This is a genomic window from Humidesulfovibrio sp., from assembly GCF_030689645.1.
Classification (GTDB): domain Bacteria; phylum Desulfobacterota; class Desulfovibrionia; order Desulfovibrionales; family Desulfovibrionaceae; genus Humidesulfovibrio.
Window position 1 is genome coordinate 1 of the sequence record NZ_JAUYFU010000026.1, and the last position, 57,671, is coordinate 57,671.

The 57,671-nt window shown below is 64.8% G+C and carries 45 protein-coding genes (1 of these 45 running past the window's edge); 31 read left to right on the forward strand and 14 right to left on the reverse strand.

The window, feature by feature from the left end:
• Positions 1–183 precede the first annotated feature (183 nt).
• The 3 genes from Q8O35_RS04320 to Q8O35_RS04330 are packed head-to-tail and all read left to right on the forward strand — an operon-like array spanning position 184 to position 3,691.
• Complete coding sequence (locus tag Q8O35_RS04320) at positions 184–954, forward strand: 4Fe-4S dicluster domain-containing protein (protein ID WP_305570983.1); 771 nt, start codon at positions 184–186, stop codon at positions 952–954.
• Positions 955–986: 32 nt separating this feature from the next.
• Entirely contained in the window at positions 987–3,104 is a 2,118-nt protein-coding gene (locus Q8O35_RS04325) for an aldehyde ferredoxin oxidoreductase (protein ID WP_305570985.1), read from the forward strand.
• Positions 3,101–3,691, forward strand: a complete 591-nt coding sequence (locus tag Q8O35_RS04330) for a hypothetical protein (protein ID WP_305570987.1) — start codon at positions 3,101–3,103, stop codon at positions 3,689–3,691. The genes Q8O35_RS04325 and Q8O35_RS04330 overlap by 4 nt, the downstream gene beginning before the upstream one ends.
• A 106-nt stretch (positions 3,692–3,797) precedes the next feature.
• Here the strand turns inward: Q8O35_RS04330 and Q8O35_RS04335 are convergent, their stop codons facing one another.
• From Q8O35_RS04335 to Q8O35_RS04345, 3 genes are all read right to left on the reverse strand, one after another.
• A complete protein-coding gene (locus Q8O35_RS04335; RefSeq protein WP_305570989.1) occupies positions 3,798–6,863 on the reverse strand; it encodes an SMC family ATPase in 3,066 nt (1,021 codons plus the stop codon).
• Positions 6,860–8,029 (reverse strand): exonuclease SbcCD subunit D, encoded by a 1,170-nt coding sequence (locus Q8O35_RS04340; RefSeq protein ID WP_305570991.1) that lies wholly within the window; start codon positions 8,027–8,029, stop codon positions 6,860–6,862. Before Q8O35_RS04340 ends, Q8O35_RS04335 begins: the two co-directional genes overlap by 4 nt.
• Before the next feature lie 132 nt (positions 8,030–8,161).
• Positions 8,162–9,154 (reverse strand): NAD(P)H-dependent glycerol-3-phosphate dehydrogenase, encoded by a 993-nt coding sequence (locus Q8O35_RS04345; protein WP_305570993.1) that lies wholly within the window; start codon positions 9,152–9,154, stop codon positions 8,162–8,164.
• A gap of 229 nt (positions 9,155–9,383) precedes the next feature.
• On the opposite strand from Q8O35_RS04345, the gene Q8O35_RS04350 reads away from it, so the two are divergent.
• The 3 genes from Q8O35_RS04350 (at position 9,384) to Q8O35_RS04360 (ending at position 11,927) form a co-directional block, all read left to right on the forward strand.
• Positions 9,384–9,884: an Lrp/AsnC family transcriptional regulator gene (locus tag Q8O35_RS04350; protein WP_305570995.1), complete on the forward strand. Its 501-nt coding sequence runs from the start codon at positions 9,384–9,386 to the stop codon at positions 9,882–9,884.
• A gap of 50 nt (positions 9,885–9,934) precedes the next feature.
• A complete protein-coding gene (hemL, locus tag Q8O35_RS04355) occupies positions 9,935–11,206 on the forward strand; it encodes a glutamate-1-semialdehyde 2,1-aminomutase (RefSeq protein ID WP_305570998.1) in 1,272 nt (423 codons plus the stop codon).
• A 259-nt stretch (positions 11,207–11,465) separates the two neighbouring features.
• The gene (locus Q8O35_RS04360; protein WP_305571000.1) at positions 11,466–11,927 is read left to right on the forward strand and encodes a helix-turn-helix domain-containing protein; all 462 of its coding nucleotides are present in this window, start codon (positions 11,466–11,468) and stop codon (positions 11,925–11,927) included.
• Between the two features lie 498 nt (positions 11,928–12,425).
• Here the strand turns inward: Q8O35_RS04360 and Q8O35_RS04365 are convergent, their stop codons facing one another.
• Positions 12,426–13,340 (reverse strand): hypothetical protein, encoded by a 915-nt coding sequence (locus Q8O35_RS04365; RefSeq protein ID WP_305571002.1) that lies wholly within the window; start codon positions 13,338–13,340, stop codon positions 12,426–12,428.
• Between the two features lie 446 nt (positions 13,341–13,786).
• Between Q8O35_RS04365 and Q8O35_RS04370 the strand changes: the two genes are divergently transcribed.
• The gene (locus tag Q8O35_RS04370) at positions 13,787–14,908 is read left to right on the forward strand and encodes a glycoside hydrolase family 5 protein (protein WP_305571004.1); all 1,122 of its coding nucleotides are present in this window, start codon (positions 13,787–13,789) and stop codon (positions 14,906–14,908) included.
• On the opposite strand, the gene Q8O35_RS04375 is transcribed toward Q8O35_RS04370, so the two are convergent.
• Positions 14,905–16,623 carry an ABC transporter ATP-binding protein/permease gene (locus Q8O35_RS04375; protein ID WP_305571006.1) on the reverse strand — a complete coding sequence of 573 codons (1,719 nt, stop codon included), beginning with the start codon at positions 16,621–16,623 and terminating at the stop codon, positions 14,905–14,907. The genes Q8O35_RS04370 and Q8O35_RS04375 overlap by 4 nt on opposite strands.
• 484 nt (positions 16,624–17,107) lie before the next feature.
• Here Q8O35_RS04375 and Q8O35_RS04380 point away from each other — a divergent pair, with 484 nt between their 5' ends.
• The 20 genes from Q8O35_RS04380 (at position 17,108) to Q8O35_RS04475 (ending at position 38,061) form a co-directional block, all read left to right on the forward strand.
• Complete coding sequence (locus Q8O35_RS04380) at positions 17,108–17,557, forward strand: hypothetical protein (RefSeq protein WP_305571008.1); 450 nt, start codon at positions 17,108–17,110, stop codon at positions 17,555–17,557.
• Positions 17,547–19,850: a GAF domain-containing protein gene (locus Q8O35_RS04385; RefSeq protein ID WP_305571011.1), complete on the forward strand. Its 2,304-nt coding sequence runs from the start codon at positions 17,547–17,549 to the stop codon at positions 19,848–19,850. Before Q8O35_RS04380 ends, Q8O35_RS04385 begins: the two co-directional genes overlap by 11 nt.
• Positions 19,851–19,862: 12 nt before the next feature.
• On the forward strand, positions 19,863–20,189 hold the full coding sequence (locus Q8O35_RS04390; RefSeq protein WP_305571013.1) for a PilZ domain-containing protein: 327 nt from the start codon (positions 19,863–19,865) through the stop codon (positions 20,187–20,189).
• A gap of 128 nt (positions 20,190–20,317) precedes the next feature.
• Positions 20,318–21,169 (forward strand): HDOD domain-containing protein, encoded by an 852-nt coding sequence (locus Q8O35_RS04395; RefSeq protein ID WP_305571015.1) that lies wholly within the window; start codon positions 20,318–20,320, stop codon positions 21,167–21,169.
• Positions 21,170–21,188: 19 nt separating this feature from the next.
• Positions 21,189–22,070 carry an MBL fold metallo-hydrolase gene (locus Q8O35_RS04400; protein ID WP_305571017.1) on the forward strand — a complete coding sequence of 294 codons (882 nt, stop codon included), beginning with the start codon at positions 21,189–21,191 and terminating at the stop codon, positions 22,068–22,070.
• Between the two features lie 149 nt (positions 22,071–22,219).
• Positions 22,220–23,611: a sigma-54 dependent transcriptional regulator gene (locus tag Q8O35_RS04405; protein WP_305571020.1), complete on the forward strand. Its 1,392-nt coding sequence runs from the start codon at positions 22,220–22,222 to the stop codon at positions 23,609–23,611.
• A gap of 420 nt (positions 23,612–24,031) precedes the next feature.
• Positions 24,032–24,208, forward strand: a complete 177-nt coding sequence (locus Q8O35_RS04410; protein ID WP_305571022.1) for a Flp family type IVb pilin — start codon at positions 24,032–24,034, stop codon at positions 24,206–24,208.
• Between the two features lie 152 nt (positions 24,209–24,360).
• Positions 24,361–24,909 (forward strand): prepilin peptidase, encoded by a 549-nt coding sequence (locus Q8O35_RS04415; protein WP_305571024.1) that lies wholly within the window; start codon positions 24,361–24,363, stop codon positions 24,907–24,909.
• Between the two features lie 10 nt (positions 24,910–24,919).
• Positions 24,920–25,729: a Flp pilus assembly protein CpaB gene (cpaB, locus tag Q8O35_RS04420; protein WP_305571026.1), complete on the forward strand. Its 810-nt coding sequence runs from the start codon at positions 24,920–24,922 to the stop codon at positions 25,727–25,729.
• 16 nt (positions 25,730–25,745) lie between these two features.
• Positions 25,746–27,173 (forward strand): type II and III secretion system protein family protein, encoded by a 1,428-nt coding sequence (locus tag Q8O35_RS04425; RefSeq protein ID WP_305571028.1) that lies wholly within the window; start codon positions 25,746–25,748, stop codon positions 27,171–27,173.
• 16 nt (positions 27,174–27,189) lie between these two features.
• Positions 27,190–27,474 carry a hypothetical protein gene (locus Q8O35_RS04430; RefSeq protein WP_305571030.1) on the forward strand — a complete coding sequence of 95 codons (285 nt, stop codon included), beginning with the start codon at positions 27,190–27,192 and terminating at the stop codon, positions 27,472–27,474.
• A complete protein-coding gene (locus tag Q8O35_RS04435) occupies positions 27,474–27,881 on the forward strand; it encodes a TadE/TadG family type IV pilus assembly protein (RefSeq protein WP_305571032.1) in 408 nt (135 codons plus the stop codon). The genes Q8O35_RS04430 and Q8O35_RS04435 overlap by 1 nt, the downstream gene beginning before the upstream one ends.
• An 11-nt stretch (positions 27,882–27,892) precedes the next feature.
• A complete protein-coding gene (locus tag Q8O35_RS04440; RefSeq protein WP_305571034.1) occupies positions 27,893–28,282 on the forward strand; it encodes a TadE family protein in 390 nt (129 codons plus the stop codon).
• Between the two features lie 14 nt (positions 28,283–28,296).
• On the forward strand, positions 28,297–29,484 hold the full coding sequence (locus Q8O35_RS04445) for a pilus assembly protein TadG-related protein (protein WP_305571037.1): 1,188 nt from the start codon (positions 28,297–28,299) through the stop codon (positions 29,482–29,484).
• Between the two features lie 17 nt (positions 29,485–29,501).
• On the forward strand, positions 29,502–30,695 hold the full coding sequence (locus Q8O35_RS04450) for an AAA family ATPase (RefSeq protein ID WP_305571039.1): 1,194 nt from the start codon (positions 29,502–29,504) through the stop codon (positions 30,693–30,695).
• An 8-nt stretch (positions 30,696–30,703) separates the two neighbouring features.
• Positions 30,704–32,098 (forward strand): CpaF family protein, encoded by a 1,395-nt coding sequence (locus tag Q8O35_RS04455; protein ID WP_305571041.1) that lies wholly within the window; start codon positions 30,704–30,706, stop codon positions 32,096–32,098.
• A gap of 10 nt (positions 32,099–32,108) precedes the next feature.
• Positions 32,109–33,074, forward strand: coding sequence for a type II secretion system F family protein (locus Q8O35_RS04460; RefSeq protein ID WP_305571044.1), 966 nt, complete (start codon positions 32,109–32,111; stop codon positions 33,072–33,074).
• Positions 33,075–33,082: 8 nt separating this feature from the next.
• The gene (locus Q8O35_RS04465) at positions 33,083–34,045 is read left to right on the forward strand and encodes a type II secretion system F family protein (protein ID WP_305571046.1); all 963 of its coding nucleotides are present in this window, start codon (positions 33,083–33,085) and stop codon (positions 34,043–34,045) included.
• 104 nt (positions 34,046–34,149) lie between these two features.
• Complete coding sequence (locus tag Q8O35_RS04470) at positions 34,150–35,721, forward strand: ATP-binding protein (protein WP_305571048.1); 1,572 nt, start codon at positions 34,150–34,152, stop codon at positions 35,719–35,721.
• Positions 35,722–35,913: 192 nt separating this feature from the next.
• Positions 35,914–38,061: a Tex family protein gene (locus Q8O35_RS04475; protein WP_305571050.1), complete on the forward strand. Its 2,148-nt coding sequence runs from the start codon at positions 35,914–35,916 to the stop codon at positions 38,059–38,061.
• A 75-nt stretch (positions 38,062–38,136) separates the two neighbouring features.
• On the opposite strand, the gene Q8O35_RS04480 is transcribed toward Q8O35_RS04475, so the two are convergent.
• Positions 38,137–39,270 carry a BMP family ABC transporter substrate-binding protein gene (locus Q8O35_RS04480; protein ID WP_305571052.1) on the reverse strand — a complete coding sequence of 378 codons (1,134 nt, stop codon included), beginning with the start codon at positions 39,268–39,270 and terminating at the stop codon, positions 38,137–38,139.
• Between the two features lie 246 nt (positions 39,271–39,516).
• Here Q8O35_RS04480 and ptsP point away from each other — a divergent pair, with 246 nt between their 5' ends.
• Positions 39,517–42,063 (forward strand): phosphoenolpyruvate--protein phosphotransferase, encoded by a 2,547-nt coding sequence (gene ptsP, locus Q8O35_RS04485; RefSeq protein WP_305571055.1) that lies wholly within the window; start codon positions 39,517–39,519, stop codon positions 42,061–42,063.
• Positions 42,064–42,080: 17 nt separating this feature from the next.
• A complete protein-coding gene (gene ptsG / locus Q8O35_RS04490) occupies positions 42,081–43,880 on the forward strand; it encodes a PTS glucose transporter subunit IIBC (RefSeq protein ID WP_305571057.1) in 1,800 nt (599 codons plus the stop codon).
• 170 nt (positions 43,881–44,050) lie between these two features.
• Here ptsG and Q8O35_RS04495 read toward each other — a convergent pair whose 3' ends face one another.
• The 8 genes from Q8O35_RS04495 to Q8O35_RS04530 all read right to left on the reverse strand — a co-directional run bounded on the left by Q8O35_RS04495 (position 44,051) and on the right by Q8O35_RS04530 (position 56,021).
• On the reverse strand, positions 44,051–45,163 hold the full coding sequence (locus Q8O35_RS04495; RefSeq protein ID WP_305571061.1) for an ABC transporter permease: 1,113 nt from the start codon (positions 45,161–45,163) through the stop codon (positions 44,051–44,053).
• Complete coding sequence (locus tag Q8O35_RS04500; RefSeq protein ID WP_305571063.1) at positions 45,160–46,287, reverse strand: ABC transporter permease; 1,128 nt, start codon at positions 46,285–46,287, stop codon at positions 45,160–45,162. The genes Q8O35_RS04495 and Q8O35_RS04500 overlap by 4 nt, the downstream gene beginning before the upstream one ends.
• Complete coding sequence (locus Q8O35_RS04505; protein WP_305571065.1) at positions 46,284–48,098, reverse strand: ATP-binding cassette domain-containing protein; 1,815 nt, start codon at positions 48,096–48,098, stop codon at positions 46,284–46,286. Before Q8O35_RS04505 ends, Q8O35_RS04500 begins: the two co-directional genes overlap by 4 nt.
• Positions 48,095–49,171: a secretion protein HlyD gene (gene hlyD / locus Q8O35_RS04510; RefSeq protein WP_305571067.1), complete on the reverse strand. Its 1,077-nt coding sequence runs from the start codon at positions 49,169–49,171 to the stop codon at positions 48,095–48,097. The genes Q8O35_RS04505 and hlyD overlap by 4 nt, the downstream gene beginning before the upstream one ends.
• Positions 49,168–49,881, reverse strand: a complete 714-nt coding sequence (locus tag Q8O35_RS04515) for a CerR family C-terminal domain-containing protein (protein WP_305571069.1) — start codon at positions 49,879–49,881, stop codon at positions 49,168–49,170. Before Q8O35_RS04515 ends, hlyD begins: the two co-directional genes overlap by 4 nt.
• A gap of 238 nt (positions 49,882–50,119) precedes the next feature.
• Entirely contained in the window at positions 50,120–51,514 is a 1,395-nt protein-coding gene (locus Q8O35_RS04520) for an HD-GYP domain-containing protein (RefSeq protein ID WP_305571071.1), read from the reverse strand.
• A complete protein-coding gene (locus Q8O35_RS04525) occupies positions 51,507–54,683 on the reverse strand; it encodes an efflux RND transporter permease subunit (RefSeq protein ID WP_305571073.1) in 3,177 nt (1,058 codons plus the stop codon). Before Q8O35_RS04525 ends, Q8O35_RS04520 begins: the two co-directional genes overlap by 8 nt.
• A 93-nt stretch (positions 54,684–54,776) precedes the next feature.
• The gene (locus Q8O35_RS04530) at positions 54,777–56,021 is read right to left on the reverse strand and encodes an efflux RND transporter periplasmic adaptor subunit (protein WP_305571076.1); all 1,245 of its coding nucleotides are present in this window, start codon (positions 56,019–56,021) and stop codon (positions 54,777–54,779) included.
• A 248-nt stretch (positions 56,022–56,269) separates the two neighbouring features.
• On the opposite strand from Q8O35_RS04530, the gene Q8O35_RS04535 reads away from it, so the two are divergent.
• Both Q8O35_RS04535 and Q8O35_RS04540 read left to right on the forward strand, forming a co-directional pair.
• A complete protein-coding gene (locus Q8O35_RS04535) occupies positions 56,270–56,656 on the forward strand; it encodes a response regulator (protein WP_305571078.1) in 387 nt (128 codons plus the stop codon).
• Positions 56,657–56,658: 2 nt separating this feature from the next.
• Positions 56,659–57,671, forward strand: partial view of a sigma-54 dependent transcriptional regulator gene (locus Q8O35_RS04540; RefSeq protein WP_305571080.1) — the 5' portion only. It continues 379 nt past the right edge of the window; only the first 1,013 of its 1,392 coding nucleotides appear in the window; it begins with the start codon at positions 56,659–56,661; the stop codon falls past the right edge of the window.

Consider the following 57,671-nt stretch of genomic DNA (forward strand, 5'->3'; position numbering starts at 1 on the left):
CCACAATGTCAGAACGGAATCGTTCACCAGGCAGGACAAGCAAAATTGGTGCCGCACCAAGGTGTGGCGCTGCAGCCACTGCTCGATTGACGCCGGCGCAGGCTCCGATTATTCAACTTACGGTTGCGGTTATCCACGCGCCAAGGAGCGGGTGCCAAGCTGTCCACCCTGATGGGAGGAAACATGATGCGCGGAAGACATCCGGAGTTGATCAAGCTTGCGGCCAGTGCTGCTGGAATGGACGCCACCCTTTCAAGACGGGGCTTCCTCCTGCTCTCGGCCTGTGCAGTGTCCAGCCTCACGGCCCTGGGCCTGTGCGAGGCCCTGGGGGCTGGCGCCCCGCTGGTGATCCTGGACAACGCCCAGGGCATGATCCTGGCCGACCCTTCCCGCTGCGTGGGCTGCCAGCGCTGCGAACTGGCCTGCACGGAGTTCAACGACGGCCGCGCCCAGCCTTCCCTGTCCCGCATCAAGATCGACCGGGCCGCGAGCTTCGGGCCGGAGGGGCCCACCGCAGGCACTGGCGTCGGCCCGGCCATGCAGGGAACCTGGGGCAACGGCCTGGTGGTCCAGGGCGTGTGCCGCCAGTGCCCGCACCCTGTGCCCTGCGCCACGGCCTGCCCGGAGAACGCCATCGTGGCCGACCCCAGGACCGGGGCCCGGGTGGTGGACGCGAAGAAATGCGTGGGCTGCCGCCTGTGCCAGCGAGCCTGCCCCTGGGACATGATCTCCTTTGACGAGGAGCGCCAGAAGGCCTCCAAATGTTTCTTGTGCAACGGCAAGCCCAAATGCGTGGAAGCCTGCCCTTCCGCCGCCCTGCACTTCGTGCCCTGGCGGGACATCACCCGCGAGGGCCGCGCTGGAGCGGCAACCCTGACCGCGCTTTCAGCGGCCAAGACCAAGGCTTGCGTAGACTGCCACGCGCCCTCCGGCAAGAAGCCAGCCCGTCGCTAAAAACCAGGCCCCCATCTTTTGAGGAGTTCAACATGACCACGACCGACGGAGGCTTTGCCGGAAAGGTGCTGCGGGTGGACCTGTCCACTGGGAAGATAAGCACCCAGGACACCAGGGAGAAGTATGGGGCGGTGCTCGGCGGCACCGGGCTGGGCTACCAGGTTCTCTGGGAGGAGGTCCCTGCGGGCACCAACGCCTTTGACCCAGGCAACAAGATCGTTTTCGCCACTGGGGTGCTTGCGGGCACGGGCGTGCCCTGCAATGGCCGCACGGCTGTGACCTGTCTTTTCCCCACCTGCTGGCCCAAGCATCTGGTGGGCTCCGGCCACATGGGCGGAAACTTCGCGGCAAAGCTCAAATACGCGGGCTACGACGCCCTCATCGTGGAGGGCAAGGCCGACCGCCCCGTGTGGATCTTCATCCGCGACAACCGCGTAGAGCTGCGCGACGCCTCCCGCCTTTGGGGGTCCGGCATCCGCCGGGCCAACCTGGAGATCAGCCAGGAGATGGGCGCTGACTGCTCCGTGGCCGCCATTGGCCAGGCTGGGGAAAAGCTCGCGCCCATGGCCATCGTGTCCAACTCCCTGTCGCATTCCGCTGGCGGCGTGGGCGGAGTCATGGGCTCCAAGAACCTCAAGGCCATCGGCGTGCAGGGCAGCGGGGCCGTGCGCATAGCGGGCGACAAGGGCCAGTGGGAGCAGCTCATCAAATTCCACCTGTCCATCCTGGGCGGGAACAATCAGCATGTGGTGCCAAGCTTCCCCACCCCGCAGTCCGAGTACTACAACCCCGGCTCGCGCTGGGTGGGCGAACCCGGCAAACGCTGGGGGGCCGCCGACCCGCCCGTGGAAATCACAGGCAACATCTTTGACTTGAACCGCATCGCCTATCGCACCAACACCGCAGCCTTCTTCCTGGGCGACGGCGCCTGGAAGCACACGGTTCGCGGCAACGGCTGCACGGCCTGCCCCATCCGCTGCCACACGGTTCTTAGCGTGCCTGCGGTGGAGGCCAAGTACGGCATCAAGAAATCGGCCCAGAACACCTGCGCAGGCCTGTTCTTTGGCAGAACCTTCTTCAAGTCCATGCCCGGCGGATTCAAGGGGCCGGAGTCCCTGGAGGCTTGCATGGTGGGCATGCACCTGGCCGACGACCTGGGCGTGTGGTGCAATTACGGCCAGCTCCAGCGCGACTTCCTCAAGCTCCAGCGCGAGGGGCTGCTCAAGGCCAAGCTGGGCGCAAAGGAATACAACTCCATCGCCTGGGACAAGTTCGAGGCCGCCGACCCGGCGTTCCTGTTCGACATCCTGCCGCGCATCGGCGAGCGCCGGGGCGAGCTGGGCCACGTGCTCAGCCAGGGCACGGCCGGGCTGTTCTCCCAGTGGGGCATCTCCGAGGAATACTGGAGCCGGGACCATAACGCCGTGTACTGGAAGATGGGCCACCCAAAGCACCACGCCAACGAAGACGACGGCCAGTGCGGGGTGATCATCAACACCCAGTACAACCGCGACTCCCAGTGCCACTCGCACTCGAACTTCGTTCGCAACGGCCTGCCCCTTGCGGTGCAGAAAAAGCTGGCTGCAGAAACCTGGGGCTCGCCCGACGCCGTGGACGCCGTGGGCGACTACACCCCCATGAACGTGCACAAGGCCAGGCGGGCGCGCTGGTCCCTGGTGCGCAAAGAGCTGCACGACTGCCTGGGCCTGTGCAACTGGATGGGGCCCTGGGTTGCCTCGCCCCTCAAAGAGCGCGGCTACCGCGGCGACGACAGCCTGGAGTCTCGGTTCTACAGCCTGGCAACCGGCCAGAAGGTGGACCGCGAAGGGCTGGACCTCATGGGCGAACGCATTTTCACCCTGCACCGGGCCCTGACCATGCGCGACATGGGAGAGCCGGACATGCGCGCGCGCCACGACACCGTTCCGCCCTGGGTCTTTGAGGACTTGAGCGGCGCCGCACCCTTCACCAAGGGCACCATCCGCATGGACAGGGCCGACATCGCTCTGGCCATGGACCTGTTCTACGAAGTCATGGGCTGGGACAAGGCCACAGGCGCGCCCACCAAGGAAGCTTACGCCCGGCTCGGCCTGTCGGATGTGGGCAAGACTCTGGCAGAATCGAATCTCGTGCCTGGGAGCAAGGCATGACGCCCGAGGAGACGACCGTGCTCGCGGAGGCGGCGGTTGAAGCCGTGCGCGAGGCCAGTCGCCAGGGGCGACTGGTGACGAGTCAGGACGTGCTCGCGGCGCTGGAGGCGGACGGGACCTTCCTCGCGCCCGTTGGTCTGGAATCGAAAGAACAGCCGCCCCTGGCCGAAGACCTCTGCGCCCTGCTGGCTGGAATCCTTGCGGAGTCCCAGGAGATCGCCTCGTTTGAGAGCCTGTCCGGCGGCAGGACGCTGTACCACGCCCCCGCTCTGCTCAGCCGCACCTATGCCCGCATTCTGGACCGCAAAGGCTTCCCGCTTCAACTCATGGTGGAGGAGATCCGGTCCAACTCCCGAGATTACCCCCGGCCCGTGCCTGTGGAACTTTTCGAAGCGCCGCCCTTCGACCTGACCCCGGAGGAGATTGAACACGCCCTGAAAGCCTTGGCCGCAAGTCCCGACCACCAGGACATCACCTTCACCACCGCACCCACGGGGGCGCTGTACCTCTTCTCCACGCTCCACTTGGAGCGGGGCTATGCAACGTTCCTCGCGCAGCGGGCGGAATCCCTGGTCATGAACCCATAGGGCGCCACGCATAATCAATCCCCCCTGCCCGGCCGCCTCACCGAACAGTCATCCGCAAGGAAGAATGCGCGCGCAAAGAGGCGGAGCGAACGCACCCGCCAAGAAATCAACAATTCACCTGACAAATGGTGCTGCCGGACTTGGAGGGAAGCACGTCGATGCGCGCGTCGATGCGCTCCTTGAGTTCGGCCACGTGGGAGATGATGCCGATGAGCCGCCCCGCGCTGTGCAGCTCCATCAGAGTATCGAGCGCATACTCCAACGTCTCTCCATCCAGAGAACCAAAGCCCTCATCGATGAAGATGCTGTCCAGGTGGCGACCGCCCTGCTGGGCCATGACAACGTCTGACAAGCCCAAAGCCAGCGCCAGCGCCGCCAGAAAGGATTCTCCGCCGGAGAGAGTGGAGGCCGGACGCGTCTCGCCAATGAAGGCGTCGGTCACATCCAAGTCCAGGCCGCCTGTTGAGCGGCCATCTCGAGCGACACCCGCCCTCACCAGCAGATAACGCCCCCGGCTCATGCGCAAAAGCCGCTCCGAGGCGGCGCGGGCGACCTCCTCAAAGAGCGCGGCCAGCACGTAGCGCTGAAGGGTCATACGCAGAGGGTTCACCCCGCTCGCCAGTTCCGCCAAACGGCCAACCACGCGATACTGTGCCTCCAACTCCTTGGTGCGCTCGGCCTTTTCGCCAATGGCACGAAGCGATTCAAGCAATCCCTCCTGCTGGGTGCACAACTCGCCAAGCACCTGATTATGATGGGCAACCAAGGCCTGGGCCTCCTGCTGCGCCGCAACGAGCATCGGCATGTCCGGGCGCGTCTTCCCCTCGCAGGATGCCTCGGCCCTTGCCTGGCGATCCTTCGCTGCGGCGAGGGCCTCATTGAACTTCGCATGGCCCGTCCGCAGAGCCTCGGCCTGGGCGCGGGGCAGTTTGGCCTCCTGATATTCCTGCCGGGTGTGGAAACCATCCACAAGCAACCGCCGATCAAAGGTCTGCCGCTGCTCTGCAAGTTGCGCAGAGGCTGCGGCCTCAACCTGCTCCAGGCTTGTGCGCTCGCCTTGGCGGGTGTGGAGCGTTGATTCCAGTTCCGACAGCACGAACTGAGCCGCCTTGAACGCCTTCTCTGCGCTGGGGATGAGCCGGGCCAACTCTGCCAGGCGGGCCTGAATATTGGCCTCGGAGCTGGCCTCGCCGGAACCCGACATCTCGGCCTCGAAACGCTCCAGCATGCCGCAAGCGCTGCCCAGGGCACTGGCGGCTTCTGTCCGCGCCAACTCCGCAGCAACCTGCCGAGCCCGCAACTCCTGACGCGAGGCCTCCAGACTTTGGCGCTCGTCTCTGCACTTGGTCAGCCGCAGTTGTTGTCCGGCGACGCGGAGCTTTTCCTTGGCAAGAACCTGTAATCGGGAGGCCAGCTCCGTGGCGGAAGTCCCGGTTTCCTGCCCCAGGCTGGTCCGGCATTGCTCAAGCCCGCCAGCCAACTCAGCGAATTTTGTACGGGCCACCTCGGCCAAAGACCTAGCGGCGGCAAGAGCCTTCTCGCTGGTCAGCACCTGGGTCTCGGCCCGGTCAAGGTCGTCAGCATTTGGTTGGCCTTCCACATGCGCAGCGGGTTGCGGATGGTCAGCCGAACCGCAGACCGGGCAGGGAACACCCTTGACCAGCGCCGCCGCCAGACGTGAGGCTTGGCCCTCCATCAGGGCCTGCTGAGCCTCCTGGCGTTTCAGCAGTCCCTGGGTCAGCTCGGCCTCGCAGGTGGCGACTCCAGCCTCTGCCTGAGTCCGGGCATGCGCCGCCTGGATCTGATCGCGCAGCAGGCCGTCCAATTGAGTACGCTGCACCGCCAGCCCTTCCAGTCGCGAAATGTCCAGATCCAACCGGGCCAGGTCGCCGGCCTGAAGCGACAAGGTCTCGATCTCCCGCGTCAACTCGGCCATGCGCGCGTCGCAATCAGCCACCTGTGCTGCCGCCGACTCAGCCTGCGCACGGGCGTCATTGTCCCGCTGCTTGGCCTGATCGACCTGCTGGCGGGCAGCGTCGCGCTCACGCAACCGTTTGAGTTGGGCCACAAGCCGCTCCTGCTCGGCGGCGCGCTGGGGGGCTTTGGCCTGTTCCTGAAGGGCTTGCTCCATGACGCTTTGAGCGGCTGACCGCTGGCCGGAAAATGTTTCGATGTCTGCGGCCAGAATACGCAGGGCGCTGGCGCGATCTCTGGAGGTCTGTTCGCCTTGCGCCAGTGTTGCCTCCAGGTCCACATGATCGAGAGCCTTGAAAGCCCGCTCCGCCTTCTGGGACTGGACCTCCATGCGTGGCTGGTCGGCCTCAAGCCTCATCAAGGCTTCGGAGGCCAGCTCACGTTCGGTGAAATCCTTGTCCACGGCCTGGGCTTGAGCAGCCTTGGCCTGGGCTTCGGCCTGCACCAAGCGGGCGCTGGCAAGGGCTGCCTCCTGCTCCACGCTTCGAATCTTCAGCGCAGCCAAACGTGCTTCCAACTCGTTTACGTCCTGAGCCCCCTTGGCCGAAAGGATGGCTTCCATGCCCGAGCGCAGACTGTTCAGCATTTCAAGCAAGGCGCTGCGGCGGCGCTTCAGCGCCTCCTCTGCAAGCTTGTATTTCTCGGTGCCAAAGAGCTTTTGCAGAATCTTCTCCTTGTCATCGCTCTTGGCCAGCAAAAGCCGCCGGAACTCGCCTTGGGGCAAAACCATGACCTGCCGGAACTGCTCGCAGGTAAACCCCACCAGTTCCTCGATGCGCGCATCCACCTCGCCGACCTTGGAGAGACGCTCGCCCAATATAGCGCCCTCCGCGTCCACCTCGTACAGCTCCACGCGGTGCTGGCGCTCCACTGATTTTCCACGCGACAAGACGGACTGCGTCGGCTTGCGTTCGATGAAAAAACGTCGCTCACCCACTTGAAAGCGCAACGACACCGTGCATTCATCCGAGGGCAGAGCCAACTGGGAGCGCAGAAAACGGTCATTCTGACGCTCGCGCGCCTCGCCGCTGGCCTTGCCATACAATGCGTAGCACAGGCCATCCAGAAGCGATGTCTTGCCAGCGCCGGTGGGTCCGTTGATGAGCAGGAAGGGGTTGGTGCCGGTACGGGTGAAATCCACGGCCTGTTCGCCGGCAAAAGGACCAAAGGCGCGCAGGGTCAGCAACAGCGGCTTCATACGGACACCTCCGTGCTGCTCGTTGAGTTGTCGACAGAATGCTCGGCGCGAAGCATCTCGTCCACCACTGCCCGAAGCGCCTGCTCTTCGGCTTCATCAAGCTCGCTGTCAGCCACATGGCGGAAGAAGGCCGTGATGATCTCCCACTCCGTCTTGCCGCGCACGGTGATGCCTTCCTGCCCGGCCAGGCCAATGTTCTGGTAGGCCGTGCGGGTGATATTCAACACGTTGGGGTAGGCCTGACGCAACTTGGCCGCATAGTCGAAGAGCGCACCCCGGTCCGTGAGTTCAATCCACAGGTAGTCCTCGCGGCTTTGATCTGCCGCCGCCGCTCCCAGAAGCTGGTCCAGATCGCCGGAGATGATTCGCAGGTCGCGGCGAGGGGCGAAGGGCAGCAGCTCGCGGGTGAAGGAGCCGTCGGCCCCAAGGTCGTAAAGGGCGGCGCTCTTCGAGTGGCTGGCCTCGGAGAAGGAGTATTTCAGCGGGCTGCCTGCGTAGAACACAGTGTCCGTCACCGCCTGGGGGCGATGCAGGTGCCCCAGCAGGGTGAGGCTGAAGCGGCTGAAGTGCGCCGGATCAACGTGGCAGGCGCCGCCAATGGACAAGGGCCGTTCAGATTCGCTGGTGGAGCCGCCCAGGGTGAAGCAGTGGGACAGGCACACGCTGCGGTGTGAACACGCGGGCAATCCGGCCATGACCCGGCCCAACGCCTCGCTGAAGTCCCCGGCGGGCAGGTCTTGCTCGTGCACCTTCAGCATGACAGGGGTAATGTAGGGGAGCGGGAAAAAAGTCACCTGACCGCTGGCGTCGTCCAGGGTCACAGGCACAATTTCACCAGGCAGGCCGGGGGCGATATGCAGGCCGCGACTGCTCAGCAGCTTGCCGCCAAAGGCCAGGCGCTCAGCGCTGTCGTGGTTGCCGGGCGTGAGCAGGACACGCACGCCGAGGTCCAGCACCAGCCTCGACAGAAAATCGTCCATGAGTTGCGTTGCGGCAACCGGAGGGATGGCTCGGTCGTACACGTCGCCACTGATCGCGACAACATCGACCCTGCACTCGCGAACAATTGTCAGGGCCTGCTCCAGCACTTGCGCCTGGTCGTCGATCATGGAGACCTCATGGACCAGCTTACCGAGGTGCAGGTCGGCCAAGTGCAAAATTCGCATGCGAACTCCAGATCGGGATATGATTGTTTCATCGGTTTAATTACAAGGCAACACTGCAACATCCACAGGCGCTGCGGCAAACAAAAAAAGCCCCGCAAAGGCCGGGGCTCATTTCATCCGCAAGGCGATGGGCTACTCGCTCTTGAGCTCCCGGGCCATGAGGTCGCGCACGGCCTGGGCCGGGTCCTTGTCCTCATACAGAATGCGATAGACCTGCTCGGTAAGGGGCAGCTCCACGCCCAGCTTGTGTGCCAGCTGGTACACGCTCTGGGTGGTGCGCACGCCCTCGGCCACGGTCTTGGTCTCGGCCAGGATGTCGGAGAGCTTCTTGCCCTGGCCCAGCTTCATGCCCACCGTGCGGTTGCGCGAGAGGTCGCCCGTGCAGGTGAGCACAAGGTCGCCCATGCCGGAGAGGCCCATGAAAGTCTTTTGCTTTGCCCCCATGACCTTGCCCAGGCGGCTCATCTCGGCCAAGCCGCGGGTGATGAGCGCCGCGCGGGCGTCGTGGCCGAAGCCCAGGCCGTCGGCAATGCCTGCGCCGATGGCCATGACGTTTTTCAGCGCGCCGCCCAGCTCTACGCCCAGGAAGTCCTGATTGGTGTAGACCCGGAAGGAGTCGGTGGAGAAAAGGGCCTGCAGCTCTCGGCCAAGCTTCTTGTCCGCGCAGCCCAGGCTCACGGTGGTGGGCAGGCCCAGGCTCACCTCTTTGGCGAAGCTGGGGCCGGAGAGCGCGGCGTAGCGCGGAGCCAGGGACTCCAGCGCCTCGGCCACCACCTGGGACATAGGCGCCAGGGTGTTGTTCTCAATGCCCTTGCTGGCGCAGACCATGATGGGCTTCTTGGGCAGAATGTCGCGAAAGCTCTCAAGGCTTGCGCGCATGAACTGGCTGGGAACCACCAGCAGGAAAACCTTGGCCCCGGCAAAGGCCCGGGCCGGGTTCGAGTGCAGCTGGAGCGCCGGGGAAAGTTCAAGGTCGGGCAGAAACCAGGTGTTGCGGCCCTTTTCCTTCATCTCGGCCAAGAGTTCGGGCTCGCGGACCCAGAGAGTGGTGGGCACGCCCTTTTTTGCCAGAAGGTCGGCCAGGGTTGTGCCCCAGCTTCCCGCGCCGATGACGGCGGTCTTCATGCACTGCGCTCCTTGATTGAGGGGGGGGTGCCGCGGGCGCGAGGCTCGCGCGGCGCAACAGACGGTGTGAGCCTTCATACCTGCTGCCGCGGGGCGAGGCAACCCCCCAGGGCACGGCTCCAGATATCCAGGCGGGGCGAGTTGCAAGCGGCCCCGGCCTCGGATACAAGAACGCGTCCCGCAACCGTTTTTGCGGGCACCACCGAAACCAAGCGAGCAGCCCATGAGCATGAGCGAGAAGTCCAAGAAGACCCCGGCCCCCGTGTTCACGGACACGGAAAAACGCATCCTGGCCCTGGCGGGCGCGGACCTGCCCGACTCGCCCACGCCCTTTGCCGACATCGCCGCTCAGACGGGCGCCACCGAGGCCGAGGTCCTTGCGCTCATCACGCGGCTGAAGGAGGACGGCGTCATCCGCCGCTTCGGGGCCACCCTGCGCCACCAGAAGGCTGGCTACGGGCACAACGCCATGGTGGCCTGGCGCGTGGACGACCCGGACGAGGCCCTGCGCGTGGGCGAGATGATGGCCGCACGGACCGAGATCAGCCATTGCTACATCCGCCGCACCTACCCACAGTGGAAGTACAACATCTACACCATGATCCACGGCAAGAACCCCGGCGACACCACCCGCGTCGTCGAGGAAATCTCGCGCGATACGGGCGTCACGGACAACCAGACCCTGGCGTCATTGCGTGAGCTGAAAAAAACATCCATGCGCTACTTCTAACCACGGCCCCAAGCAGAGAGCCCAAGCCGCGAACGAACGGAGAACCCGCCATGTCCACCAAGTCTGAAGCATATTTCCAGCGCGCCCAGAACATCCTGCCCGGTGGCGTCAACAGCCCGGTGCGCGCCTGCAAAAGCGTGGGCTGCGAGCCCCTGTTCATCAACCGCGCCAACGGCAGCCGCATGTGGACCGTGGACGGGACCGAACTCCTCGACTTCGTCATGAGTTGGGGCCCGATGCTGCTGGGACACGCCAACGCCGATGTGGAGAAGGCCGCCATCCAGGCGCTGCAGAACGGCGCAAGCTTCGGCGCCCCCTGCCCGGCTGAGGTGGAGCTGGGCGAACTCATCCGCGAGATCATGCCCGGCATGGAGATGGTGCGCATGGTCTCCAGCGGCACCGAGGCGACCATGAGCGCCGTGCGCCTGGCGCGCGGGTTCACGGGCCGGGCCAAGGTGCTCAAGTTCGACGGCTGCTACCACGGCCACAGCGACGGCTTTCTTGTGAGCGCTGGCAGCGGCGTGGCCACCCTGTGCATCCCCGGCACCCCGGGCGTGCCCGACGCCATCGCCAACCTGACGCTCTTGGCCCCGTACAACGATCTGGCCGCAGTGGAGGCCCAGTTCGCCGCCCACGGCGCGGACATCGCCTGCATCATCGTGGAGCCCGTCGCGGGCAACGTGGGCCTCATCCCCCCGGCCAAGGGCTTCCTTGAAGGCCTGCGCGAGATCTGCAACCGCTACGGCGCGCTGCTCATCTTCGACGAGGTCATCACCGGCTTCCGCGTGGCCCTTGGCGGCGCGCAGCAGCGCTTCGGCGTCACCCCGGACCTCACCACCCTGGGCAAAATCATCGGTGGCGGGTTTCCCGTTGGCTGCTACGGCGGCAAGCGCGCCGTCATGGAGCACATCGCGCCCAGCGGGCCGGTGTACCAGGCGGGCACGCTTTCGGGCAACCCCGTAGCCATGGCCGCTGGCATCGCCACCCTGAAGCAGCTGGCCAGAAGCGACTACGCCGGGCTCGAAAAGCGCACCAAGACCTTTGCCGAAAAACTGGCGGACATTCTGCGCGCCAAGGGCCGCGACGTGGTGCTGAACCAGATGGCGTCCATGTTCACAATATTCCTCACCAGCACGCCGGTGACTGACTACGCAACAGCCAAGACCGCCGACGGCGCGGCTTACGGCGAGTTCTACCGCCAGATGCGCGCCCTTGGCGTGAACCTCGCGCCTTCGGGCTTCGAGTGCGCGTTCACGTCCTTCGCCCACACGGATGCGGACCTGGAAAAGGCCCTGGCCGCGGCGCAGCAGGTGAAGCTGTAGGGAAGCATCGGCAGGCGCACAGAGGCAAGCAGAAAGCAGAGCCCGTCGGAAGCGATTCCGGCGGGCTTTTCCGCACCAACGGGCCTGGGTGACGTTCAGCTTGTGCGGCTCGCCCCCGCTATGATGCGTATTTCCCTGAAATCTACGTGAAAGTGCTGCCGCATCTTGGCGAAACCACGATTGAAAGGTACGTTGGCAACGGTAGGCGCGCATGGCGTCTGAAGATAGAGACAAAACCGAAATCAGAGGTCCGCATATTTTGACGTCCGCTCCTGACAGCTTTTCCCCAGACGCCTTTGCGGCCCGCCTGCGTGACATTCGCAAGGCCACCGGTCGAACCGGGGCAGACATCGCCCAGCACGGAAACATCACCAAGCAGACCTTTTCAGGATACCTGCACACAGGCAGGCTGCCCTCGGCAAGCGTGCTGGGCAGCTGGGTGTTGCGCCTGGGCATCAACGCCAACTGGCTGCTCACCGGGCAAGGCCCCATGCTCCTTGAACAAACTCTGCACTCTGCGGTTCCCGTGGTGGAGCGCATCTCCCGGCTCGTTGCGGAACTGCGCGAGACCGGCGCCGACGAGGCCGAGGTTCTGCACTCGCTGCTCGCAATGCTGCAGGAAGAATTGGCCCGGCTTGAGAACGACGACAGCCAGCCCAGCGACCTGGCAGCCCGGCCCGCCCTCGACTCCGCCGCTTCCCTCGGCGGCGCAAAAGCCTAGCCGCACCTGCGGAGAACCGTCACCTACGCCTGTACGCACATCCTGCGAAACATGCCCAGCGCCCAGCGCCAAGCCTGCGGACCAACACTCCGCAGGCGCGCTGCCGCATCCTCTTGCTTGACGCTGGAACCCCGGAGACGGAAATTCGTCCTCAACGTCTCCTGTTTATCACGTTCCTTCAGGGCGCCGATGCCAGATGCGCCCCTGACTGAATCCTCAGCACGGCGGACGTAGATGTTCTCCCGGCGAAAGCGCCCTGCACAGCGGTGCCGGATTGAACGCTGACCAGTTCGTGGACGGGTGCGATGCGGCATCGAGACTTACACGGGGCCGACTTGTGGGGTAACGGGGAATTTCGGAACAACAAGGGAGAGAAAGGAACGAGAAGGCTTGCAGCGGACGACCGTGAGCCAGTGAGCATGGTGTTGAGACAGTCTTGGCTGCGCAGCATGCCGGGGCGACGGTCAGCCCTCTGTGGCGCAACGCCTGTGACGCCCGCTACGGGTGCCCAAACTCCGCCTGAAGGCGGGCCAGCGCCTCCATCTCCCTATCATGATAGCGCTCCTTGTCTATCAGCGTCGGCTGGCCGGTGGGCGGAACGTCGTGGTGCATGTACCGGTAGATGTCGAAATGTCCGCAGGTGTACCCGCGCACATGCACGTCCCGGAACCATTGGCAGCCGACGTCCAGGATCTGCTTGCCGACGCTGAGAATGGCCCCGAAGGGCGTGACGCGCCCATGAGGCGCTGTGATGCCCCGAGCCTTCTGCATGTCGATGAGCGCGCACCACTCGTTGACCCGGCATTCCGGGAGCGGCCAGGGCTGCGTCTCAAACATCCTGTGCATGCGGGGCAGATGGTAGGCCCTCATGAGCGACCCCTCGGGGGCGCGGGTCTTCATATAGAGGTCGCGCAGCTCAGGGAAGGTGGGGCGATACTGCATGTAGGCTTCCGAACCGCACTTGCCCGTAAAGGACGCCGGGCAATACCAGCACTGACCGATGTGCCCAATGGCGATGTGCTCGCCCATGGCCTCCAGCATGGGGCCGATGACGTCCTGGCGAAAAACCGCGTCGTTGTGGATGATCAGAACGTGGTCCTTGTCGGTCTGCTCCCAACCGAACTGGTAACGAATGGCGTGGCGGCGCTCCGTATCTTCGAGTTCTCCAAGATCCAGGCCAAAGCAGTAGTTCCACTGCTTGGGCATCATGTAGACGATCTTGTCCTTCAGCCGCTCCCTGACGAACTCATGGTGCCCGCCCGCCATCTGGACGTTGCGGGTGTCCGTGTTCTCTTCAACAAAGTAAATTTTGTCGATGTGCTGTCCGCTCGCCCGGTCAAGGGAGAGCAAGGCCAGGGCAGTCTGGTGCACCTTGCCGCAAACGTTGATCAAAACATCAACCTTTCTGTCCACTCTCTCACCAGCCTTGGCGTTGGGGCGCTTCCTGGTCCATCAGCATGCATACCTGACTGAACATATACAAATTTTCACCACACTCAGATATCCGTGTCAAGAGAACGGCTGATTCTGGAATAGACAGGCGGCTGTCTCTTGCTCTTCACGCCCTCGATGAACAGCTCCTTGACCGAGGAGAGCTCCGTCCGCCCACTTCGCCCTTCCTGTGCGGGCTGCCGGAGGCCTCTGACTCGCCCGTGACCGGGCCGATGGTCATTGCCGCGCTCCAACCCGCATTGCATGGGGTAGCCATGTTCCTCCGGGCCAAGCTGTTGCTGTTGCAATGGCTGTTAATCTTGAGGTAAAAGGAAATTGCACATGACTTGTCCTCCTGCGCAGGTCTTTACCCATCGACGGGACCTGCACGCTTTCGAAACCGCGCCGATGGACCAGCGAGGAACGCCATGCCCAATGCCCCTGCCCAATCACCCCACCCTGCCCACCTGCGCGGCGTGAACCTTGGCGGCTGGCTGCTGCTCGAAAAATGGATGACCCCAAGCCTGTTCGCAGGGCTTGAGGCCACGGATGAAACCACTTGGTGCGCCGAACTGGGCCATCAGGCCCCTGCGCGCCTGCGCGCCCACTGGGAAAGCTTCATCACGCGCGAGGACTTTGCCTGGCTTGCAGGCGTCGGCGTAAACTCCGTGCGCATCCCCGTCGGGCACTGGATCTTCGGACCGCCGTACCCCTACCACGCCAAATACGGCGCCAACCCGCACCCCTTTGTGGAGGGCGGCCTCGACGTCCTCGACCGCGCGTTTAAGTGGGCGACGGAATTCGGCATTTGCGTCATCATCGACTTCCACGCCGCCCCTGGCTGCCAGAACGGCTTTGACAACGGCGGCATCAAGGACGTGGTTGAATGGCACACGCGGGAGGAATACATCGCGCATTCGGTCCTCGTGCTGGGTCGGCTGGCCGAACGCTATGGCGCCGAGCCCGCCCTGTACGGCATCGAGCTGCTCAACGAGCCGCGCTGGGACATCCCGACGGAGGTGCTCACGGCTTTCAACCTGCGCGCCTACGACGCCATCCGGGAGCACTGCCCGCCAGAACGCGTGGCCATCGTTTTCCACGACGGTTTCCGCTCGCACCGCGAATACCTTGGCTTCATGCAGCCGCCGCAGCACCAGAACGTCATATTCGACATCCACCGCTACCAGTGCTTCAGCCGCGAGGACCTCGACATGGACATCAACGGCCACATGCACAAGGCCGGGGTGCTATGGGCCGAGGAAGCCCGCGACATCCACCGCGAGCTGAAGCTGCCTGCCATAGTGGGAGAATGGAGCCTGGGGCTTAACCTGGAGGTGGTTTCTCTCTGGGCTGAGGGGCCCTACGACCATGCCCTGACCCATATGGACGATTTCCAGCGGGACGTGGCCTACCGGGCCTATGCCGCAGCGCAACTGCTTACGTACGAGCAGTATCGCGGCTGGTTCTTCTGGAGCTACCGCACCGAGACCACGCCGGAATGGTGCTTCCGCGAATGCGTGGAGAGAGGCTGGCTGCCGCCGCGCTTCTAGCGGTCGTTGCCGTTTCCGCGCCGCCGTTCGCCAAACAGGAGCTTGGTCTCGCTCAAACGGTTCAGGACCAGCGTGCGGTTGTGCAGTCTCTTGAGGCCTGGGTGAAAGCTGATGTTCAGGAGGGTCGCCTCTGGCAGCTCGCGGCCAAGCATCTCCAGAATCTGCCGTTCTCCCTCGGGATCAAAGGCGTCGGTGGCCTCCTCCAGGAAGACCCAGGCCGGCCGCTGGAGCAGGACACGCGCAAAACCCAGTTGCTGCTGAGCGCGTTGCGGCAGCGCCTGCTCCCAGTTGTCCCGCTCATCCAGTCGGGGGACAAGCCGGAGCAGCCCAACGCGTTCAAGGGCGCTGGTGATTTCTGCGGAAGAAAAGGCTGCCGCAGGACGCGGGTAGCTGATAGTTTCCCGCAGGGAGCCTTCCGGCAGAAGGGGCCGCTGGGCCAGGAACAACATGTCGCCCGCTCCGGGCAGCGAAACCCGCCCGCCGCCCCAGGGCCAAAGTCCGCCGAGAACCTTGAACAGGCTCCCGGTCACTGCCGGGTCCCCGGTTATCAGGACCCGTTCGCCGCTGTAGATGTCAACGCTGAACTTCTCGATCAGGACACGGCCCGACGGCTCGGCGATGCAGAGGTCCTCGATCACCAGGCGGTCGCCGGACGTCCGCTCCAGAACAATGCTTGAGCATCCCGCCGTCTTGGCCCTGGCGTCCATCTGCTCCATGTCCTCGTAGAGCGACAGGACGCGTTCAGCCGAGGCGCGGCAACGCGCGATTTCACCGATGCTGTCCACCGGCCAGGAGAGGGAGGACGTGAGCTGCTGGAACGCTTGCGCGGACTGCATCAGCGCACCGAGGGTCATGGCCCCGTAGATGTACTGGGGGGCGGCGAGGAGGATAGGCAGCACCGGCAGCAGCGAGCCATACACTGTCCCGAATGAGACGAGGCCCAGGTACGCGAAGGATTGCTTTTGCCAGTCGCGCATGACCTGGCTGAAACGCACGGATGAGCCTTCGCGCTCCCGCGGTTCGCCCCGCATGAGCGCTATGGATTCCGAGTGCTCCCGCACCCGTGACAGGCCGAAACGAAAGGTGGCTTCTGCGGTCTGCAGGGCGTTGGTCGTCCGCACCAGCGGGCGGCCGACAACCCAGCCGAAGGCGCTGCCCAGGCCTGCATACAAAAAGGCCACCGGCACCATGTAGCCCGGCACGTTGACATTGAACCCCGGCACGTTGACAGAGCCCGACACCGTCCACAGGATGTTGACGAAAAGGCTGAAGATCAAAACGCTGAAGGTCAGCGAATGGGCAAGCCCGATGGCGCTTTCCGTGGCGATGCGGATGTCCTCGGCGATGCGTTGGTCAGGATTGTCATGTTCGCCAGGGGTGAAGAGCAGCCGGTAGTGGTGGGCGTCTTCCATCCATCTTCCCACCAACTGGTCGGTCAGCCAGGCGCGCCAGTCGATTTGCAGCCAGCGCTTGACCATGAGGTGCGAGGCTGTGACGACGAGGGAACACGCGATAATTCCGGCAAATATTGTAATCTGGATGACGACGCCGCGAACGGAGCGCTGCTCAAGGGCGTCATAAAGCGCCCTGTTCCAGTAATTCCCCACTACGGCGAGCCCGACCTGCGCCATGGTGAGCAGCAGCAGCAAAAGGGTCGCGCCCCGCACCTTGGCACGCCGCTCGCAATGCCAGTACGGGCCGGCAAGGCGAAGCACCTGCTGGAGAAAGCTTTTCCGGGTGCCGAGCGTACAGCTTGGAGAGGCGGTCGGTGCAGAGTTCGGAGTAGGGTCTGTCATTGCCATATGGGTTAAGGCTGCGGGCGGGGCTGACCCCTGATGAAAACGAACGAAATCAGCGCACAATGCGAGCTTCTTTCCACAGCATACCAGGGAATTTGTCCAGACCACAAGCAAAAGCTATAGGCCATTCGGCTTGCTCATGAATTTTCTCCTCGCATTGTACTTGGTTGCGCCAACCAGGAGAACAAATCAGCCTTGAACGGCGCGGCAAATGCCAGAATTTCCAGCATTGGCCTATCTGCGGCCAGACTCGCTCCTGCGGCCAGCGCGACTGTTTCAACGCTCGGCGTCTGCGCAGCCCGCCGCCGCCCCGATCAAGCTCCATTGACAAACACCGCTAAGTATAATTTAGTATTTCTTCATCTTCCTAAATCCACACAACCATCAGGACAGGATGAGCATGGCCCACAGACCTGCACCAGCCGATGAGCTGAGCGTCTTGCATGCCGAGAACCGCCACCTGAAGGACAGCATCGCGGCCATGCGCCAGGCCATGGAGGCTCTGGTGCTCGACAAGAACGCAACGGTGCAGCAGGCCGTGGCCGCCTCCCGGGACGAACTCAAGAACATGCGCGAAACCATCGCGGCCCTGCGCGACGCCCTGGAGGCGCTGCATGGTGAGCGCGACCGCCAGGTTCAAGAAGCCGTGGCACGGGGCAAGGTCGAGAACAACGACTTGCAAGCCGCCATCCAGGCCATGCGCGAACAGCTAGAACTGGAGATGCTGGCCGAACGCGAACGCTTCAGCATTGCGCGCCGGGGCTACGAGGATGAGCTTGCTCAACTGCGCAAGACCGTGGTGGCCCTGCGCGAAGCCCTTGAGGCAAAGGTCGTGGCCCATGCCAGGTAGCGCCAAGCCCCGGCCCAAAGCCGCACCGCGGCCCCTTGACGCGCCTTCAGCCGCAGCAAAGGCCCACCATCAAAGCAGGCCGGAGATGCTGCTTGAGGTGTCGCACCGCCTGGCCGGCCTGGACACCCTGGACGAGATGCTCCAGGCTATGATGGAGATGGTCTGCTGGGAACTGGGCGCCGAACGCGGCTCGCTGTTCCTGAACGACCCTGAAAACGGCGAGCTGTACTCCATCGTGGCGCAGGGGAACCAGCGCCGCCGCATCCGCATATTAAACACCTCCGGCGTGGCGGGCCGGGTGTTCACCACAGGCCGGGGCATGGTGGTGGCCGAGGCCTACAAGAACAAGCATTTCAACAAGGAAGTGGACCGCCAGACCGGCTATGTGACGCGCAACATCATCTGCGCGCCCATACGCACGGTCAAGGGCGAGCTCATCGGCGTGGCCCAGGTCCTGAACAAGAAGGACGGGGCCTTTTCGCGGGACGACCTCAAGCTGCTTGAGGCCATCGCCATGCAGGCGGCCATTGCGCTGTCCAGCGCCATATACATGGAGAAGATGCAGGTCTCCAGGGCGAAAGAGCTTGAGTTCCTGAACGTGGTGGCCGACGTGACCTCGGAGATTGAGCTGGGCACGCTTTTGCGCAAGGTCATGGGCGAGGCCACCAAGATGCTCTGCGCCGAGCGCTCCACCCTGTTTCTGAACGACGAGAAGACAAACGAGCTCTGGTCCATGGTGGGCGAAGGCATCGCCGCCACTCAAATCCGTTTTCCCAACCACCTGGGCATTGCGGGAGCCGTGTTCACCAGCGGCCGCTCGGTGAACATCCCCCACGCCTACGCCGACCTGCGCTTCAACCCGGCCTTTGACAAAAAGACGGGATTCTTCACGCGCTCCATCTTGTGCACCCCGGTGGTGACCAAAGAGGGCAAGGTCATCGGCGTGACCCAGGTTCTGAACCGGCACGGCGGCCCCTTCACCGCAGAGGACGAGTCCCGGCTCAAGGCCTTCACCGCGCAGATCTCCATCGCGCTGGAAAACGCCAAGCTCTTCAGCGATGTGCAGAGCATGCGCAATTACAACGAAAGCATGCTCCAGAGCATGAGCAACGGCGTCATCACCCTGGATGACGAGGGACGCATCAAGACCTGCAACGCAGCCGGACTGCGCATTCTCTCGGCCAGCGGCCAGGAGCTCCTGGGCAGGCCCTTTGCAGAACTCTTCACCGGAGGCAACGCCTGGCTGGCGGACAAGGTGGCGGCGGTGGACGCCACCCAGGCGCCGGACATCGTCGTGGACGCGGAACTCAACTTCGGGAGCCAGAGCGTCTCGGTCAACGTCACGGTGCTGCCGCTCTTGAGCGGAGAGCAGCAGAAGCTCGGAACCATGCTCATGGTGGAGGACATCTCCAGCGAAAAGCGCATGAAGTCCACCATGAGCAGGTACATGGACCCCAAGCTGGCCGATCAGCTCATGGCCGGGGGCGAGGACATCCTGGGCGGCAAGACGGTGGAGGCCACGGTGCTCTTCTCAGACATCCGAAGCTTCACCACCCTGACCGAGACCCTGGGCGCGCAAGGCACGGTGAGCTTTCTCAACGACTACTTCACCCTCATGATGGACTGCATCCAGGCCGAGGCCGGCATGCTCGACAAGTTCATCGGCGACGCAATCATGGCGGTGTTCGGCGTGCCCCTGTCCCACGAAGACGACGAGGACAGGGCCCTGCGCTGCGCCATCGCCATGATACGCGCCCTGCAAGGCTTCAACGCTCAGCGGGCCGCTGCGGGCAGCAAGCCCATAGACATCGGCATCGGCCTGAACACGGCCCAGGTGGTCTCGGGCAACATCGGCTCGCCCAAGCGCATGGACTACACCATCATCGGCGACGGGGTGAACCTGGCTGCGCGGCTGGAGTCGGCCTGCAAGCAGTACAGCGCGCGCATCCTCATCAGCGAGTTCACCCAGGCCCGGCTTAAGGGCATCTACCGCCTCCGCGACGTGGACGACGTGGTGGTCAAGGGCAAGACCGAACCCGTGCGGATTTTTGAGGTGCTGGATTACCACACCGACGAGAGCTTCCCCAACCTCATGGAGGCCACGGGACACTTCCAGGAGGGCCGCAAATCCTACCGCGCCGGAAATTTCGCCAAGGCTTGCCGCTCCTTTGCCGAGAGCCTGCGTCTGAACCCGGCTGACAAGCTCTCCGCCACCTACGTCGAACGCTGCGAAACCCTGTCCACCGCCGATCCAAAGGATTGGAACGGGGTGTGGACCATGACCAGCAAATAGCATGGAGCGCACGTGACGGCACACTGCACAGCCACCCCTCCCGCCCCAGGCGGCCCCGACAACCGGAGCCACGCCCGGCGCGCTGTGCGCATCACCGGACGCCTGTTCAGTGATGGCGTCTGGCAGGATTGCGAGGTCATCAACGTCTCCGCAGGCGGGGCGAAGCTGCACGTGGTCAGCGCCTGCCGCCCGGGACAGGAGCTGCGCCTGGAGATCGAACTCTGCGGCCAGCTCCCCGGAGTTGCCGCCTGGGTGCGTGGAGACGAACTGGGCATCAAATTCACTGGCGACCCCGCCGAAACCGCCGCAGCCCTCATCGGCCTTGCAACCTACGGCTAAGGCCATGACTCCGTTGCGACGCGAACGCGAGCCAATGGGCAAAGCCATTGAATTTCCGCGTCTCCCTTGATATCAGCCGCCGGTGGCCAGCCGCCGATGAGCATCCAATACCAGGAAACAGGAGCACCATGACGCACAGGCCAAGCATCGACGCCACCCTCGCGCTGGTGGACAACATCCCCGCTTTCTCAAAAAGCGTCACCCGCGTGCTTCATCTGGCGTCGGACCTGAACTGCAGCGCCCGCGACCTGCTGGAGGTCGTCTCCACAGACCCCGTGCTCACCATGAAGGTTCTGCGCCTGGTGAATTCCGCCTATTTTGGCCGTTCGCAAAAGGTCACCTCGGTCCATCAGGCAATGGTGACGCTGGGCCTGAACACTCTGAAAAATGTCGCGCTCTCCCTGGCCATGCTCGGCGCCCTGCCAAAGAAAAGCAGCTCCGGCTTCGACATCGACGCGCTCTGGGAGCACAGCCTGGCCGTGGGCCTGGCCGCCCGGCGGCTGGCCCGGCAGCAGAACCTGAGCCGCACCGAGGCCGAGGACTGCTTTGTGGCCGGCCTGCTGCACGATGTGGGCAAGCTGGTCCTGGCCCAGTTCCGACCGCAGGAGTTCGCCGATGCCCTGGACGAAGCCCGGCAGCAGGGCCGTCCGCTCCACGAGGCCGAGCGCGCCAGCATCGGCGTCGACCACGCGGAACTCGGCGCAGCCCTGGCCCGGCGCTGGGAACTGCCGCCCGCCCTGGTCAATGCGCTGGCCGGACACCATGACCCGGAAGCCGCGCCCGCGCCCATGACCGATGTGATCTTCGCCGCGAACCAGGTGGCGAAGCGGTTGACTCTCGGAGACTCCGGCGACATGCAAACCCTGCCCTTCCCGAGCGGCCTGGCGGAGCGCCTGGGCCTGGACGCCGGGGCCGCCACAGCGCTCATGCCCGACCTTGGCGATGAGCTGGAACGTTCGCGCATCCTCCTGAAACTCTAGCTAAAGGACAGGTTTCACCATGCGGCTCGTCTTCTGGGGAACCCGCGGCTCCATCGCAGCGCCCGGCCCCGACACTGTTGTGTTCGGCGGCAACACCACCTGCCTTGAAATCGACACGGGCAGCGGGGAGCGCATCATTCTGGACGCAGGCACCGGCATCCGGGCCTTGGGCCTGAAGCTTGCGCAACACATGCCCCTGCGCTGCTCCATCTTCATCACCCACACCCACTGGGACCACATCCAGGGCCTTCCCTTCTTCGTGCCGCTCTTCGTGCCGGGAAACAGCATCGACATCCACGGCCCCTTTGATCCTGTGGGCCTGAAGGACATCCAGGACGTGCTCTCCGGCCAGATGGCCTATCCCTACTTTCCGGTCAGCAGCGCGGAGCTCAAGGCCAACATCGCCTACAAGACCCTCTCCGAGGGCCAGAGCGTGCAGATCGGCGAGGCAGAGGTCACTGGGCTGCTCATGAACCATCCGGTTATCTCCCTTGGCTACAAGGTTTCCTGCGGGGGCAAGAGCATCTTCTTCACCGGCGATCACGAGGACTACGGCAACATCTATGCCCCCGGCGACCAGTTCTATGACGAATACGAGGAGATCATCGCGGAGCGCCGCGCCCGGCAGGCGGATTTCCTGCGCGGGGTGGACGTGCTGGTGAGCGACTGCATGTATGCCGACGACGAGCTGCGCCTGAAGGCTGGCTGGGGCCACTCCAGCCCGACCACCTGCGCCCGCCTGGCGCGTAGCGCAGGAATTCCACGACTCGTCCTGACGCATTTCGATCCCACCAGAAATGACGAGGCGCTGCGGCTCTTTGAACGCGCCGCGCGCGAGGCGCACCAGGGGCCGGACCTGTCCATCGAACTGGCCAGAGAAGGAATGGTCATAGATCTCTAGCAACAGCCGCTGTCGGACCCCGCTCCCCGAAAACTTGCAAGAGGCACTGAAGAACCAAAAGCACGCTCTGTTCCAAACCGCAACGACGACTGCTTTGCCTTTCTCTAATCCATGATTTATGGATGAAGAAAACGATTGAGGAGCGCGCAATGGGACACACCAGCGGCAAGATCCTGCTCATTGAGGACAACGAGGCCTTCCGGGACATGCTCCGGGAAAGCCTGCAGGAGTTCGGGCATGAGGTCGCCGTTGTCCGCACCGCCGAGCAGGGCATCGAACTGGTACAATCCGGAGGGTTCGACCTGGTCATCACCGATGTTCGCCTTCCCGGGATGTCGGGAGTTGACGCCCTGCACATGCTCCGAGAGGCAGCCCCCAGCACGGAGGTCATCGTCATGACCGCGTTCTCGGATCATGACACCGCCTTGGACGCCATCCGGCAGGGCGCATATGACTTCTTCTCCAAGCCCTTTCGCCTTGAGGAAATGCAGACCGTGGTCAACCGGGCTTTGGAGAAGCACAGCCTCAAGCAGGAGATAGGCATCCTGCGCGAAGCCCTGTCCTCCAACCGGACCGGCCGCCAGGCCATTGGTCAAAGCCCGGCGATGCAGGCCGTGCACTCCTTTGTCAAACGGGTCGCCCCGCTGGACACCTCGGTGCTCATCCTAGGCGAATCCGGCACGGGCAAGGAGGTTGTCGCGGACCTTATTCATGAAGCCAGCAGGCGGGCAGGCGGTCCTTTCATCAAGCTGAACTGCGCGGGCATCCCGGAAAACCTGCTTGAAAGCGAGCTGTTCGGACACGAGAAAGGCGCGTTCACCGGAGCCATCCATTCAAAGCCAGGGCGCTTTGAACTGGCCCAGGGAGGCACGCTGCTCCTGGACGAGATCGGCGACATGCCCTTGACCCTGCAGCCCAAACTCTTGAGGGCGGTTGAGCAGAAGCAGGCGGAACGCATCGGTGGCACAAAACCGGTGCAATATGATGTCCGCATCGTGGCCGCAACCAATGCCGACCTTGCGCGGCGCGTCGCAGACAAGTCTTTCCGCGAGGATCTGTACTACCGCCTCAATGTGGCCACCATCCACCTGCCGCCCCTGCGTGAACGGAAAGAGGACATCGCCCTCCTGGCGGCGCATTTTCTCCAGGCATTCAACCAGCGGACCGGCGCGAGCATACCGCCCCTGGGCCAGGCCTCCGTGGACCGTCTCAATGCATACAATTGGCCGGGCAACGTGCGGCAATTGGCCAATGTGGTGGAGCGCGCCGCAATCTTCAGCCGCTCTGGGATCATCACCGCAGCCGATGTGGAACTCGCCATCTCCGATGGAGCCCAGCCGGCCCCGGCAGGCGAAAGCGGCAGCCCCCTGCCCCTGCGCCAGACCCTCCAGGATGTGGAGCGCAGCCTCATCGTCTCCGCCCTGCGCCGCACGGGCGGCATCCAAACCTTGGCGGCCAAGGCCCTGGGCATCACGCCCACCAATCTCTGGAACAAGATCCAGAAGCATGGCATCACCGCCGATGAGAGTCTCCCCAACTAGCCCCCCAATCATCCATAAATAATGGACACAGGGCCCACGGCCCCGCACGCGCTCCACAATCTGTGGATTCAAAATCATACCAGTCAAGCAAACCACACGATTCAGGGTAGTTATAGCGACATGCCATAAGCAGACAGAGGCTCATAGAGCGGATGTCTGAGATTTTCGATGGTCCTTTCCTCGGAATGTGTCCCAAAAAGGCAGCCACAGTCCACTTTCTGTGGATTCCACCTCCCCGCCAGATGTGCGCATCTCAAAACGCTTGAGAAAACATTGCTGCCACAACCCACTGTCCGGGCAGCAATTCCCTACCAGTGTTGTCTGCATTCCCGGGAATGCCCAAAAACTGGCACGCTGGTTGCTCAAGGGACAGCATGAATCGGCCAATAGTGGCCACAAACAAAGCCCCAGGAGGACACCATGTTGACCAGACTCATGACCCTGATCCGTGACGACGAAGGCGCTACCGCTCTGGAGTATGGACTCATCGCCGCCCTCATCGCCGCTGTCATCGTCGGCGCTGTCACCGCCCTTGGCACCCGCGTCCAGGGAACCTTCCAGACTATCACCAACGCCATGCCCGGAGCTGGCGGCTAACTCCGGCCCGGACAGAATCTGACCGGCAACAGGCCATGCGAAACATTTCTGAAATGCTGCTGAACCCAGGATACCGGGCAGGACGTGGACTTCTTCCCCACGCGAACCTGCCCGGACCCTGAAGCCGCACAGGAAACGACAAGGGAGGCACCATGAATCCGATAATCTTCACCACCGTGTGCCTTGCCCTGGCCGCAGCAACCTGCATCGACCTCCGTTCCCAGCGCATTCCCAACGCGCTGACAATCCCCACCGCCCTCGCCGCCCTGGCGTTCCACGCGCTGAACCAGGGACCCGCTGGTTTCTGGTTCAGCGCGGGGGGACTGGGCCTCGGATTCGGGCTCATGCTCGCCCCCTTTCTTTTCGGGGTCATGGGTGGCGGCGACCTGAAGCTTATGGCTGCCGTTGGCGCCTGGCTCGGGCCGCAGGCCGTCTTCACCGCATTTCTGGCAACGAGCATCGCAGGCGGGCTTTATGCCCTCGCAGTGCTCGCGCAACGACGAGATGTCCTGCGCAGCGTCTTTCTGCGCTTCACCAGCGCGCTGTACGCAACTGCAGGCACGGGCGAATTTCATTACAGACCCGCCCCCGGGGCCGAGACGCTCCCCAGGCTGTGCTACGGCCTGGCCATTTCCTTGGGAACCCTGGCCGTCATGATCCACCGCGTGCTTGAACACGGCTGGCTCGGCCAGGCCTGGTGAGGGGGACCACATGAACACGTCACTGAAGTCCACTGCCCAACTCGGCCTGGCCCTGGTTCTGGCTCTTTCAGCCGGAATCCTGGTGTACCAATGGCTTCGGACCGCCGCATCCCCAGGGCAGGCCCAGGTGCAGCAGACCGCACAACTGGTGGTGGCCGCGCGCAACATCCCCGCAGGAACGCGGCTTGAGCCTGCCATGCTTCGGACCGTGGACTATCCCGCCAGCCTGCTGCCGGAGCAGCGATACGCCTCTGCGCAGGAACTGGCTGGCCGCATGCTGGCCACCGGCGTCAGCGCCAACGAACCCATCACCCCGTCCAGGCTCACCGGCGAGGCCGGAGCAGGCGGCATCAGCGCGGTCATCACCCCCGGCAAGCGGGCCATGGCGGTCCGCGGCAACAAGGTCATGGGCCTTGCCGGATTCATCCGCCCAGGCAACATGGTGGATGTTCTGGTGACGCTGGCCCTGGACGAGAACTCCAAGCGGAACACGACCAAGGTGGTGCTGGAGAACATTCCCGTGTTGGCGACCGGCACCCAGATGACCACGGACAAGGAAGAATCACCTTCACAGGTGGACATTTACACCCTGGAACTGACCCCGGAGGAGAGCGAAAAGCTTGCTCTGGCATCGACCCAGGGAACGCTGCACTTCGCGCTGCGCAACGCTTCGGACACGGAGATCGTGCTCACCGACGGGGCTGACGCCAAGTCAGCCATGGCGTCGTACCGAACACGACGCGTGGCCCAGGCCCCTGGCGGCACAGGCATCACCGTGGAGCTCATCAACGGCGCACAGCGCACTAAGGTAAGCTTCTAGAAAGGCAGGTCGCATCATGAACGCCACGTCGAGCATTCTCGCAGCAGCACTCATATCCCTGGTTCTTGCGGGCCAGGCTCTGGCGCAGCCGCCTCCCCAGGCGCAGGCCGCCAAGGTCAACATAAGCCAGACCAATCCGCCCCTGGAGCTCACGGTCGGCAAGTCCATCGTTCTGACCAGCGACCAGGACATCCGCCGGATCTCCCTGGCCTCGCCCGATTCCGTCGATGTGCTCCTGCTCTCCCAGCGCCAAGTGTACCTGACTGGCAAGGCTCCCGGCGCAACGAACCTGACCCTCTGGGGGCCGGGCGACGCAGTCATGGCCGTGTACGACCTGAATGTCACGCCCGACCAGTCGCAGCTCAAGAACATGATCTTCACCGTGCTGCCCAACGAGCGCGGCATCCGCGTATCCAGCAGCGGCCGCAACATCATCCTTTCGGGCCATGTGTCCAGCGCCACCCGCATGGCGGCGGCAGTCTCCCTCGCCGAAACCGTGACCCCGGGCAAGGTGCAGAACCTCATGAGCGTCGGCGGCGTGCAGCAGGTCATGCTCGAGGTTCGCATCGCCGAGATGAGCCGCACGGTGCTCCAGCGCTTCGGCATCAATTTCAACCTCATGACCGGCGGCAACGCCGTCCAGTCCATGCTCGGCGGGCTCACCAAGCTCTCCGGCGGCGTCATGACCCCCACGGACAACATCGGGGCCATCGTCACGCCCAACCTCGGCAGCTCCGCATCGCTCACAGCCTTCATCGACGCCCTGAAGGCCAACGGACTGGTCAAGGTGCTGGCCGAGCCGAATCTCATCTGCCTTTCCGGAAAGTCGGCCAGCTTCCTGGCCGGCGGCGAAATCCCCATCCCCATCCCCCAGGGCCTGGGCACCGTGGCCATCGAGTACAAGCCCTTCGGCGTGGGCCTCAACTTCACGCCCATCGTGCTTGATTCGGGCCGCATCAGCATCCAGGTGAACCCCGAGGTCTCAGAGCTGGACAGCTCCCTCGGCGTCACCATCAACAGCTGGCAAATCCCCGGCCTGACCACCCGCCGGGTAAGCACCACCATCGAACTGGGGAACGGCCAGAGCTTCGCCATCGCCGGGCTCATCAAGGACACCTCCCGCGAGTCCATCAACAAGTACCCCGGCCTGGGCGACCTGCCGGTTCTCGGAGCGCTGTTCCGCAGCAGCGAGTACCGCAAGAACGAGACCGAACTGGTGATCATCGTCACCCCGCACCTGGTGAAGCCCCTGGACATGGCCCAGCAGACGCTGCCCACGGACGGGTTCCGCGAGCCCACCCCCTCCGAGTTTTTCGGCAAGGGCGAGATGGAAGGCAAGGCCGACGCAGGGCAAAAGCCCAGCCAGCGGCCCGCGCCCAGCAAGAACGACACGTCTTCCCGCACCGGCGGCAGCGCTGAAACAGCCGCGCCGCAGGCTCAGTAGCCAAGGAGTGTTGACCATGAACATGCGCACCGCTCTCATCCTGGCCCTGCTGACGGCTCTCGCCGCTGGCTGCGCCGCCGAAAGGCCGCCCCTGGCGGACACGTGGGGACTCTCTGTGCGAATGGCGGTGGAGAACCAGAAGCTCGACCCGGCACCGGCCAGCCTTGAGCCTGTGACGGGCCTGGACGGCGCGTACGTCCAGGGCGCCATGGACGCCTACCGCAAGAGTTCCACACCGGACGCCAGACAGGACACGGCCAAGGCCATTGACACCATCGTCGTCACAAAGGGGGGAAAGTGATGTCCTCTCAACAACCACACACGCACCGCAGCGCCCAGGCAGGCAACATCTCGGTCGAGGCCGCGTTTCTGCTGCCGATCCTGATGGTCCTTGTTTTGGCCTTCATCGACATCAGCAGGTATTATTGGACCCATACAGTTGTCAGCTCTGCCTCAGCCGAGGCAGCACGCCTGGCCGTCCTGTTCGAACCCGCCGACAGCGCCGTCACCGCCTGCGCCGTAAACCGCGTGCGCAACGGCGGCATCAGCGCCGTCCCCACGGTGCAGATCGGGCAGAGAGCAGCAAACCAGCCGGTCAGCGTCACCGTGAGCGTCGGCTTCGATTTTCTGACCCTGTCCCAGATCTCCCCTGACATCCTGGGCCATCGGACCATCTCCGCCACCTCGGTGATGATCCACCAGCCCTAAGGAGGCTCGCCATGAACGACAACCGCAACAGCCAAAACGGGTCCGCGACTCTGGAGTTCGCGCTGGGCGTGGCTCTTGTGCTCATGCCCCTGCTCCTTGGGATGGTGGACTTCAGCCGCTACCTGAGCGTTGACCACACCATTTCACGCGCCGCCCACGAGGGAGCCTTCATGGCCGCCCGCGGCGCAGACCCCTCGCAGACGGTGCGCAACTATGTAAGCCAGGCCGGTCTCGACGCCGCCAAGGTCACGGTGAGCACCAGCCCGCCCCTGCTGACCTCGACCAGAGGTGAAGCCATGAAGGTGACCGTGAGCTACGACCTGACCAGCTACGCGCTGGTTTCGTGGGGCGCCCTGTTTCCGCAGGGGATAAGCGCCGCGGCCATCGCCCGGCACGAATAGCCAGGAGGCACGCAATGAATGCGAACACTTTGCGCAATCTGTACCGCGATGAGCGGGGAGTGACCGGCGTCATCATGGCGCTGCTCCTCGTCGCCCTGGCGGGCATAGCCGCGCTGGCGGTGGACATGGCGTCCATGCATGTGCGCCGCAGCAGCCTGCAGACATCCGCGGACGCCGCAGCCATGGCCGGAGCCAATGGCCTCATCTCCTACGGCAACGACCTGACCAAGGTTCGGGCCCTGATGCTGGACTATGCCCGCAGAAATCTGGACAGCCAGGACGCCCCGACCGTGGCCGTCCAGGAAGCGGACATAATTTTCTACAAGAACGGCGCGCCCGACACCCAGTCGCCCAACCAGGTGGAGGTCACCGTGCGCCGCGCCAAGTCCCGCAGCAACCCCGTGAACCTGTTCTTCGGACGGGCCGTGAACGTCAATCAGGCGGATCTTTCGGCCTCGGCGCGGGCTGGCGTCATCAACGCAGCGTCCAGCAAGTGCCTCAAGCCCTGGTCCGTGGCCACCAAGTTCACCTGGAACGACCACGCGGACACGGCGAACTCCGGCTATTCCGGCAATGGCGTGCTTGATGTGGCCAGTGCGGCTGAGATGGGCTCGATTCAGGTGCAGGGTTATGGCGCAGCCGATCTTGGCACCCAGGTGCTCCTGAAGGTGGGCGACCCCCAGTACACCATCGTGCCCAGCCAATACAACGCCATCACCTACCCGCCGCTGGACAAGGGTGCTCCCGTCTCCGGCGCTTCGGAATACAGGACCAACATCGCCGGGTGCGAGGGCTCGAACGTGACGGTTGTCGAACCTGGAGACAGGCTGCAGACCGAGCCCGGCAACATGACAGGCCCCACCCGGCAAGGCATGGACGATCTGCTGGCCCAGGATCCCGGAGCCTATTGGGACACCGGCACACGCTCCATCAAGGGCAGCTCGTACAAGGATCCGCAACTGAGCCCCCGCGTGGTGCTCATCCCCTTCTACAACCCGGCGGAGCCGCCGATATCAGGCCGCAGCTACGTCACCGTGCACCAGCTCGGCGCGGTGTTCATCGAAGGCATCGACAACAAGGGCGATGTGACAGGCAGATTCATCAAGACCGTTCCGCATTCGCCCAAGGACACGGGAACAGGCAACGGCATGCTCTCCGTGGCCAGGCTCATCGAGGACTCCAGCCGCGGCGCTGGCAAGTAGGAACAAGGGAGGCAGCCATGGCAGCGCAAAAGGCGACAGTCGTCATCCAGACCACCAGCGAAAGCCTGCGGAACGAGCTTGCCGCGGCCATTGGCAGCAATTCCAGCATCGAGGTGCTGCAGCCCGCCGCCGCGCCAAGGGCCGACGCTGTGCTCCTGCCCATCGGCCCGGACGCCCTGGCGGACATCGCCCTGGCCGGGCGCATGCTGCAGGAAGGCCGTGCGCGCCAGATCATCCTGGTCGGCCCGGCCCCGAGCCCGGAAATGCTGCTGGCGGCCATGCACGCAGGCATTGGCGAATACCTGCCAGAGCCCCTGCAACCGGCCGGTCTGACAACGGCTCTGGAGCGCCTGCGCTCCCGCAGCGGCAAGCCCCTCGCCGCCGCCGAAGCCCAAAGCGGGCGCACCATCCTCGTGCTCGGCTCCAAGGGCGGCGTGGGCACCACGACAATCGCCGTGAACTTGGCCGACGGCATGCACAGGCTGTGCGCCGCACCCACAGCCCTCATCGACCTGGCGCAGCCCCAGGGAGACGCCCCGATTTTTCTGGACTTGGACCACGCCTACACCTGGGCCGATGTGGCGGCCAACATGAGCCGCCTTGACGCCACCTATCTGGAGAGCGTCATGGCCCGCCACCACTCCGGCCTGGCCGTGCTCGCCGCACCCGGATACAGCGCTGAACCGACCATGAACCCGGCGGTGCTGCGCCAGATCCTCGCGCTCATGCGCGGCATGTACGCCTTTGTGGTCATCGACGCGGGCACCGGGCAGGACGACGCGGCCCTGGAGGCTCTGGAACTGGCGGACGAAGTGCTGCTGGTGCTTGATCTTTCCCTGCCTTGCCTTGCGCGCGCCAAGCGTTTTCTGGAGGCCGTGCGCTCCAGCCAGCCTGAACTGGCGGCCAAGATCCGGCTCGTGGCCAACCGCAAGGCCTCCGACTCGGACATCGGCATTGGCGAGGCCGAGGGCATCCTCAGGACCAGCGTTTCCTGGTCCGTGCTGAACGACTACAAGACCGCGCTCACAGCCATCAACCAGGGCAAGACCCTGGCGGAAACAGACCCAAGGTCGGACATCGCCAGAGGCGTTGCGGCCATTGCGCGCGACCTGGCGAAGAGCACCCCGGCAGAGCCCGACAGCTTCGGTTCCCTCTGGTCACGGCTACGCAACATGCCGCTGGGCTTCAATCTCGCCCGGCGCAACGGATGAGGTGCGCCATGGACCTTGCTGCACGACTTCAAAGAAGCGCCACGCCTCGAAGCATCCCGCTGGCCACGGACCCCATGCCCACCCCCGCGCCCGTGCGCGCGGAAACGCGCCAAACCCCGGCAGCAGACCAATACCACGAGATCAAGAACCGCATCCACGACCGGCTCATCGACGTGCTGGACCTGGCCCTGCTCGACACGCTCTCACCGGACGAGATGCACCAGGAAGTCGCCCGGGTGGTGGAACGCATCCTGTGGGATGAATTCGCCCAGGAACCGCTCAACGCCTCGGAGCGCAAGACGCTGCTGCGCGAGATCCAGGACGAGGTGCTGGGCCTGGGGCCTTTGGAGCCGTTCATCAAGGACCCCACGGTCAACGACATCCTGGTCAACGGCTACCGCAACATCTACGTCGAGCGCCGGGGCATTCTGGAGCGGGCGGATGCCCGGTTCAAGGATGACGACCACCTTCGCAAGATCATCGACCGCATCGTGTCCCGCGTGGGCCGCCGGGTGGACGAATCCTCGCCCATGGTGGACGCGCGCCTGGCCGACGGCTCCCGCGTCAACGCCATCATCCCGCCGCTGGCCATCGACGGCCCGGCCCTTTCCATCCGCAAGTTCTCCAAGGACCCGCTGGAGCTGGACGACCTGATCCGCTTCGGCGCTCTGCCCCCCCACGTGGGCGAGGTTCTGCAAGGCATCGTGCGCTGCAGCCTGAACGTGCTCATCTCCGGCGGAACCGGCTCCGGCAAGACCACCATGCTCAACGTGCTTTCGCGCTTCATCCCCGAGGAGGAGCGCATCGTCACCATCGAGGACGCTGCGGAGCTTCAGCTCAAGCAGGCCCATGTGGTTCGCCTGGAAACCAGGCCCATGAACATCGAAGGACGCGGAGAAGTGACCCAGCGCGAGCTGGTCAAGAACTGCCTGCGCATGCGGCCGGACCGCATCATCATCGGCGAAGTGCGCGGGGCCGAGGCCCTGGACATGCTCCAGGCCATGAACACCGGTCACGACGGATCGCTGGCCACCATCCACGCCAACACCCCCCGCGACGCCCTCATGCGCCTGGAGACCATGGTCGCCATGTCGGGGCTGAACATCTCGGACGTGTCGCTCAAGCGCTACATAAGCTCGGCCATCGACGTCATCATCCAGGTCTCCCGCCTCATGGACGGGACGCGCAAGGTCATAAGCTTCCAGGAGATCACTGGAATGGAAGGCGAGATGATCACCATGCAGGAGATCTTCGCCTACGAGCAGTCCGGCCTGGACAGCCAGGGCAAGGTCCAGGGGCGGTTCGTGTCGCGCGGGATCCGGCCCAAGTTCTCCGACCGGCTGGCGGCCCATGGCGTCACCCTGGACCAGCACCTCTTCACCCCCCTTGGCGGGGCCTCATAAGGAGGCGGCCATGCCTCTGCTCATCGCCGTTCTCGCCACCCTGGCCGTTCTTCTCCTGTGCCTGTTCCTGCTCGGCGTGGCCCAGTCTGGCTCCACCGAACGCCGCCAGCGCGTGGACTCCAGACTCGCTGCCCTGGCCATGGCTGGCCCGGATGTTTCGACCCAGGACATCGTCCGCCGCACCGTCTACAGTGAGGTGCCCTGGCTCCACCGCTTCCTGTCCGGGCTCAACTGGACGCGCGCCTTCGACAAGTCCCTGCGCCAGGCCGGCATCAAGGGATTCGCCGGGGTTTACATCCTCGCGGCGGCGCTGATCTTCTGCGTCACCCTGGCCCTCATCCAGCTCATCACCGGCTCGATTCTGGCCGGAATCATCGGCGGCCTGGCCCTGTGCCCCGCGCCCTTCCTGCGGGTGCGTAGGCAGCGGGCCAAGCGCATGGCGGCCTTCGGGCGCCAACTGCCCGACGCCCTGGATCTCATCGCCCGCGCGCTCAAGGCCGGCAACACGTTCTCCGGCGGCATGCGCATGGTGGCAGACGAGTTCCCCGACCCCATCGGACCGGAGTTCGGCATCACCCTGGACGAGATCAATTTCGGCGTGGACACGGGAAAGGCCCTGGAAAGCATGCTGAGCCGCGTGGACTGCCCGGATTTGCGGTTCTTCGTGGTTTCGGTGAACATCCAGCGCGAAACGGGCGGCAACCTGTCTGAGATCGTCGGCAACACCGCCAGCCTCATCCGCGAACGCTTCAAGCTGCTTGGCCGGGTCCGCATCCTTTCCGCCGAGGGCAGGCTCTCGGCCATGGTGCTTCTGGCCATGCCCTTCGCCATCGCTTTCGTCATCTACCTGATCAACCCGGACTACATGTCGCTGCTGTTCACCGAGCCCCTGGGCCGGATGCTGATCGCCGCAAACCTGGTGCTCATGGCCATCGGCACCCTGTGCATCCGCAAGATGGTCAACTTCCGAATCTAGGAGGCTCTATGAACGCCGGTACGCTCATCCCCTTCGCCGCCTCCACCCTGGCCTTCGCGGCAGTGCTGCTTTTGGCCCTGGGCCTGCGCAACGCCCGGCGCGGCAGCGCGCACAGCGCGCAGCTTCAGGGCAAGATCGCCCGCCTTGGCGGCGGTTCCCTGTACCAAACCGGCCACCCGGCCCCGATGACGCAAATGTCACAGCGCGTGCAAAGGCTGTTTCAGGGACTCGGGCGTTTCCTGGGCCCCAAGGGACAGGAGGACGTCGACCAGGTGCGGCAGAGCCTCATGCGCGCGGGCCTGCGCAAGCAAAACGCCGCATTGATCTTCCACGGGTCCAAGGCTGTTCTAGCCCTGGCGCCGCCAGTTCTCTTCCTCGGCGTGGCGCTTTTGCTGCCCAAGACGCCCAGCACCCAGGTCATGGTCATCGGCGCTCTGGCCCTGGCCCTTGCAGGCAACTACCTGCCCAACGCCTGGCTGCGCAGCAAGGTGGCCGAGCGCCGGAACCAGCTGCTGTGCGAACTGCCGGACGCCCTGGACCTGCTCGTGGTCTGCGTGGAGTCCGGCATGGGACTCGACCAGGCCATACACCGGGTGAGTGAAGAGTTGATGTCCACGGCCCCGGGCATCTGCGGCGAACTGCGCACCATGACCTTGGAGATGCGCGCAGGGCGTCAGCGCCAGCAAAGCCTCAAGGACCTGGCGGAACGCACCGGGCTGGAGGATGTGCAGAGCCTGGTGACCCTGCTCATCCAGGCGGACCTGTTCGGCATCAGCGTGGCCCGGACGCTGCGCGTGTATTCGGAGACCCTGCGCACCGGCCGCTTCCAGCGCGCCGAGGAGATGGCCGCCAAGCTGCCTACCAAGCTCATGTTCCCGCTCATCGTGTGCATCTTCCCGGCCCTGCTCGTGGTCATCATGGGTCCGGCGGCCATCCAGCTCATGCAAGTGTTCAGCCGCATGGGGCAGTAAGTTCAGGCCGAAGCCACCGGGCACTTGTTTCGCCAGCCACAAGCATGGTAGCCTCGCGCGTGGCCCGGGGCACACGCCCCCGCACATATCGAGGAGGCCAAGCCATGACGAAGAAATCAGCTGCCACAGGCAGGATGTGCCTGCTCCCGCGCCCCTCGCGCGAGGACGACCTTCGCATGGAGCAGAGCATTCTGCGCGCCAAGCAGGAATGGGAGCGCACCTTCGACCTCGTCCCGGACTGCATCCTCATCCTCGACCTCTCCCTCTGTGCCCGAAGACTGAACATGACCCTGGGCGACCGGCTCGGAACGCACCCGCGCGAACTGCTGGGGCATAGCCTGGAGCAGCTTGCGGGCACGGAGGATGGAGCCAGCGCCCGGCTGCGCGAGATGTGCCTGGCGGAGGTGAACGCCTCGCAGGAGATGCACATTCCCCGCTGGGGGGGGCATTTTCTCATCGCCGTCTCCCCCTTTCTGGATGCGGACGGGGTGCGCAACGGCACCATCGTCGTGGGCCACGACATATCCCGCTGGAAGCTCCTTGAGCAGCAGCTCGAACAGTCGCGCAGGCTGGAGGCCCTCGGCACCCTCGCAGGCGGAATCGCGCACGACTTCAACACAATTCTGGGTGTCATTCTGGGCTATGCGGAGCTGATGCAGGTCCACGCCAAGGGCGGACCTCAGGAGCGCAGGCTCAACGAGATCCTGCGCGCCGGAACCAGGGGCAAGGAGCTTATCCGGCAGATTCTGACCTTCAGCCGCCAGAGCGTGAGCCGCAATACGCCCATGCGGCTCACCCCTCTGGTCGAGGAGGTTCTGCAACACCTGATGGAAACCATGCCTGGGCACATCTCCGTCCGGCGCATGTTTGACGTCAAGTCCGATCAGGTGCTCGCAGACCCGTCGCTGGTCCACCAGGTGGTGCTGAACCTCTGCACCAACGCACTGCAAGCCATGCGCGAGACCGGGGGCACGCTCGAACTGGGCCTCGACGAAATCTGCCTGGGTGCGGAACGGCCCCCGAAGCTCACGAACCTGACTCCGGGAACGTACGTCCACCTGCGCGTGAACGACAGCGGGCCAGGAATCCCGCCGGACGTCACCCACCGCATCTTCGACCCCTTCTTCACCACCAAGCGCCCCGGGCAAGGAACGGGCATGGGGTTGGCCGTGGCCCACGGAATCGTGCGGCGCTATGGCGGGACCATCACCGCCGAGAGCGCGCCCGGAGAAGGTGCGACCCTGCATGTCTATCTGCCGCAGGTCACAGACGTCGGGGCTGGGCAGGAAAACGAGGAAGAGCCCTTGCCGGGCGGACAACCCTCCATCCTGCTGGTGGATGACGAGCAGGCCCTTTTGACCGTGACGCAGCAGGCGCTGTCCACACGCGGCTACAGGGTGACCTCCGCCGCGAGCGGCGAAGAGGCGCTGCAAGTCTTCCGCGCGGCCCCGGAGGCCTTCGACCTTCTGCTCATAGACCAGGCCATGCCCAACATGTCCGGCCTTGATCTTGCGCAAAGCGTTCTGGCCCTGCGTCCAGGCCTGCCTGTGGTCCTTTGCGCTGGCAATCCCGATGCGACCCTTCGGAAGAAGGCCAAACGGCTGGGCATCCGCGAGGTGGCGGACAAGCCTGTTCCCATGCGGCAGCTTATGGAAATCCTTAAACGCGCCCTGTAAACTGCCTGAAGGAATCCCAATCCGCCCTGCCCGAGCCCGGCAGAGCAGGCCCCGCCTCGGCGCGAGTGTGCCGCCTGCCTTGCCGTTGCCCTTGCGCAATGCGAGGCGCCCGGCTATCCCAAGCCCTTGGCCGCATGGCCTGTGCGGCCCCGAGATACGCCGCTCGCTGTTTTTAACTCAAGGAAGCACCCAGTGAATGAAACCCATTGCCCCCGCATCGCCGGGGAGCTGTCGCTATCCCTGCCCCAGGTGGTCGCCGTGGCCCGGCTGGTCGACGAAGGCGCCACAGTTCCCTTCATCGCCCGCTATCGCAAAGAGGCCACAGGCTCCCTGGACGAGGTTGTCGTGGCCGCCATCCGCGACCGGCTGGGAGACCTGGCCGAGCTGGACAAGCGCCGCGAGGCCATTCTGGCGTCCCTGGACGAGCGAGGCCTGCTCACCGCCGAGCTGAAGGCCGCCGTGGACAAGGCCCCTGACAAGGCCCGGCTGGAGGACATCTATCTGCCCTTCCGGCCCAAGCGGCGCACGCGGGCCATGATGGCGCGGGAAAAAGGCCTGGAGCCCCTGGCCAAGGCGCTCATGGCCCAGCAGGGCCGCGACCCCAAGACCCTGGCCCGGCCCTTTGTGGACGAGGCCAAGGGCGTGCCGGACGGTGCCGCAGCCCTAGCCGGTGCGCGCGACATCCTGGCCGAAGCCATGGCCGAGGAGCCGCGCCTGCGCGCAAGCGTGCGCGAGCTGTTTTCCCGGCGCGGCAGGTTTCAGTCCAAGGTGGTCAAGGGCAAGGAGCAGGCCGGGGCCACCTTCCGCGACTGGTTCGCCTGGGACGAACCCCTGCGCGCCATTCCCGGCCACCGCGCCCTGGCAATGTTCCGCGGCGAGGCCGAGGGCTTCCTGTCACTTTCCTTGCGCCCGCAAGAGGATGAAATCTTCGAGCTGGCCAGGCGCGCCTATGTGCGCGGGCGCGGACCAGATGCCCTGGAAGTCGAAGCCGCCCTGGCCGACGGCTGCAAGCGGCTTCTCGCGCCGTCGCTGGAGAACGAGCTGCGCGCCGAGGTCAAGGCCCGCGCCGACGCTGAAGCCATCCGCGTTTTTGCCGCCAACCTCCGGGGATTGTTGCTCGCCCCGCCCCTGGGCCAGAAGCGCGTGCTGGCCCTGGACCCCGGCTTCCGCACCGGGGCCAAGCTGACTGTGCTGGACGCTCAGGGCACATTGTTGCACCACACAACCATCTACCCGACCACTTCCGCAGGCCAGCGCGAGTCCGCGGCCGCCACGCTCAAGGAGTTGTGCGCCAAACACAAGGTCGAGGCCATCGGCATCGGCAACGGCACAGCCGGACGCGAGACAGAAGCCTTCGTGCGCGAGTTGAACCTCGGAATTCCCGTGGTCCTGGTGAACGAGGCCGGAGCCTCCATCTACTCCGCCTCGGAGATCGCCCGGCGCGAGTTCCCGGACCTTGACCTCACCGTGCGCGGCGCTGTGAGCATTGGCCGCAGGCTCATGGACCCCCTGGCCGAGCTGGTGAAGCTCGACCCCAAGAGCATCGGCGTGGGCCAGTACCAGCACGACGTGGACCAGGCGGACCTGCGCAAATCACTCGATGACGTGGTCATGAGCTGCGTCAACGCCGTGGGCGTAGATGTGAACACGGCCAGCCAGGAGCTGCTGGCCTTTGTGTCCGGCCTTGGACCGGCCCTGGCCAAGAACGTGGTGGAGCACCGCACTGAAAACGGCCCCTTCCCCAGCCGCGACGCCCTGCGCAAGGTCAAGCGCCTTGGACCCAAGGCTTACGAGCAGGCCGCCGGGTTCCTGCGCGTGCGCGGCGGCGAGCCCCTGGACTCAAGCGCCGTGCACCCGGAGCGCTACGCCCTGGTGAAGCGCATGGCCAAGGACGCCAAGTGCGCCGTGCCGGAGCTGCTCGCCGACGCCTCCGTCCGCGCCCGCGTGCGGCTTGCGGATTACGTGGCCGAGGACGTCGGCCTGCCCACCCTGAGCGACATCATGGCCGAGCTGGAAAAGCCGGGCCGCGACCCCCGCGCTGGCTTCAGCGCCTTCGCCTTTGCCGAAGGGGTCAACCGCATCGAGGATTTGAGCCCTGGCATGGAGCTGCCCGGCATCGTGACCAACGTGACCAAATTCGGGGCTTTTGTGGACATCGGCGTGCACCGCGACGGCATGGTGCATGTGAGCCAACTGGCCGACCGCTTCGTGTCCGACCCGGCGGAAGTGGTGAGCGTGGGGCGGGAGGTGCTGGTGCGCGTGACGGAGATCGACATGCAGCGCGGCCGCATCGCCCTCAGCATGCGCGGCCTGTCCGGCCAGCGCACCCCCAAGGCCTGACAGGCTGCGGAGATCTGCGCAAGGGACCGGGTGCGCCCCGGCCCCTTGGCCTGAAGTCTGTGGAAGAGCGCGGGCCTACTGCGGCAGGCTGCCGGAAACGCCCTGGACGAACCAGCCCATGGACAGCAGCTCCGCGTCCGTGGCCTTTCCGCCCTGCTTCACGCGCTCCACGCCGGACTGATCCCGAATTGGACCGGCAAAACTCATGTCCTGTCCCTTGACCATCTGGGCCTTGAGCGCCAGGACCTTGCTCGCCACGGTCTTAGGCACGGCCTTGCCAAAGGGCGCCAGGGCCACGCCGCCCGCCTCGAAACCGGTGAACACCTGGTCGTTTCGCCAGGTTCCGGCCCGAACCTTCTTGACGATATCCACATACACCGGCCCCCAGTTGAAAGTGGTGGAGGTCAGGGTGCAAGGCGCGCCATACTTGAGCGAGTCGGTGCCGTAGCCGATGGCGGGCACGCCCTTGGCGCAGGCGGCGCGGGAGGACTCCGAGGTGTCGGCCATCTCGCGGATGAGGTCGTGCTTGCCTTCAACCAGAGCCAGAGCCTGGGCGGTCTCGTTCTTGGCGTCGCGCCAGGATTTGAGCCACACCACGGTGTTGACCTTGCCAGCGTCGAAGGAGGTGCGCGACTCCACAAGACCGCGCGTCAGCCCCAGGGTGAAGGCGTTGATGCCGCGCACCACTTCCGCAATGGGCTGGGTGGCAACGGTGCCCACGTTCCTGTAGCCCATAAGCCCGGCCAGATAGCCCGCCAGGTATTCGCCCTGCTCGATGCGCACCATGTAGGTGCCCAAGTTGGGCCGGGTCTTGAAGCCGGAGCAGTGCATGAACTTCACGTTGGGATATTCGGCCGCCACTGCATACATGGGCTCCATGTACATGAAGGTGGTGCCGAAAATGAGGTCGTAGCCCTGACGCGCATAGTCGCGCATCACGCGCTCGGCCTCGGCCGGGGACTGCACGTTCTCGGTGTAGGCCACCTCAACCTGTCCGCCCAGAGTCTTCTTCAGGTGCTGGATGCCGTCGTAATGGGCCTCGTTCCAGCCCTGGTCATTGATGGACTCCAGCAGCACGAAGGCTATACGGGTTTTCTTGGCCGAAGCCTGAGCTGGTGAAGCCGCCAGGGCCAACCCGCACAGGGTCAGCGAGAACAGGGACAGCATGACCAGGGACAGAAAGGTGGTGAACAGGCGTTTCGAGCGCATGCGGCTCCTCCGGAGATGATTATGGCTAACATTACGGCTTGTTGGCACAGGAGGGCAACACGCCCACCTTGCGATGGACCATAACTCACAGGCATCGCCCGGCGCAACCCCGCAATCGGAGACGCGAGCCTCTGCCGAACTGCCGTCGTTCGTCCAAGCTTATTGGCAAAACAAAAAATGCACTGTACGTAGTGCCTTGCCCCTAGCCACATGCGTGGTTCCCTATACTCTTCTGGAGGAGCGCTGATGCCCACCGCCACACGCCGTCTGGAAATTCTTGCGCCGCTGTCCGGCATCCTTGTGCCCCTTTCCACAGTTCCAGACCCTGTGTTCGCCCAGAAGATGGTAGGCGACGGCGTGTCCATGGACCCCACCTCCGCAGAGGTCCTCGCTCCGCTTTCCGGCGTGGTGACGCAGTTGCACGAGTCCCACCACGCCCTGACCATCACCGGGGACGGGGTGGATGTGCTGATCCATGTGGGCATCGACACTGTGCTGCTGCGCGGGGCGGGCTTCACCCCCAGGGTGGCCAAGGGCGACACGGTGCTTGTCGGCCAGCCTGTCCTATCCTTCGACGCCGACCTTGTGGCAGGCAAGGCCAAAAGCCTGCTCACGCAGATCGTGGTGGCGAACATGGAAGGCGTTCTGGGGCTGGTTCCGGCCTCGGGCCTTGTGCGCGCAGGGCAGGATGTGGTCCTGACCATCGAGCTTGCACCGCAGGCGGTCCAAGCAGAAGTCAGCAAGGCGAACGCACCCCTGGCTCAGGCCGAGGGCGTCCTCTCCGAGCCAGTGGCGATCCCCAACCCTGTGGGCATGCACGCCCGGCCCGCCGCCATCCTGGCCGCCCAGGCCAAGACCTACAACGCGGACATCCGGCTCATCCGCGGCACCGACGAGGCGAACGCCAAGAGCATCGTGGCCATCCTGGGCCTGTCGCTGCGCAAGGATGAAGCCGTGCGCATCAGGGCCACAGGACCCGATGCCGCAAGGGCCATGGACGCGCTGTCCCAGCTTCTGGCCGATGGCTGCGGCGAAAAGGCCGAAGACGCTCCGGCCCAGGCCGCGCCGCCTGCGCCAAAGGCTGCCGCACCTCGTCCGGCAAGCCTTGCCGAGGGGGAGTTCGCAGGGGTTTCGGCCTCCCCTGGCCTGGCCGTGGGCCGGGTGCTGCAATACCGCCAGGGCGACATCGAAGTGCTGGAACAGGGCGAAGGCCTTGTGAAGGAGCTGGACCGGCTGGAGCAGGCGCTGCGCGCTGCGCGCCTACAGGTGGATGACCTGCGCCGCCAGGCCGGAAATTCCCCGCGCGCGCAGATTCTTGGCGCGCACCACGAACTTTTGGACGACCCCGACCTGACCGGCAGGGCCACGGCACGGCTGGAGAACGGCAAAAGCGCGGGCTTCGCCTGGCGCGAGGCGTACACTGCCTATGCCTCCCAGCTGGAAGGACTGGATAATCCGTTGCTGCGCGAGCGCGCTGGCGACATCCGCGACGTGGGCCGCCGCGTCCTGGGCCTGCTGGCTGGCGCGGCTCCGGCCCTGGCCATCACCCAGCCGGAGACCATCCTCATCGCGCATGAGCTCAGCCCGTCGGACACCGCCGCCCTGGACCGCACCAAGGTGCTGGGGTTCTGCACCGCCACCGGCGGCGGCACCAGCCATGTAGCCATCCTGGCGCGCTCCCTCGGCATCCCAGCCATCTGCGGCATCGACGAAGCCGCCCTGGACCTGCCCGACGGCACCCTGGTGGTGCTGGACGGCAGCGCGGGCGTGCTCAAACGCGATCCGAACGAGGCCGAACTGGCCCAGGCGCAGTCGCGTATGGCCGAGCAGTCCGCCCGGCGCGAGGCCGAGCTGGCCGCAGCCGGGGCCGACGCCCGCACGGCGGACGGGCACCGCGTGGAGGTGGCGGCCAACGTGCGCAACGGCCAGGAAGCGCAGGACGCCGCAGCCGCCGGGGGCGAAGGCGTGGGCCTTTTGCGTTCGGAATTTTTGTTCGACAAGCGCGACAGCGCCCCGGACGAAGAAGAGCAGTTCGCCGCCTATGCCGAGGTGGCCCGCGCCTTCGGCCCCGACCGCCGCGTGGTCATCCGCACCCTGGACGTCGGCGGCGACAAGCCCCTTTCCTACTTGCCTCTCCCGCGCGAGGACAACCCTTTCCTGGGCATCCGGGGAATCCGGGTGAGCCTGGAGCACCCGGACCTGTTCCGCACCCAGTTGCGCGCCATCCTGCGCACCGCCCCCCTGTGCGGCCTGCACATCATGTTCCCCATGATCGCCGGGGTGGATGAGCTGCGCGAGGCCAGGCGCCATCTGGATGAGGAACGGGCCGCCCTGGGCCTGGAAGCTCCGGTGAAGGTGGGGGTGATGATCGAGGTGCCCTCCGCTGCGCTGCTGGCCGAGGCCATCGCCCCGGAGGCGGACTTCTTCTCCATCGGCTCCAACGACCTGACCCAGTACACCCTGGCCATGGACCGCGGCCACCCAAAGCTCGCCCAAAAGGCCGACGCCCTGCACCCGGCTGTGCTGCGGCTCATCGGCATGACGGCGCAGGCCGCGCGCAAGCACGGCAAGTGGACCGGAGTATGCGGCGGCGTGGCCTCGGACGTGGCCGCCGTGCCCGTGCTCATCGGCCTGGGGGTGGACGAGCTGTCCGTCTCCGTGCCTGCAATCCCGGCGGTGAAGGCGGCAGTTGGCCGCCACACCCTGGCCCAGTGCCGGGAGCTGGCCCAAGAGGTGCTGGCCCTGTCCACAGCAGCCGAGGTCCGCGCCCGGCTGGCCGCCCTGCCGCAGTAACCCCACAGGAGCCGAAGATGCTGAAGTCAGCTTTCTCTTCCCTGCAAAAAATCGGCAAGGCGCTCATGCTGCCCGTGGCGGTGCTGCCTGTGGCGGGCCTGCTCCTGGGCATCGGCGCGGCGAACTTCGAATGGATGCCGCCCCTGGTCTCCGCCTTGATGAAGAATTCCGGCGACGTGATCTTCGGCAACCTGCCCCTGATCTTCGCCATCGGCGTTGCCCTCGGCTTCACGGAGAACGACGGCGTCTCGGCCATCGCCGCGGCCATCGGCTACGTGGTGCTGCTGGCCACCCTCGGCGTCATGGCGAAGGTGTGGGGAGCGGAAACCTCCACCATCATGGGCATCAAGAGCATCCAGACAGGAGTCTTCGGCGGCATTCTGGCCGGCGGGCTGGCCGCAGCCATGTTCAAGCGCTTCTATCACATCAATCTGCCGACATACTTCGCCTTCTTCGCAGGCAAGCGCTTTGTGCCCATCATCACGGCCCTGGCGGCCATCCTGCTCGGCATAGCGCTCTCCGTGGTCTGGCCGCCGGTCCAGAACGCAATCAACGCCTTTTCGCACTGGGCGGCTGTGAGCGACCCGCGCACGGCGGCCTCCTTGTACGGCTTTGTGGAACGCCTGCTCATCCCCTTCGGCCTGCACCACATCTGGAACGTGCCCTTCTTTTTTGAGATGGGCAGCTACACCGACGCTTCCGGCGTTGTGGTCCACGGCGACATCAACCGTTTCTTCGCGGGCGACCCCACGGCAGGCATCCTGGCCGGAGCCTTCCTGTTCAAGATGTTCGGCCTGCCTGCCGCGGCCATCGCCATGTGGCACGCGGCCCGGCCCGAACGGCGCGTGGCTGTGGGCGGTTTGATGCTCTCCGCCGCGCTCACCTCGCTGCTCACCGGCATCACCGAGCCCATTGAGTTCTCTTTCCTGTTCGTGGCCCCGGTGCTGTATTTCCTGCATGCGCTGCTGGCCGCCAGCACGCAATTCGTGGCCAACACGCTGGGCATGCACATGGGCTTCACTTTCTCCCAGGGCGGCATCGATTTCGTGGTGTTCAACGCTTTGGGCCGCTTCGCCCAGAAGTGGTGGCTGGTGTTGGTGCTTGGTCCGGTCTACGCGGGGGTGTACTACGGCGTGTTCCGCGCAGCCATCTCCTGGCTGAATCTCAAGACTCCGGGCCGCGAAGACGTTGAAGCCGCCGACGGTGGCGCAGCGGCAGAGCCAGCCCCTGGCGCGGGCGGGCGCGCCCTGGACCTGGTGCTGGCCTTTGGCGGGCGCAAAAACATCGTGAGCCTGGACGCCTGCATCACGCGGCTGCGGGTTGAGGTCGCCGACCCGGCCCGCGTGGACCAGAAGCGCCTGAAGCAGCTTGGCGCAGCCGGGGTGATGATGGTGGGCGATGCGGTGCAGGCCATCTTCGGCCCGCTGTCGGAGAACTTCAAGACCGACATGCAGGAGTACCTGCAACACGCCGGGGCAGAGGCCGATGGCCCCGCAGGACTGGCATCCGGCGGCCCGGCGCCTTCAGCTGCCCCCAAGGTTGCGGCAGCCGATGCTGCTGGAGCCCTGGACCCGCAACTGACGGAAACGGCGGCGCGCATCCTGGCAGCCCTGGGCGGCAGCACCAATATCCGCAGTCTCTCACCTGTCGCGGCCACCCGCCTGCGCGTGGAGCTGACCGACGCGGCCCACTTCGACCAGCAAGCCGCTGGAAACGCCGGAGTGGCCGCCGTAATGCAGGCCGCGCCCGGAGTGCTGCACCTCATCGTGGGCCTGCACGCGGCCAAACTGGCCCAGGCCATGCGCTCGGCCGGGTGAAGGGCAGCCATGGCATGACGCGCGTGGTGAAGAATCATGCGCCAGGTATTCCCTCGCACGGCTCTGACGCTTTAGAGAACAGGGCAGCATCTCAGCGCTAGCGTCGAGACGGCGGCTCAACAATCCCAAGCGCCAGCAGTCCCTACTACCACGCTAAAACCAACCCCAGCCTAGCCCAGCCCCTTGCGGAAGAACCAGCCGGCCAGGGCCAGGGTAGCCACGGCGATGACCAGAAGCGGCCAGATGGTGTCGAGGACGGTCAAAAGCGGCATTCCTTTCAGCATGATGCCGCGCACGGCCACCAGAAAGTGCCGCAGCGGGTTGGCCAGGGACACGATCTGCAATAGCTTCGGCATGGTCTCGATGGGCGTTGCGAAGCCGGAAAGCAGCGTGGCGGGCATCATGAAGGTGAAGGTGCCCAGGATGGCCTGCTGCTGCGTGTTGCACAAGGATGAGATGAAGAGCCCAAAGCCCACCACAGAGAACAGGTAGAGCACCATGCTCAGGGCCAGCACCCAAAGCGAGCCCTGGCAGGGGATGCCAAAGGCCAGTATAGCCACAGCCACGATAAGCACGCTCTCCACCACGCCAAGGATCATGGCCGGCAGGGTTTTGCCCGCAAGAATCTCACCCGGCGACAAGGGCGAGACCAGCAGTTGGTCGAAGGTGCCCAGCTCCCGCTCCCGCGCCACGGAAAGCGCCGTAACGATGAGCCCCACCACCATGGTCAGCATGCCTATGAGGTTCGGCACCGTGAACCACAGATAGTCGAGGTTCGGGTTGAACCAGTTGCGCGCAACGAGCGTGGCTGGCGGGGGCGGCAAATTGTAGCGCGCCACCAGGTCACGGTTGTACTGTTCAACTATCCGCTGGGCGTAGCCCTGCACTATCTGCGCTGCGTTGCTGCGGCGTCCGTCGAGGAGGAACTGCACCTCAGCCGGGCGTCCGGCGGCCACATCGCGCGAGAAATTCTGGTCGATGACCAGCACGGCCATGGCCTTCTCATCCTCCAGGGTCGGGGCCACGTCCTCCTGTCCGCGCAGGGGGAACACCTTGGTGAAGGAGGGCGAGCCACGGAAGCGTTGCGCCAGCTCCACAGCGGCCTTGCCGCCGTCCTTGTCCAGCAGGGCCAGCTCGATGTTCTTGACCTCCAGCGTGGCGGCAAAGGCGAAGATGGTCAGCTGCAGGATGGGCGGCAGAATAAGCACCACGCGGCTCTTGCGGTCGCGCAGAACGGCCAGCAGCTCCTTGATGACCAGCGCTTTGATGCGGGCGTAGTTCATGCCACCTTCCTCGCTGTGTTCTTGAGGGTCAGGCCCAGCAGCACCGCGGCGATGAGCGCCATGCCGCCCATGTTCGGCAGCAGCAGCGGCCAGGCATCGCCCACCAGGAACAAGGTCTTGAGGCAGGACACATAGTAGCGCGCCGCAATGGCGCGGGACAAAAGCTGGATGGGCAGCGGCATGCCAGAGGGCTCGAACACGTAGCCGGACAGGAAGTAGGCGGGCAGAAAGGCAGCCAGGATGGCGGCCTGCGCAGCCACGAACTGGTTGCGCGCCACCGAGGAGATGAACAAGCCCAAGCCCAGGGCCGAAATCATGAAAACCGCGGACACGGCCATGAGCGCCAGAATGCTGCCCCGAAACGGCACATGGAACAAGAGCAGGGTTATGCCCAGGCAGATGAACATGGCCGCCATGCCCAGCAGGAAGTACGGCACCAGCTTGCCCAACAGCATCTCAAAGGGGCCAACGGGCGTGGCCAGCATGGCCTCCATTGTGCCGCGCTCCCATTCGCGGGCCACAACCAAGGCGGTCAGAAGCGCGCCGATGAGCGTCAGGTTGATGGCCATGCCGCCGGGCAGCAGGCTGTTCAGGCTCACCAGCTCCTGGTTGAACCAGGTGCGCGGCGCCAGATGCACGGGCTGGGCGAACTTGGCCCCCTTGCTCTCCGCACGCACATCCATCCACGATAGCCAGACACCCTGCGCGTAATTCTGAAGAAACTGCGCTGTGTTGGGCACGGAGCCGTCGGCGATGATCTGAAAGGGCACGCTGGCCGAAGCCTGGGCCATGTCGCGGCTGAAGGTCTGCGGAATGACCACAATCCCGGCCACCTTGCCGGAGGTCATGTCATCGGCGAACTCCCGGCGGTCGCGCCCCACGCGGGCGTCGAAATACTTGGTGGCCAGGAACGAGGCCGCCAAGTCCTGGGCCTCGGGCGAGGAGTCCTCAATGACCAGGCCGATGCGCAAGTGATCGAGGTCTAGATTGGTGGAATAGCCGGAAAGCAGGGTCAGGAAGATCGGCAGGATGAATCCGATGAGGATGGACGAGGGGTCGCGGACGATCTGCAGCATCTCCTTGACCATGATGGCCGAAAGCCGCCGGGCGGCCAGACTTCTCATGCCGCAACCTCTCTGTTCAGGCCCTGCGCCTGGTCCTGATCGTCCTTCTCAACCAGAGTCACGAAGGCGTCCTCCAGGCTGGGCTCTATCAAATCCGGCCCGCGCACCCCGTCCTTCAGGTCGTCGGGGGAGCCCATGGCGATGACGCGCCCCCGGTACACCAGGCCGATGCGGTCGCAGTACTCGGCCTCGTCCATGAAGTGCGTGGTGACCATCACCGTGACGCCGCGCTCCACCATGCCATTGATGTGCGTCCAGAACTCGCGGCGAGTGATGGGGTCCACGCCGGAGGTGGGCTCGTCGAGAAAGAGCACGGCGGGCTCATGCATCACCGCGCAGGCTAGCGCCAGCCGCTGCTTGAAGCCCAGGGGCAGCTCATCGGCGGAGGCGGAGAGGTGCGGCGAAAGGCCGAATGTTTCGATCATGCCCTCCACCGCCCGTTTGCGCACAGCGCCCTCAAGGCCGTAGACCCCGGAGAAGAAATCCAGGTTCTGGCGGACGGATAAGGTGCCGTAGAGGGAGAACTTCTGGGCCATGTAGCCGATGCGCTCCCGCGCCGCCCCCTTGCTCTTGCCCAACACAAGGCCGTCCACCAGCGCCTGGCCCGCCGTGGGCTTGAGCAGCCCGCACATCATCTTGAAGGTCGTGGACTTGCCAGCGCCGTTGGGGCCGAGCAGACCGAAGATCTCGCCCTGGCGGATGGCGAAGGTGATGTCGCGCGCGGCGGTGAAGTCGCCGAAGCGCTTGGTGAGCCCCCGCGCCTCCACCAGGCTGTTCTCGTTGGGCGGCTTGTTGGCCATGCGCTCCGCCAGGGCCGAAACCCCGCCCGGCCCCCCGCCCAGAATGTCCAGAAAGGCGTCTTCGAAACGCGGCGCAACCTGCACAAGCTCAGCCTGCGGCCCGGCGCGCATGGCGGAAAGATCCGGCAAGGGCGCATCCTTGGCCAGCACCAGGCGCACATGACGGCCCTGAATGACCCCATCGATGATGCCCGGCAATCCCAGAGCGCGGCGCAGCACGCCCCGGCGGCTGCCGCCCTTGGGGTCCGAGGCTCCACGCACCTGCACCACGCGGCCCTGCACGCGGCCCGTCAGGTCTGTCGGCTTGCCGACAAACAGCATTTTCCCGCCGGAGAGCAGCAGCACCTCGTCGCAGCCCTCGGCCTCATCCAGGTACGAGGTGCTCCAGACCACGCCGATGCCGTCGTCGGCCAGCTCGCGCACCATGCGCCACAACTCGCGCCTTGAGATGGGGTCCACTCCCACGCTGGGCTCGTCGAGCAGGAGCAGCTCAGGCCTTTTGATCATGGCGCAGGCCAGGCCGAGCTTCTGCTTCATGCCGCCGGAAAGCCGTCCGGCCAGGCGCGAGGTGAAGGAGGCTAGGCCCGTGAAGCCCAGCAGCCGGTCAAAGGTGGCGGCGCGCTCCGCTGCGGGCAGGCCGCGCACCTCGGCATAGAGCCGCAGGTTCTCGGCCACGGTGAGGTCTTCGTACAAGCCGAACTTCTGCGGCATGTAGCCGATGCGCGCGTGCAGCTCCCGCGATTGCGTGGCCGGATTCAGGCCCAGCACCCTGAGGCTGCCCTGGCTCGCGTCCACAAGCCCGGCCAGGAGCCGCATGAGTGTGGTCTTGCCAGCCCCGTCCGGCCCCACCAGTCCGGTGATGAGTCCTGGCCGGATGCTCGCGGTGATGCCCTCCAGCGCAAGGGTGGCGGAAGAACCGTAGCGCATTGCCAGCCCCTGCGCTTCGATGAGGACCGAGGCCGGGCTTGCGGGCGCGCTGACCAGCCTTGCGTCTAAAGGCTGGGCGCTCATTGCCCGGACGTCCTGGTTGCGTTCGACACCGGGGCGGCTGCCGGGGCCGGCGTGGACGAAGCCGAAGTGGACGGAGCCGAGGCCGAAGCGGCCGCAGGGGCGGCGATCACTGTCACCGGCATGCCCTGGCGGATGCCCTGGTCCGGGTCGTCCACCACGATGCGCAGGCGATACACCAGGTCCGTGCGCAGAGCCTCGGTCTCCACGTTCTTGGGCGTGAACTCCGCAACGGGCGAAATGAAGCCCACCGTGCCGGAGTATGGCTTGTCCGGGCGGCTGTCGGAGTAGACATTCACGGCCATGCCCAGATGGACCTTGCCCAGGGAGGGCTCCGGCACGTAGGCGCGCACCCAAACGGGCTTGTTGAGCGACAGGACGAGGACGTTGGCCCCAGCCGCAGCCATGGCCCCGGGCTCGCGCACGCGGGACAGTACCTGGCCGTCGGAGGGGGCGATGATCTCAGTATCCGCAAGGTCGGTCATGGCAGCAGCCACGGAGGCCTCGGCCGCGCGCAGCTGAGCCTCCGCGCCTAGCACTTCCTCGGCACGAAATCCGGAGGCTTGCAGTTGCAGTCCCTTGCGGGCGCTCTGCAGCTGGGCCAGCAGGGCGTCGCGCTGGGCCACGGCGTCATCGCGCTCCTGGGCGGAGATAGCCCCGCTCTTGAGCAGCTCCTCGCGGCGCCGGGCAACGCGCACGGCGTTCTCCACCTGGGCCTCCACCTGGTCCACCGTGGCCCTGGCCTGGGCCACTTCCTCAAGGCGGTAGCCCGCCCGGAACTTGGACATGTTGGCGGCGGCCACGTCGCGGTCGCCCACGGCCTTGGCCAGGGCGTCGCGGTAGCGCTGGGCGTCCAGCACGGCAAGCACATCGCCCGCCTTCACCGTGTCGCCCTCGTCCACGCGCACCTCGGCCACCCGGCCCGGAACGCGGAACGAAAGCTCCACCTCGCGAATGTCCACGTTGCCGTAGAGCTTGAGGGCCTTGCCCGCATCGCCGTTCTTGCGCACCACGGCCCACGTGACCCCGCAGGCCACGGCCAGGGCTAAAATCAGCAGAATCCGCTTCCTGTTCATATGCCGGCCTCCGTCTGTGCAGGTTGCGCGGGCCCCTCAGGCAATGCGGACGCGCAGCCCGCAACAATGGCCTCCACCTGCTGGATGCACAGGCGCGTGATGGTCTCCAAATGCTCATCGGTCAGTTTGTCGCCGCCCACTACCCTCAAGATGCCGGTCATGCCCACGCGGAAGATGACCATCTGCCCCATGACCGCAAGGGCGCGCAGGCGCAGCTCCAGGGAATCCGGCACCCCCAGCAGCCTGCCCATGAGGGCGGTCCAGACCCCATGGACCTTGGCGAAGAAGCCGTCGTGAAACAGGCCGAAGGCCGCTGTGGGCGCGATCTGCTCCTGCATCATGATCTGGCTGAAGGAGCGCGACTCCGGGCTTCCGAGCATCACGGAGACCATGGTGCGCACGAGCTGGCGCATGGCCTCCAGTAGTTCCTCGCGCCCGGCCTTGGGGTTGCCGCAGGTGGCCATAACGCAGAGCATGCCAGGCCCTATCTCGGTCAACTTGACGCGCACGATGTGCTCAAGCATTGCGCGATACAGCCCTTCCTTGCCCCCGAAATGATACGGAATGGCCGAAAGATTCACCCCGGCCGCCTGGGCCAGCGCGCGGGTGCTGGTGGCCTCGAACCCGTGCAGGCCGAAGAGCTTCAAACCCGCTTCAATGAGCCTGCTGCGGGTTTCCTTTTCGGTGCCTTGTGCTTGCTGTCGCTTCATATGGTCTCCTGACGCCTGGCGCTACAATTCATTCGTTCGAATGAATTAATACTTACACACAAGAGAGTCAAGCCATTGGGTCCGACTTCTCAATCAACGATGAAGGGCCAGGCGGCCAGCGCGCGTCGAAGCAAGCAGGATCAACGCAGCCCCCCGGAAGAGCCGTCAAGAGACTCTCTGGCGGGCTTTGGCCGCAAAGGCCATCCAGAGAGGACGCAGGATCTTCGAGAGGAGGGAGTCAGGAGGGCACAGGGGGGCGGGACAGCCTTCTGCCCGAAAGCAGTTGCTCCATGCCTTCCATCATGGTCTCGATGTCGCCGGTGAAGTAGGTCTGAAAAATCCGGCTCAAGGCTGCCTTGAGTTCGGCCTCGCCGCTGCCCGCCGTCTTGTCATACAGATCCTGCGAAATGCGCAGGAAAGCGTCGAGCACCAGGGGATCGAACTGCACGCCGCGCCCCAGTTCCAGCAGGCGCATGGCCTCCTCGAAGGCGAAGGGCTCCTTGTACGGGCGGCGGGATGTCAGGGCGTCGAAGACATCCGCCACGGCGAATAACCGCGCGCCAAGGGGGATATCCACGCCCGCCTTGCCCTGGTCGTACCCTGACCCGTCGTAGTGCTCATGATGTCCGCTGATGACATCCACGGCATCGGAAAGCCAGCTGGCCTGGGACACGATGTCGCGCCCGTGCTGCACATGGACCTGCATCTCGCGGTATTCCTCGTCCGTCAGGGCTCCGGGCTTGAGCAGCACCGCGTCGCGGATGCCGATCTTGCCCACGTCGTGCAGCATGGCGCCCTTAATCAATGGGCGGATGGCCTCGGCTGGAAGCTCCAGGGCCTCGGCCAGACGCACGGAATAAATGGTCACGCGGTAGTTGTGCCGGTCCGTGTCGCTGTCGCGCTTGGCGATGGCGCTGCCGAGCACGCGCAGGGTCTCCAGGTTGGCCTCCTGCAAGTGCACGGAAAGATCCGTGGCGCGCCGCAGAAGCCGGATGATGACGGGATAGAGCAAAAGCGAGGTGGCCAGCACCACCAGCACCACCATGCCGATAGTGCGCGCCATGCTGCTGGCGATGTCCTCCACAACCTTGTCGGACACGGCGTAGATGCTCTCGGCGTAGGCGGCCACCCTGCCCCGGCTGTCGTTCAGCGAGACGGCCAGATGCAGGTGCGGCTTGCCGCCGATGCGCACAAGAGCCCGGCTTTGCACTGCTTCGCCAGGGGCGAAGGCGAAGCGGTGCGCATCCAGATAGGCGGCCACTTCGTGGGCGAACTGGTAGCTTGTGGCGGTGCGCTGGGCCAGAATTCTTGAATCAGCGTCGAGGATGCGCGCTGAAACGGTGTAGCCCAGAGTCGCCCGCCGCGCGCCGCCGGAAAGCGAGTCCAGCCCAGCCTGAATGCCCCTTGCATCCAGGCTGGGCTGGTCTAAAAGGGGCAGAATCACACTGCGGAAATCCTCGGCCCCGCGCAGGGAACTCTCAATAATGGCGTCATCGTACCGCGTGTAAAGCTGCACATAGACCGCCCCGGCCAGAAGCACGCAGATGAGCGCCGTCATGCCCAGCAGGCGCCGCAAGAGCAGCCGGTGCACCGAGACGGTGAGCCCCGTGCGCGGCCCCAGTGAATCAGCCATGCCGGGTGGTCGCCTCCTGCTGGTCGGCCTTCGCGCCTGGCTCCCCGGCTACCGGCTTCTTGCCGAAGCGGTCCGACAAACCCTGGATGACGCTGTACAGCACCGGAATGAGCACCACGCCCAAGACCACTGCCATGAGCATGCCACCGAACACCGCAGTGCCCATGGTGTTGCGCGCGGCAGCGCCCGCGCCGCTGGCCAGGGCCAGGGGCACCACGCCCAGGATGAAGGCGAAGCTCGTCATGAGGATGGGCCGGAAGCGCGCCAGCGCGCCTTCCAGTGCGGCTTCGTTTGTGGAAAGCCCCTCTTCTCGCTTCATCTTGGCGAACTCGACGATGAGAATGGCGTTCTTGGCCGCCAGGCCGATGAGCACCACCAGACCTATCTGCGCGTAGACGTTGTTGTCGTAGCCCCGCAGCAACTGCGCGCTCATGGCGCCCAGCACGCTGGTGGGGATGGACAGGATGACGGCAAAGGGGATGGACCAGGACTCGTACTGCGCTGCCAGCACCAGGAAGACCATCAACAGCCCCATGCCGAAGGCGATGACGGCCTGGGAACCGGCCTGCTTCTCCTGGAAGGCGATGCCTGTCCATTCCATGCCATAGCCTTGGGGCGCGGTCTTGGCCACAGCCTGCTCCACTGCGTTGATGAGATCGCCGGAGCTGTATCCGGGCGCCGCGCCGGAGGTGAACTCAACCGAACGATACAGGTTGTACCGGCGGATGTACTCCGGTCCCTTTATGTATGTGCCCAGGCCCAGGGTGCTTAGCGGCATCATGTTGCCCGCGCCGTTGCGCACGAAGAACCGCGCGATGTCTTCTTCCGTGGAGCGATACTGGGGCTCGGCCTGGAGCATCACCCGGTATGTGCGCCCGAACCTGTTGAAGTCGTTGACGTACTTTCCGCCGAGCATGATTTGCAGCGTGCTGAACACATCGTTCAAAACAACGCCCTGCGACTTCACCTTGTCGCGATCCACATCAAAGTAGTACTGCGGGACGTTGACGCTGAAGTCTGTGAACATGCCGCCCACAGACTTGGATTCCATGGCGGTCTTCCACAAAATGGCGGAGTTCTTGCCCAGTTCAGCTATGGACTTGCTGCTGCGGTCCTGCAGCTCGAACTGATAGCCGCCGGTGCTGCCCATGCCGGGCACTGTGGGGGGCGGAATGCAGAGAATGCGCGCCTCGGGCATCTGGTTGAAGGCGGCCTGGGCGCGCTTGATGCTGGCAGGCAGCGAGAGTTCCTTGGTCTTGCGCTCCTCCCAGGGCTTCAGCACCACGAACACGCAGGAGGTGTAGGAGCTGTAGCCGTTGGTCAGAATGTTCAGACCACCCATGACGATGGTGTCGGCCACTGCCGGGTCCTTGAGGAGCACGTCCTCAATCTTGCGCACCACCGCATCGTTTCGCTTGAGCGAGGCTGCCTCGGGCAAGTTCACGCTCATGATGTAGTAGCCCATGTCCTCGCTGGGCACAAAGCCCGTGGGCAGAACCTTGATGACGCCTCCGGTGGCGGCCACGACGCCCAGGAGCCCCAAAAGCACGATGGCCGACATGCGGATGCCCTTCTTCACCAACGCGCCGTATCCTCTGGTGAACGTGTCGAAGCCGCGGTTGAACGCGCCGAAGAACCGGGCCAGGATGCCCGTCTTCGTGGTGCCGGGCCGCAGCAGCAGGGCGCACAGGGCCGGGCTCAAGGTCAGGGCGTTGATGGCCGAGATGGCCACGGACACGGCCACGGTGACGGCGAACTGCTGATACAGCCGGCCCGTGGTGCCGCTCATGAAGGCAGCGGGCAGAAACACGCTCATGAGCACCAGGGAAATTGCCACGATGGGCCCGGCCACTTCGGACATGGCGCTCTTGGTGGCCTCGATGGGCGATAGCTTTTCATGATCAATCTTATGTTGCACCGCCTCCACCACCACGATGGCGTCATCCACGACAATGCCGATGGCGAGCACCATGGCGAAGAGCGTTATGGTGTTGATGGAGAACCCCAGGAGCGGGAAGAAGGCGAAGGTTCCTATGAGCGCCACGGGCACGGTTATCATGGGAATCAACGTGGCGCGCCAGTCCTGCAGGAAGATGAACACAACGATGAGCACCAGGACCACCGCCTCAAGCAGCGTGTGCAGCACGCTCTCGATGGAGGCGCTTACGAAGCGGGTGGTGTCGAAGGGCACCTTGTACTCTATGCCCTCTGGAAAGGCCTTGGCGCGGTCGGCCATGACGGCGCGCACCTGCTTGGCAAGGTCCATGGCGTTGGCGCCGGGCAGCTGGTAGATGACGAGGCTGGAGGTGGGCTTGGCGTTGAGGCGCGAAAATCCCCGGTAGCTTTCCGATCCCAGCTCCACGCGGCCCACGTCCCTCACGCGGACGATATTGCCCCCTGTGCCCGCGCGCAGGATGATGTTCCCGAACTCTTCCGGCTCTACCAGGCGGCCCTTCACCTGCACAGTGATCTGGTTGAGCACGTTGTCCGGCGCGGGCTGCTGACCCAGCTGGCCGCCAGGGGCCTGCACGTTCTGCTCGGAAAGGGCGTTCGCCACATCCACTGCCGTAAGACCTAGCTGCGACAGCTTGTTCGGGTCCAGCCACACGCGCATGCCGTAGGTCAGGTTCGCGATGAGGGTCACATTGCCCACGCCGGGAATGCGGCTGATGGCGTCCACAATATTGATGCGCGCGTAGTTCTCAAGAAACAGCGAATCGTACATGCCATTGGGCGAGGTTAGGTTCACCACCAACACGATGTCCGGCGACTGCTTCATGACCGAGACGCCTGACTTGGTCACGTCGCTCGGCAGGCTGGACTGGGCCAGCTGCACGCGGTTCTGCACGTCCACCGTCGCCAGCTCAAGGTCGCGGTCGGCCTCGAAGGAGACGTTCAGCACCAGGCGGCCATCATTGGAGCTCACGGAGTTCATGTACAGCATGCCCTGGGCGCCGTTGATCTGCTGCTCTATGGGCGCAGCCACGGTCTCCTCCACAACCTGCGCGCTGGCGCCGTTGTAGCTGGCCGTGACCTGGACCGTGGAGGGCGAGATGCGGCTTGGGAACTGCGACACAGGGAGAATAGCAATGCAAAGCCCGCCCACGATGGTGATGATGATGGAGATGACTGCGGAGAATATGGGGCGTTGGATGAAGAAATTGACCATTCCGGGCTCCCTTGTGGCGGTGCGTGCGCCTGGTGAATACAGCCTGAGAAAACGGCCGGGGGAGAATGAGCGCCCCCGGCGCGTGTCGCTAGGCTACTTCGTTGCCGGGGCTGGCTGCGCAGCAGGTGACGCAGGTGCTGCTGGTGCAGCCGCGGCAGCAGGTGCGGCAGGGTTGGCCGGCGCCGCTGCGGAAGCCGGGGTCGCGGTCACAGGAGAGCCGGTACGCACCTTCTGCCAGCCGTCGATGATGACGGTATCGCCGGGGAGCAGGCCCTGCATGACCACGTAGGAGCCCTCCACGCGGGGGCCAAGGGTCACTGGCCGGCTTTCGGCCTTGGCATCCTTGCCCACCACGAACACGAACTTGGTTCCCTGCACATCGCTGACGGCCTGCTCGGGCAACAGGGTGGCGTTGTCCACCTCGCCCATCTGCAAGCGCACCTTGGCGAACAAGCCGGGCTTGATCAGGCCCTCGGGGTTGGGAAACACGGCGCGCACAGGCAGGGTGCCGGTTGTGGGGTCCACGGCGCGGTCAGCCATGTCGACGCGGCCTTCGTGGGGGAACACGCTTCCGTCAGCCAGGGTGACGGAGCACTTGAAGGGGTTGAGCGGCAGCCCCTTGGCCTTTGCCTCCATATAATCCTTGGCCACCATCAGGTATTCGCGTTCGCTGATGCTGAAGGTGACGGTGAAGGAATCCGTGGCGGAGATGGTCGCCAGCAGGCTGTTCTGGCCCGGACCAACGAGGTCGCCCACCTTGAAATTACTCTTGCCGATGCGCCCGGACTGCGGCGCGACAACCTTGGTGTAGCCCAGGTTGGTGCGCGCCTCGCTGGCCGTGGCGGAGGAGGCGGCGACGCTGGCGGCCAACTGGCGCTCGTTGGTCACCTTGGCGTCGTATTCCTGCTGGCTCACGGCGCCCTGCTTCACCAGGGCCTCGAACCGCTGGCGCTCCTTGCGCGCGTAGTCGAGGGAAGCCCTGTCCTTGGCCACGTCGGCGCTGGTCCTGGCCAGGGTGTTCTGCTGCTCAACGGGATCAATGACAAAGAGCAGATCCCCGGCCTTGACCAGGGAGCCTTCCTTGAAATTGATCTTCTTGAGGAAGCCGTTGATGCGCGCCTGAAGCTCCACCGTTGACTCAGAGTCCGTGCGGCCCGTGAACTCTCCCACCAGGGGCACGGTTTTGGACTGAATGACCGCAGTGGTGACGGGAACGGGGGTTTCCTGGCCGGGCTTATCATCCTTGCCGCAACCACACAGGCTAACCGCCAGCAAAAGCAGGAGGGCAATGCGAGAAACGTGAGGCAGCTGTAACGCGGAGCGGGTACGCTTCGTCATGGGTGGTCCTCCTGAAGATTGCGCCGATGCTCGCCTGCAAGCGAACCTGCGACCTGATGTATTACGTATAGTTCGTATGCCACGACATGAGCTTACGATCAAGGGGGACTACCGACCAAACATGCCACCATCTGAAAATTAATGCACAAACCGATGTGCGGTTTCGTGTTCACAACCATGTACGTTGCGTTCCAGAAACGCTTTCCAACTCTTTGACAACAGGGCGAGATGAGGTGTATTGTTAACAAATGTCAGATTTGAATCCGCACCAACACTCCATCCTCGTCCTGGATGACGAACTGCGCATGCGGGAAGCGCTCTCGGACTTCCTCTCCGACATGGACTACAGGCCCACGGCAGTTGGCACCGCCCAGCAGGCATTGGATGCTCTGCGAAGCCAACACTTCACCATCGCCATTGTTGCCGTACGCCTGCCGGACATGGACGGCATCACGTTCATGACGCAGGCCCGCGCCATCCAGCCGCGCCTGCGCTGCATCATCCACACGGGCTCCCTGGACCTCCTTTCCGGCTGCGACCTGTCTGAAAACGGCGTCGAGGCCGTGCTCATCAAACCCGTCACCGACATGAACCGCTTCCTCGACGTCATCAACGGCCTGCCCGGAACACCCTGAGCATGCAGCCGCAATCCCCCGCCCCCCTGCTCGTCGTTGAGGACGAGCCCATGCTCCGACTCACCCTGGGCGACCACCTGCGCGACCGCGGCTTCGAAGTGCTGGAAGCCGGAGACGGCGCAACGGGGCTGGAGCTTTTCCGCCAGCGCAAACCGGCCCTGGTGACCCTGGACCTGCGCATGTCGCCCATGGACGGCCACGCCGTCCTCGCCGCCATCCGCCAAATTGATCTTGAAGTCCCGGTGATCATCGTCTCCGGCCAGGGGCAGATGGACGACGTCATCCGCGCCCTGCGCGCCGGAGCATTTGACTACCTGCAGAAGCCCATCACCGACATGGCCATTCTGGACCACGCAGTGGACCGGGCGCTGGAGCGCGTTGCGCTGAAGCGCGGCAACGCCATGCTCTCGCGCTCTTTCCTGGCCGATGGCCCGCAGCGCCCGGAAGACTTCGCCGAACTTCTGACCGCGAGCCCGCGCATGCGCGACATCTTCCGCTACTGCGAAGCCGTGGCCCAAAGCCCGGAACCTGTGCTCATCACCGGCGAAACCGGCGTGGGCAAGGAACTGCTGGCCCAGGCCCTGCACCGGTCCAGCCGCAGGCCCGGCCCCTTTGTGGCGGTGAACGTGGCCGGACTGGACGACCAGGCCTTTTCCGACACGCTCTTCGGACACGTGAAAGGCGCCTTCACCGGTGCGGACCGCCCGCGCGAGGGCTTCATGGAAAAAGCTGCCGGCGGCACCCTGTTCCTGGACGAAGTGGGCGACCTGGGCCAGCAGGCCCAAATCCGCCTGCTGCGGGTGTTGCAGGAACGGGAGTACCACCCGCTCGGCTCGGACGGCGTGCGGCCCCTGCGCGCGCGCATCCTGGCCGCCACCAACAGGCGCCTGGAGGAGCTGCGCCAAAGCCAGACCTTTCGCAGCGATTTTTTCTTCCGCCTGGCCACCCACGCAGTGGCCCTGCCCCCCCTGCGCGAGCGGTCCGAGGACATTGCGCTGCTGCTGCGCAACTTTCT

What these genes read in the sequence shown, in the direction of transcription:
- Q8O35_RS04320 (WP_305570983.1), top strand. Translation starts at nt 184, where the DNA reads ATGATGCGCGGAAGACATCCGGAGTTGATCAAGCTTGCGGCCAGTGCT.
- Q8O35_RS04325 (WP_305570985.1), top strand. Translation starts at nt 987, where the DNA reads ATGACCACGACCGACGGAGGCTTTGCCGGAAAGGTGCTGCGGGTGGAC.
- Q8O35_RS04330 (WP_305570987.1), top strand. Translation starts at nt 3,101, where the DNA reads ATGACGCCCGAGGAGACGACCGTGCTCGCGGAGGCGGCGGTTGAAGCC.
- Q8O35_RS04335 (WP_305570989.1), bottom strand. Translation starts at nt 6,863, where the DNA reads ATGAAGCCGCTGTTGCTGACCCTGCGCGCCTTTGGTCCTTTTGCCGGC.
- Q8O35_RS04340 (WP_305570991.1), bottom strand. Translation starts at nt 8,029, where the DNA reads ATGCGAATTTTGCACTTGGCCGACCTGCACCTCGGTAAGCTGGTCCAT.
- Q8O35_RS04345 (WP_305570993.1), bottom strand. Translation starts at nt 9,154, where the DNA reads ATGAAGACCGCCGTCATCGGCGCGGGAAGCTGGGGCACAACCCTGGCC.
- Q8O35_RS04350 (WP_305570995.1), top strand. Translation starts at nt 9,384, where the DNA reads ATGAGCGAGAAGTCCAAGAAGACCCCGGCCCCCGTGTTCACGGACACG.
- hemL (WP_305570998.1), top strand. Translation starts at nt 9,935, where the DNA reads ATGTCCACCAAGTCTGAAGCATATTTCCAGCGCGCCCAGAACATCCTG.
- Q8O35_RS04370 (WP_305571004.1), top strand. Translation starts at nt 13,787, where the DNA reads ATGCCCAATGCCCCTGCCCAATCACCCCACCCTGCCCACCTGCGCGGC.
- Q8O35_RS04380 (WP_305571008.1), top strand. Translation starts at nt 17,108, where the DNA reads ATGGCCCACAGACCTGCACCAGCCGATGAGCTGAGCGTCTTGCATGCC.
- Q8O35_RS04385 (WP_305571011.1), top strand. Translation starts at nt 17,547, where the DNA reads ATGCCAGGTAGCGCCAAGCCCCGGCCCAAAGCCGCACCGCGGCCCCTT.
- Q8O35_RS04395 (WP_305571015.1), top strand. Translation starts at nt 20,318, where the DNA reads ATGACGCACAGGCCAAGCATCGACGCCACCCTCGCGCTGGTGGACAAC.
- Q8O35_RS04400 (WP_305571017.1), top strand. Translation starts at nt 21,189, where the DNA reads ATGCGGCTCGTCTTCTGGGGAACCCGCGGCTCCATCGCAGCGCCCGGC.
- Q8O35_RS04405 (WP_305571020.1), top strand. Translation starts at nt 22,220, where the DNA reads ATGGGACACACCAGCGGCAAGATCCTGCTCATTGAGGACAACGAGGCC.
- Q8O35_RS04410 (WP_305571022.1), top strand. Translation starts at nt 24,032, where the DNA reads ATGTTGACCAGACTCATGACCCTGATCCGTGACGACGAAGGCGCTACC.
- Q8O35_RS04415 (WP_305571024.1), top strand. Translation starts at nt 24,361, where the DNA reads ATGAATCCGATAATCTTCACCACCGTGTGCCTTGCCCTGGCCGCAGCA.
- cpaB (WP_305571026.1), top strand. Translation starts at nt 24,920, where the DNA reads ATGAACACGTCACTGAAGTCCACTGCCCAACTCGGCCTGGCCCTGGTT.
- Q8O35_RS04425 (WP_305571028.1), top strand. Translation starts at nt 25,746, where the DNA reads ATGAACGCCACGTCGAGCATTCTCGCAGCAGCACTCATATCCCTGGTT.
- Q8O35_RS04430 (WP_305571030.1), top strand. Translation starts at nt 27,190, where the DNA reads ATGAACATGCGCACCGCTCTCATCCTGGCCCTGCTGACGGCTCTCGCC.
- Q8O35_RS04435 (WP_305571032.1), top strand. Translation starts at nt 27,474, where the DNA reads ATGTCCTCTCAACAACCACACACGCACCGCAGCGCCCAGGCAGGCAAC.
- Q8O35_RS04440 (WP_305571034.1), top strand. Translation starts at nt 27,893, where the DNA reads ATGAACGACAACCGCAACAGCCAAAACGGGTCCGCGACTCTGGAGTTC.
- Q8O35_RS04445 (WP_305571037.1), top strand. Translation starts at nt 28,297, where the DNA reads ATGAATGCGAACACTTTGCGCAATCTGTACCGCGATGAGCGGGGAGTG.
- Q8O35_RS04450 (WP_305571039.1), top strand. Translation starts at nt 29,502, where the DNA reads ATGGCAGCGCAAAAGGCGACAGTCGTCATCCAGACCACCAGCGAAAGC.
- Q8O35_RS04455 (WP_305571041.1), top strand. Translation starts at nt 30,704, where the DNA reads ATGGACCTTGCTGCACGACTTCAAAGAAGCGCCACGCCTCGAAGCATC.
- Q8O35_RS04460 (WP_305571044.1), top strand. Translation starts at nt 32,109, where the DNA reads ATGCCTCTGCTCATCGCCGTTCTCGCCACCCTGGCCGTTCTTCTCCTG.
- Q8O35_RS04465 (WP_305571046.1), top strand. Translation starts at nt 33,083, where the DNA reads ATGAACGCCGGTACGCTCATCCCCTTCGCCGCCTCCACCCTGGCCTTC.
- Q8O35_RS04470 (WP_305571048.1), top strand. Translation starts at nt 34,150, where the DNA reads ATGACGAAGAAATCAGCTGCCACAGGCAGGATGTGCCTGCTCCCGCGC.
- Q8O35_RS04480 (WP_305571052.1), bottom strand. Translation starts at nt 39,270, where the DNA reads ATGCGCTCGAAACGCCTGTTCACCACCTTTCTGTCCCTGGTCATGCTG.
- ptsP (WP_305571055.1), top strand. Translation starts at nt 39,517, where the DNA reads ATGCCCACCGCCACACGCCGTCTGGAAATTCTTGCGCCGCTGTCCGGC.
- ptsG (WP_305571057.1), top strand. Translation starts at nt 42,081, where the DNA reads ATGCTGAAGTCAGCTTTCTCTTCCCTGCAAAAAATCGGCAAGGCGCTC.
- Q8O35_RS04495 (WP_305571061.1), bottom strand. Translation starts at nt 45,163, where the DNA reads ATGAACTACGCCCGCATCAAAGCGCTGGTCATCAAGGAGCTGCTGGCC.
- Q8O35_RS04500 (WP_305571063.1), bottom strand. Translation starts at nt 46,287, where the DNA reads ATGAGAAGTCTGGCCGCCCGGCGGCTTTCGGCCATCATGGTCAAGGAG.
- Q8O35_RS04505 (WP_305571065.1), bottom strand. Translation starts at nt 48,098, where the DNA reads ATGAGCGCCCAGCCTTTAGACGCAAGGCTGGTCAGCGCGCCCGCAAGC.
- hlyD (WP_305571067.1), bottom strand. Translation starts at nt 49,171, where the DNA reads ATGAACAGGAAGCGGATTCTGCTGATTTTAGCCCTGGCCGTGGCCTGC.
- Q8O35_RS04515 (WP_305571069.1), bottom strand. Translation starts at nt 49,881, where the DNA reads ATGAAGCGACAGCAAGCACAAGGCACCGAAAAGGAAACCCGCAGCAGG.
- Q8O35_RS04520 (WP_305571071.1), bottom strand. Translation starts at nt 51,514, where the DNA reads ATGGCTGATTCACTGGGGCCGCGCACGGGGCTCACCGTCTCGGTGCAC.
- Q8O35_RS04525 (WP_305571073.1), bottom strand. Translation starts at nt 54,683, where the DNA reads ATGGTCAATTTCTTCATCCAACGCCCCATATTCTCCGCAGTCATCTCC.
- Q8O35_RS04530 (WP_305571076.1), bottom strand. Translation starts at nt 56,021, where the DNA reads ATGACGAAGCGTACCCGCTCCGCGTTACAGCTGCCTCACGTTTCTCGC.
- Q8O35_RS04535 (WP_305571078.1), top strand. Translation starts at nt 56,270, where the DNA reads ATGTCAGATTTGAATCCGCACCAACACTCCATCCTCGTCCTGGATGAC.